At 60.3% G+C, this 45,162-nt stretch carries 50 protein-coding genes and 3 pseudogenes; 18 read left to right on the plus strand and 35 right to left on the minus strand.

Annotated features, from left to right (window positions below):
• Positions 1–156 (minus strand): annotated as a pseudogene (locus AC07Y2_RS26425) (DUF6124 family protein); the annotation flags it as partial.
• Positions 157–608: 452 nt separating this feature from the next.
• Here AC07Y2_RS26425 and AC07Y2_RS26430 point away from each other — a divergent pair.
• The 4 genes from AC07Y2_RS26430 to AC07Y2_RS26445 all read left to right on the plus strand — a co-directional run bounded on the left by AC07Y2_RS26430 (position 609) and on the right by AC07Y2_RS26445 (position 4,613).
• The gene (locus AC07Y2_RS26430; protein WP_103387254.1) at positions 609–1,040 is read left to right on the plus strand and encodes an HhH-GDP family DNA glycosylase; all 432 of its coding nucleotides are present in this window, start codon (positions 609–611) and stop codon (positions 1,038–1,040) included.
• The gene (locus AC07Y2_RS26435; RefSeq protein ID WP_103387255.1) at positions 1,037–1,768 is read left to right on the plus strand and encodes a DUF72 domain-containing protein; all 732 of its coding nucleotides are present in this window, start codon (positions 1,037–1,039) and stop codon (positions 1,766–1,768) included. Before AC07Y2_RS26430 ends, AC07Y2_RS26435 begins: the two co-directional genes overlap by 4 nt.
• A 101-nt stretch (positions 1,769–1,869) precedes the next feature.
• Positions 1,870–2,250 (plus strand): RidA family protein, encoded by a 381-nt coding sequence (locus tag AC07Y2_RS26440; RefSeq protein ID WP_039773120.1) that lies wholly within the window; start codon positions 1,870–1,872, stop codon positions 2,248–2,250.
• Positions 2,251–2,624: 374 nt separating this feature from the next.
• Positions 2,625–4,613, plus strand: coding sequence for a peptidase U32 family protein (locus AC07Y2_RS26445; RefSeq protein WP_007955412.1), 1,989 nt, complete (start codon positions 2,625–2,627; stop codon positions 4,611–4,613).
• A gap of 60 nt (positions 4,614–4,673) precedes the next feature.
• On the opposite strand, the gene AC07Y2_RS26450 is transcribed toward AC07Y2_RS26445, so the two are convergent.
• A complete protein-coding gene (locus AC07Y2_RS26450) occupies positions 4,674–5,984 on the minus strand; it encodes an MFS transporter (RefSeq protein WP_103387256.1) in 1,311 nt (436 codons plus the stop codon).
• A gap of 489 nt (positions 5,985–6,473) precedes the next feature.
• Here AC07Y2_RS26450 and AC07Y2_RS26455 point away from each other — a divergent pair, with 489 nt between their 5' ends.
• Positions 6,474–7,499, plus strand: a complete 1,026-nt coding sequence (locus tag AC07Y2_RS26455) for a GlxA family transcriptional regulator (RefSeq protein ID WP_103387257.1) — start codon at positions 6,474–6,476, stop codon at positions 7,497–7,499.
• 21 nt (positions 7,500–7,520) lie between these two features.
• On the opposite strand, the gene AC07Y2_RS26460 is transcribed toward AC07Y2_RS26455, so the two are convergent.
• Positions 7,521–8,585, minus strand: a complete 1,065-nt coding sequence (locus tag AC07Y2_RS26460; RefSeq protein WP_103387258.1) for an alpha/beta fold hydrolase — start codon at positions 8,583–8,585, stop codon at positions 7,521–7,523.
• A 212-nt stretch (positions 8,586–8,797) separates the two neighbouring features.
• On the minus strand, positions 8,798–8,992 hold the full coding sequence (locus tag AC07Y2_RS26465) for a PLDc N-terminal domain-containing protein (protein WP_041475233.1): 195 nt from the start codon (positions 8,990–8,992) through the stop codon (positions 8,798–8,800).
• Between the two features lie 166 nt (positions 8,993–9,158).
• Here AC07Y2_RS26465 and AC07Y2_RS26470 point away from each other — a divergent pair, with 166 nt between their 5' ends.
• Together AC07Y2_RS26470 and AC07Y2_RS26475 are read left to right on the plus strand one after the other, a co-directional pair.
• Positions 9,159–9,995 (plus strand): AraC family transcriptional regulator, encoded by an 837-nt coding sequence (locus tag AC07Y2_RS26470; RefSeq protein WP_103387259.1) that lies wholly within the window; start codon positions 9,159–9,161, stop codon positions 9,993–9,995.
• A 51-nt stretch (positions 9,996–10,046) separates the two neighbouring features.
• Positions 10,047–10,643 carry a LysE family translocator gene (locus AC07Y2_RS26475; RefSeq protein WP_103387260.1) on the plus strand — a complete coding sequence of 199 codons (597 nt, stop codon included), beginning with the start codon at positions 10,047–10,049 and terminating at the stop codon, positions 10,641–10,643.
• A gap of 13 nt (positions 10,644–10,656) precedes the next feature.
• Here the strand turns inward: AC07Y2_RS26475 and AC07Y2_RS26480 are convergent, their stop codons facing one another.
• Positions 10,657–12,054 carry a PBS lyase gene (locus AC07Y2_RS26480; RefSeq protein WP_256587085.1) on the minus strand — a complete coding sequence of 466 codons (1,398 nt, stop codon included), beginning with the start codon at positions 12,052–12,054 and terminating at the stop codon, positions 10,657–10,659.
• A gap of 174 nt (positions 12,055–12,228) precedes the next feature.
• Between AC07Y2_RS26480 and AC07Y2_RS26485 the strand changes: the two genes are divergently transcribed.
• The 3 genes from AC07Y2_RS26485 to AC07Y2_RS26495 all read left to right on the plus strand — a co-directional run bounded on the left by AC07Y2_RS26485 (position 12,229) and on the right by AC07Y2_RS26495 (position 13,973).
• Positions 12,229–12,942 (plus strand): class I SAM-dependent methyltransferase, encoded by a 714-nt coding sequence (locus AC07Y2_RS26485; protein ID WP_408980499.1) that lies wholly within the window; start codon positions 12,229–12,231, stop codon positions 12,940–12,942.
• Positions 12,943–13,058: 116 nt separating this feature from the next.
• Positions 13,059–13,754 carry a tRNA (adenine(22)-N(1))-methyltransferase gene (locus AC07Y2_RS26490; protein ID WP_103387289.1) on the plus strand — a complete coding sequence of 232 codons (696 nt, stop codon included), beginning with the start codon at positions 13,059–13,061 and terminating at the stop codon, positions 13,752–13,754.
• Between the two features lie 54 nt (positions 13,755–13,808).
• Complete coding sequence (locus tag AC07Y2_RS26495; RefSeq protein ID WP_064595861.1) at positions 13,809–13,973, plus strand: DUF2986 domain-containing protein; 165 nt, start codon at positions 13,809–13,811, stop codon at positions 13,971–13,973.
• A gap of 27 nt (positions 13,974–14,000) precedes the next feature.
• On the opposite strand, the gene AC07Y2_RS26500 is transcribed toward AC07Y2_RS26495, so the two are convergent.
• On the minus strand, positions 14,001–16,379 hold the full coding sequence (locus AC07Y2_RS26500; RefSeq protein ID WP_103387261.1) for a DUF3772 domain-containing protein: 2,379 nt from the start codon (positions 16,377–16,379) through the stop codon (positions 14,001–14,003).
• Between the two features lie 158 nt (positions 16,380–16,537).
• On the opposite strand from AC07Y2_RS26500, the gene AC07Y2_RS26505 reads away from it, so the two are divergent.
• From AC07Y2_RS26505 to AC07Y2_RS26520, 4 genes are all read left to right on the plus strand, one after another.
• Entirely contained in the window at positions 16,538–16,879 is a 342-nt protein-coding gene (locus AC07Y2_RS26505; RefSeq protein WP_039773137.1) for a hypothetical protein, read from the plus strand.
• A gap of 99 nt (positions 16,880–16,978) precedes the next feature.
• Positions 16,979–18,235 carry a TolC family protein gene (locus AC07Y2_RS26510; protein WP_103387262.1) on the plus strand — a complete coding sequence of 419 codons (1,257 nt, stop codon included), beginning with the start codon at positions 16,979–16,981 and terminating at the stop codon, positions 18,233–18,235.
• Positions 18,232–19,479 (plus strand): efflux RND transporter periplasmic adaptor subunit, encoded by a 1,248-nt coding sequence (locus AC07Y2_RS26515; protein WP_103387263.1) that lies wholly within the window; start codon positions 18,232–18,234, stop codon positions 19,477–19,479. The genes AC07Y2_RS26510 and AC07Y2_RS26515 overlap by 4 nt, the downstream gene beginning before the upstream one ends.
• A complete protein-coding gene (locus AC07Y2_RS26520) occupies positions 19,476–22,646 on the plus strand; it encodes an efflux RND transporter permease subunit (RefSeq protein WP_103387264.1) in 3,171 nt (1,056 codons plus the stop codon). Before AC07Y2_RS26515 ends, AC07Y2_RS26520 begins: the two co-directional genes overlap by 4 nt.
• A 62-nt stretch (positions 22,647–22,708) precedes the next feature.
• On the opposite strand, the gene arsH is transcribed toward AC07Y2_RS26520, so the two are convergent.
• The 6 genes from arsH to AC07Y2_RS26550 all read right to left on the minus strand — a co-directional run bounded on the left by arsH (position 22,709) and on the right by AC07Y2_RS26550 (position 26,205).
• A complete protein-coding gene (gene arsH, locus AC07Y2_RS26525) occupies positions 22,709–23,398 on the minus strand; it encodes an arsenical resistance protein ArsH (protein ID WP_085667176.1) in 690 nt (229 codons plus the stop codon).
• Positions 23,399–23,409: 11 nt separating this feature from the next.
• Complete coding sequence (locus tag AC07Y2_RS26530; protein ID WP_103387265.1) at positions 23,410–23,880, minus strand: arsenate reductase ArsC; 471 nt, start codon at positions 23,878–23,880, stop codon at positions 23,410–23,412.
• A 9-nt stretch (positions 23,881–23,889) separates the two neighbouring features.
• Positions 23,890–24,237 carry a metalloregulator ArsR/SmtB family transcription factor gene (locus tag AC07Y2_RS26535; protein WP_085747440.1) on the minus strand — a complete coding sequence of 116 codons (348 nt, stop codon included), beginning with the start codon at positions 24,235–24,237 and terminating at the stop codon, positions 23,890–23,892.
• A gap of 117 nt (positions 24,238–24,354) precedes the next feature.
• A complete protein-coding gene (locus AC07Y2_RS26540) occupies positions 24,355–24,975 on the minus strand; it encodes a LysE family translocator (protein WP_103387266.1) in 621 nt (206 codons plus the stop codon).
• Positions 24,976–25,018: 43 nt separating this feature from the next.
• Positions 25,019–25,486 (minus strand): metallophosphoesterase family protein, encoded by a 468-nt coding sequence (locus AC07Y2_RS26545; protein WP_103387267.1) that lies wholly within the window; start codon positions 25,484–25,486, stop codon positions 25,019–25,021.
• A 197-nt stretch (positions 25,487–25,683) separates the two neighbouring features.
• Positions 25,684–26,205, minus strand: coding sequence for an AraC family transcriptional regulator (locus AC07Y2_RS26550; protein ID WP_371916408.1), 522 nt, complete (start codon positions 26,203–26,205; stop codon positions 25,684–25,686).
• An 85-nt stretch (positions 26,206–26,290) separates the two neighbouring features.
• On the opposite strand from AC07Y2_RS26550, the gene AC07Y2_RS26555 reads away from it, so the two are divergent.
• Positions 26,291–26,752, plus strand: a complete 462-nt coding sequence (locus AC07Y2_RS26555; RefSeq protein ID WP_074690968.1) for a Rid family hydrolase — start codon at positions 26,291–26,293, stop codon at positions 26,750–26,752.
• On the opposite strand, the gene AC07Y2_RS26560 is transcribed toward AC07Y2_RS26555, so the two are convergent.
• The 6 genes from AC07Y2_RS26560 to AC07Y2_RS26585 form a co-directional block, all read right to left on the minus strand.
• Entirely contained in the window at positions 26,749–27,720 is a 972-nt protein-coding gene (locus AC07Y2_RS26560; protein WP_256587091.1) for a LysR family transcriptional regulator, read from the minus strand. The genes AC07Y2_RS26555 and AC07Y2_RS26560 overlap by 4 nt on opposite strands.
• Positions 27,721–28,067: 347 nt before the next feature.
• Positions 28,068–28,430, minus strand: coding sequence for a DUF6124 family protein (locus AC07Y2_RS26565; RefSeq protein WP_074690824.1), 363 nt, complete (start codon positions 28,428–28,430; stop codon positions 28,068–28,070).
• A gap of 442 nt (positions 28,431–28,872) precedes the next feature.
• The gene (locus tag AC07Y2_RS26570; RefSeq protein ID WP_085649062.1) at positions 28,873–29,790 is read right to left on the minus strand and encodes an AraC family transcriptional regulator; all 918 of its coding nucleotides are present in this window, start codon (positions 29,788–29,790) and stop codon (positions 28,873–28,875) included.
• Positions 29,791–29,871: 81 nt separating this feature from the next.
• Positions 29,872–30,129: an Atu4866 domain-containing protein gene (locus AC07Y2_RS26575; protein ID WP_103387268.1), complete on the minus strand. Its 258-nt coding sequence runs from the start codon at positions 30,127–30,129 to the stop codon at positions 29,872–29,874.
• Positions 30,130–30,148: 19 nt separating this feature from the next.
• Positions 30,149–30,445 carry a hypothetical protein gene (locus AC07Y2_RS26580; protein WP_103387269.1) on the minus strand — a complete coding sequence of 99 codons (297 nt, stop codon included), beginning with the start codon at positions 30,443–30,445 and terminating at the stop codon, positions 30,149–30,151.
• 177 nt (positions 30,446–30,622) lie between these two features.
• Positions 30,623–31,387 (minus strand): SDR family NAD(P)-dependent oxidoreductase, encoded by a 765-nt coding sequence (locus AC07Y2_RS26585; protein WP_103387270.1) that lies wholly within the window; start codon positions 31,385–31,387, stop codon positions 30,623–30,625.
• Between the two features lie 286 nt (positions 31,388–31,673).
• Here AC07Y2_RS26585 and AC07Y2_RS26590 point away from each other — a divergent pair, with 286 nt between their 5' ends.
• Together AC07Y2_RS26590 and AC07Y2_RS26595 are read left to right on the plus strand one after the other, a co-directional pair.
• Complete coding sequence (locus AC07Y2_RS26590; RefSeq protein WP_103387271.1) at positions 31,674–32,618, plus strand: helix-turn-helix domain-containing protein; 945 nt, start codon at positions 31,674–31,676, stop codon at positions 32,616–32,618.
• Between the two features lie 180 nt (positions 32,619–32,798).
• A complete protein-coding gene (locus tag AC07Y2_RS26595; RefSeq protein ID WP_103387272.1) occupies positions 32,799–33,533 on the plus strand; it encodes an SDR family oxidoreductase in 735 nt (244 codons plus the stop codon).
• A gap of 69 nt (positions 33,534–33,602) precedes the next feature.
• On the opposite strand, the gene AC07Y2_RS26600 is transcribed toward AC07Y2_RS26595, so the two are convergent.
• The 8 genes and pseudogenes from AC07Y2_RS26600 to AC07Y2_RS26635 form a co-directional block, all read right to left on the minus strand.
• Entirely contained in the window at positions 33,603–34,520 is a 918-nt protein-coding gene (locus AC07Y2_RS26600) for a bifunctional helix-turn-helix transcriptional regulator/GNAT family N-acetyltransferase (protein WP_103387273.1), read from the minus strand.
• Between the two features lie 71 nt (positions 34,521–34,591).
• Positions 34,592–35,269 (minus strand): phytanoyl-CoA dioxygenase family protein, encoded by a 678-nt coding sequence (locus AC07Y2_RS26605; protein WP_103387274.1) that lies wholly within the window; start codon positions 35,267–35,269, stop codon positions 34,592–34,594.
• Positions 35,270–35,276: 7 nt separating this feature from the next.
• Positions 35,277–35,678, minus strand: a complete 402-nt coding sequence (locus AC07Y2_RS26610; RefSeq protein ID WP_103387275.1) for a hypothetical protein — start codon at positions 35,676–35,678, stop codon at positions 35,277–35,279.
• Between the two features lie 25 nt (positions 35,679–35,703).
• On the minus strand, positions 35,704–36,027 hold the full coding sequence (locus tag AC07Y2_RS26615; protein WP_103387276.1) for a gamma-glutamylcyclotransferase family protein: 324 nt from the start codon (positions 36,025–36,027) through the stop codon (positions 35,704–35,706).
• Positions 36,028–36,094: 67 nt separating this feature from the next.
• A complete protein-coding gene (locus tag AC07Y2_RS26620; protein ID WP_408980498.1) occupies positions 36,095–36,283 on the minus strand; it encodes a hypothetical protein in 189 nt (62 codons plus the stop codon).
• 18 nt (positions 36,284–36,301) lie between these two features.
• Positions 36,302–36,454, minus strand: a pseudogene (locus AC07Y2_RS26625) (VOC family protein); the annotation flags it as partial.
• Positions 36,455–36,482: 28 nt separating this feature from the next.
• Entirely contained in the window at positions 36,483–36,809 is a 327-nt protein-coding gene (locus AC07Y2_RS26630; RefSeq protein WP_103387277.1) for a low molecular weight protein tyrosine phosphatase family protein, read from the minus strand.
• Complete coding sequence (locus AC07Y2_RS26635; protein ID WP_103387278.1) at positions 36,806–37,000, minus strand: hypothetical protein; 195 nt, start codon at positions 36,998–37,000, stop codon at positions 36,806–36,808. The genes AC07Y2_RS26630 and AC07Y2_RS26635 overlap by 4 nt, the downstream gene beginning before the upstream one ends.
• A 194-nt stretch (positions 37,001–37,194) precedes the next feature.
• Here AC07Y2_RS26635 and AC07Y2_RS26640 point away from each other — a divergent pair, with 194 nt between their 5' ends.
• Entirely contained in the window at positions 37,195–37,641 is a 447-nt protein-coding gene (locus AC07Y2_RS26640; RefSeq protein WP_103387279.1) for an anti-virulence regulator CigR family protein, read from the plus strand.
• Between the two features lie 79 nt (positions 37,642–37,720).
• Here AC07Y2_RS26640 and AC07Y2_RS26645 read toward each other — a convergent pair whose 3' ends face one another.
• The 9 genes and pseudogenes from AC07Y2_RS26645 to AC07Y2_RS26685 all read right to left on the minus strand — a co-directional run.
• Positions 37,721–38,020 carry a hypothetical protein gene (locus AC07Y2_RS26645; protein ID WP_103387280.1) on the minus strand — a complete coding sequence of 100 codons (300 nt, stop codon included), beginning with the start codon at positions 38,018–38,020 and terminating at the stop codon, positions 37,721–37,723.
• A 243-nt stretch (positions 38,021–38,263) separates the two neighbouring features.
• Positions 38,264–38,503, minus strand: a pseudogene (locus AC07Y2_RS26650) (alpha/beta fold hydrolase); the annotation flags it as partial.
• Positions 38,504–38,607: 104 nt separating this feature from the next.
• Positions 38,608–39,366: a sulfite exporter TauE/SafE family protein gene (locus AC07Y2_RS26655; RefSeq protein ID WP_103387281.1), complete on the minus strand. Its 759-nt coding sequence runs from the start codon at positions 39,364–39,366 to the stop codon at positions 38,608–38,610.
• Between the two features lie 250 nt (positions 39,367–39,616).
• Positions 39,617–40,807, minus strand: a complete 1,191-nt coding sequence (locus AC07Y2_RS26660) for an MFS transporter (protein WP_256587089.1) — start codon at positions 40,805–40,807, stop codon at positions 39,617–39,619.
• A gap of 138 nt (positions 40,808–40,945) precedes the next feature.
• Positions 40,946–41,305 (minus strand): hypothetical protein, encoded by a 360-nt coding sequence (locus AC07Y2_RS26665; protein WP_039773174.1) that lies wholly within the window; start codon positions 41,303–41,305, stop codon positions 40,946–40,948.
• Between the two features lie 534 nt (positions 41,306–41,839).
• Positions 41,840–42,472, minus strand: a complete 633-nt coding sequence (gene yfcF, locus AC07Y2_RS26670) for a glutathione transferase (protein WP_103387283.1) — start codon at positions 42,470–42,472, stop codon at positions 41,840–41,842.
• Between the two features lie 133 nt (positions 42,473–42,605).
• Positions 42,606–43,535 carry a LysR family transcriptional regulator gene (locus AC07Y2_RS26675; RefSeq protein WP_103387284.1) on the minus strand — a complete coding sequence of 310 codons (930 nt, stop codon included), beginning with the start codon at positions 43,533–43,535 and terminating at the stop codon, positions 42,606–42,608.
• 36 nt (positions 43,536–43,571) lie between these two features.
• Positions 43,572–44,546, minus strand: coding sequence for a quinone oxidoreductase family protein (locus tag AC07Y2_RS26680; protein WP_103387285.1), 975 nt, complete (start codon positions 44,544–44,546; stop codon positions 43,572–43,574).
• Between the two features lie 298 nt (positions 44,547–44,844).
• Positions 44,845–45,162, minus strand: a 318-nt coding sequence (locus AC07Y2_RS26685) for a DUF6124 family protein (RefSeq protein ID WP_103387286.1), incomplete at its 5' end; no start/stop codon positions are given.

The raw sequence follows: 45,162 nt of genomic DNA on the forward strand, positions 1-45,162 counted from the left end.
GGCCATGATGTAGGGGGCGGGCGGGCCGAGGTAGTAGTTGAGGGCGCGTTCGGCGGCTTCGTTGAATTTTTTGGAGTCAGGGCATTCGTAGGGGGATGTTGGATTGGTGATGCTGGCCGGTGCGGTAACCGGGGGATTTGGAGAAGGTTTGATCATTTTCAGGTTCCGAAATGATGCTGAAACCGCTTCTCTGCTAAAAGAAGGGTGGCAGCTGGACGCAGGTTAGCAGACCGGGGAACCTAAGGAAGCCGGCGCGCCGAAGCGCCCTGCGTACAGCCGCCATCAAATGCAGGCATGGAACCTGATTGATAGTGCGCGTACGACCTTAGGTTGACCACGGGCTGCTAAACCCGATCACTGCAAATCAGTGACCCGATCCAAGTTACCGGCCGACCCCAAGGCGCACAAGCCGGCGGATTCTGGCGTAGCGGTAGGCTCTGGCGCAAGGATTTGTAGGCATTCGGAAGCATTCCGACATGTCTTTAAACGGCGTGATTCAAACCTGTTTATCAATCATCGCCCGACGAGGAGAAACCTGACGCGTTAAGCCTCAAAACCATTCGTCGCCAGCCCCGCACTCATCACGCCGCCCCTCGCTCAAAAACTGCATGACCAAAACCATCAACGCCGAAGACTTGCACATCGACCTGCATCCGCTGAACGAATCAGCGCTGTTCAAATGGCTGCTCGCCAGTTTCCTGATGGGCAAACGAATCCAGGCCGAAATTGCCGCCGAAGCCTATCGAGTGATCGTTGAACGACACCAGCGGGATACGCCGCGCAAACTCGGCCATTGCACCCATCGCGAACTGGTGCGGATGCTCGGCCAGGCGCATTACGTGCGCTACGACGAAACCACCGCCGAGCGCTTGCTGGCCCTGGTCGCCAGACTGAATGACGAATATGCCGGGCGGGTAATGAACATGGTCGAGGCGAGCGCCGACCGCCAGGACTTCGAAAAGCGTTTGCAAGCCTTCGAAGGGATCGGCCCGAAAACCGTGGAAATCTTCATGCGTGAAGCGGGCAAGGTGCTGTTTTGAATGTGCCGTCGATCTTCATCGGTTGCGCCGGCTGGAGCCTGCCCCGGCAGCACTGGACGGCCTTTCCGGAGCAGGGCACTCATCTGCAACGTTATGCCGCGCTGCTCAATGGCGTGGAAATCAACAGCTCCTTCTACCGTCCGCACCAACGCCAAACCTACGCCCGTTGGGCCGAGTCGGTGCCGGACGGATTTCGCTTCTGCGTGAAGATGCCGAAGTCGATCAGCCATGAGCGGCGTCTGTGGGACTGCGAACATGAGCTCGACGCCTTTCTCGAGCAGTGCTCGGGACTGGGTGATCGCCTGGGTTGCCTGCTGCTGCAGTTGCCACCGTCGCTGGTGTTTGACGAAGCGGTTGCCGAGGCGTTTTTTATCGGCTTGCGCCAGCGCTATTCCGGGGCCGTGGTGCTGGAGCCGCGCCACGAATCCTGGGCCGCCGCCGAACTGCTGTTGATGGCGTATCGCATCGCGCAAGCGGTGGTCGATCCCTCGCGAATCAGCACCGACACGGCTCCGTGCGGCTGGCCGGGCGTGCGCTACTGGCGGCTGCACGGTTCGCCACGGATTTATCACAGCGCCTATGATTCGGCGTATCTGGAAAGGCTCGCCGGCGATTTGCAGGTGGCGGCTGTCGATGGCATCGACACCTGGTGCATTTTCGATAACACCGCCAGCGGCGCGGCACTCGGCAATGCGCTGGAACTGCGGCGGATACTGGCGCAGGGCTGACACACCGCGTCGGGACTTCCCACCGGCGACCGGGTCTGTAAACTGGCCGCCCGAAACGGCGCGCGATGGCGCCGTCCTCACTGCCAGCGAAGGACTTTCCCATGGCCAACCAAGACATCACCTACACCCCGGACCCGGATGCAGACTCGATCTCTTCGGACGTGACCGAATTCAACGGCATCCTGATGTCGACCCAGATTCCGACCCGTTCCGACGGCAGCCTGGAACTGGGCGACGTCACCGCGCAGAGCGAATGCACGTTGCAGGCGCTGAAAGTGGCGCTGGAAAAGGCCGGCAGCTCGATGGATCGCGTGCTGCACCTGACCATCTACCTGACCGACATGGCTGATCGCGCTGCGTTCAACGAGGTGTACAAGCGCTACTTCGCCAAGCCATGGCCGGTGCGCGCGGCGGTTGGCGTGGCGGCGCTGGCGGTTGAGGGGATGAAGGTGGAAGTGACTGCGATGGCTGCCAAGGCTTGACCCCGTAATGATCGTTCCCACGTCGAGGCGTCGAACCGTCCGCGTGGGAATGCCTCAAGGGACGCTCCGCGTTCCAGCTCTGGAAGGGATGCGGAGCGTCCCGGGCTGCATTCCCACGCAGAGCGTGGGAACGATCTGTGACGCCGGGCGTGGGAATGCCTCAACGGACGCTCCGCGTTCGGCTCTGGAAGGGACGCGGAGCGTCCCGGGACTGCATTCCCACGCAGAGCGTGGGAACGATCAGTGACGGACCGCGTGGGAGCGATCTGATCGTGACGGGTTGAAAACAGCCACCCGGCAGCACAGGCGTGCCGGCCACGCGTTTCGCGGCTACAATGCGCGCCTCAACCGTGACAGCCTGACTAAAAAAACATATGTCCTTGCCCAAACATCACCTGGAACTGCTCAGCCCCGCCCGTGACGTGGCCATCGCCCGCGAGGCCATCCTGCATGGCGCCGACGCGGTGTACATCGGCGGCCCGAGCTTCGGTGCGCGCCACAACGCGTGCAACGAGGTGAGCGAAATCGCCGAACTGGTGGAATTTGCCCGTCGCTATCACGCGCGCATCTTCACCACCATCAACACCATCCTGCACGACAACGAACTGGAACCGGCGCGCAAGCTGATCCATCAGTTGTACGACGCCGGCGTCGATGCGCTGATCGTCCAGGACCTGGGCGTGATGGAGCTGGACATTCCACCCATCGAGCTGCACGCCAGCACCCAGACCGACATCCGCACCCTTGAGCGGGCCAAGTTCCTCGATCAGGCCGGTTTCTCGCAACTGGTACTGGCCCGTGAACTGAACCTCAAGGAAATCCGCGCAATCGCCGATGAAACCGATGCCGCCATCGAGTTCTTCATCCACGGCGCGTTGTGCGTGGCGTTTTCCGGTCAGTGCAACATTTCCCACGCGCAGACCGGGCGCAGTGCCAACCGGGGCGACTGCTCCCAGGCCTGCCGTCTGCCGTACACCCTCAAAGACGAAAAGGGTGGCGTGATCGCCTACGAAAAACACCTGCTGTCGATGAAGGACAACAACCAGAGCGCCAACATCCGCGCGCTGGTCGAGGCCGGTGTGCGTTCGTTCAAGATCGAAGGTCGCTACAAGGACATGGGCTATGTGAAGAACATCACCGCCTATTACCGCCAGCGCCTCGACGACGTGCTCAACGACCGCCCGGACCTGGCGCGCGCTTCCAGCGGCCGCACCGCGCATTTCTTCATGCCGGACCCGGAAAAGACCTTCCACCGTGGCAGCACCGACTACTTCGTCAGCGAGCGCAAGATCGACATCGGCGCGTTCGATTCGCCGACCTTCACCGGTCTGGCGGTGGGCACGGTCGAGAAAGTCGGCAAGCGTGACATGCAGGTCATCACCCACGAGCCGCTGTCGAACGGCGACGGCCTCAACGTGCTGGTCAAGCGCGAAGTGGTGGGGTTCCGCGCCAATATCGCCGAAGCCAAGGGCGAGTTCGAGGAAGAAGGCGAGAAGCGCTACCGCTACCGCGTCGAGCCGAACGAAATGCCGGAAGGCCTGTACAAGCTGCGCCCGAACCACCCGCTGAACCGCAACCTCGACCACAACTGGCAGCAGGCCTTGCTCAAGACTTCTGCCGAGCGTCGGATCGGCGTGAGCTGGCTGGCGAAGCTGCGTGAAGAGCGTCTGGAACTGACCGTGACCAGCGAAGAGGGCATCAGCGCCAGCGTCGCGCTGGAAGGCCCGTTCGGCGTCGCCAACAAACCGGAACAGGCGCTGGACACCTTGCATGACCTGCTCGGCCAGCTCGGCACCACCGAGTACCACGCGACCTCGATCAAACTGGATGCGCCGCAAGCGTTCTTCATCCCGAACTCGCAGCTCAAGTCGTTGCGCCGTGAAGTGATCGAAGCGCTGACCGCCGCCCGCGTTGCCGCCCACCCGCGCGGTTCGCGCAAGGCCGAGACCACGCCACCGCCGGTGTATCCGGAGGCGCATCTGTCGTTCCTGGCCAACGTCTACAACCAGAAGGCTCGCGACTTCTACCACCGTCACGGCGTGAAGCTGATCGACGCCGCGTACGAGGCTCACGAAGAGGCGGGCGAAGTGCCGGTGATGATCACCAAGCACTGCCTGCGGTTCTCCTTCAACCTGTGCCCGAAACAGGCCAAAGGCGTGACTGGCGTGAAAACCAAAGTCGCGCCGATGCAGCTGATTCACGGCGACGAAGTGCTGACCCTGAAGTTCGACTGCAAGCCGTGCGAGATGCATGTGATCGGCAAGATGAAGGGCCACATCCTGAATCTGCCGCAGCCGGGCAGTGTGGTGGGGCATATCAGCCCTGAGGATCTGATGAAAACGATCCCGCGCGCGCCGCACTGATTCAGAGGCAATAAAAAACCGGTGACGAAAGTCACCGGTTTTTTTATGTCTGCCAGAAATTCAACTGGCTTCGTAGCGCGATCCCGTTGCTGGCGCCGCTTCGCCGCTCAACGCATCGACCATCGGCGGATGCTCCTGCGCTGCTTGGCGCAGATCCTCGGTCACCCGCAGCTCTGCACCGGTCGGCGAGAAGGTCGCTGCCGCCGCAAACGGCGCCGGGTTGGCCGGCACCGGACGCTTGCCGCGACGCCAGAAGAAGAACGTCACCATGCTCAGGTTGACCAGCGCGAAGACCCAGAACAGACCGGTTTCGCCATGGGCGTTCATCGCCGGCGAGATCAGTAGCGGGCTCATCGCCGAGCCCAGCGAATTGATCAGCAACATGCCCTGAATCATCGGCACCAGGGTTTCAACCGGTGCACGGTCGGCAGCGTGACTGACGGCGACCGGGTACAGCGCGAACACGCCGCCGCCCAGCAGGAACAACATCGCCGCGAGCATGGCCGAGGACAGCGGCACCAGCACGATCACCAGCGACAGCACGGTGCACGCGGCGCACAGCACGGTCAGCACTTGCAGGCGATCCTTGCGATCGGACCAGCGACCGACCGGGTATTGCAGCAGCATCGCGCCGAGGATCGTCCAGGCCATCATGCTGCCGACTTCGCCGACGTTCAGGCCGATGCGTTGCAGGTACAGCGGCAGCAGGGTGTAGATCGCCGCGATGGTCACGCCGGAGCCGAAGCAGCCGACCAGCCCGGTGGGCGATACGCCGAGCAGCGCCCGTGGCTTGAGCGGTTCGACCTGTTCCAGCAGCGGCGAAACCCGCGGCAGGATCACGATCGGCAGCACCGACAAGGTCGCGAGCATGCCGGCGACCATGAACGGCGCCGTGTCGCCCAGCCCGGTGATTTTCCCCAAAAACGCCTGACCCAGCACGCCGGCGCCGTAGAGGACGATCATGTACAGCGCGAGCAGGCGGCCGCGAATTTTCGCGTCACCGGCCAGCAGCAGCCAGCTCTCGATCACCAGAAACACACCGACCGTGGCCCAGCCGTTGATCAGTCGCAGCACGACCCAGCCCCAGGTGTCATAAAACAACCCTTGCAGCAGGATGGTCGCGGCGATGAGCGAGGCGAAGCTGCTGTAGGCGCGGATGTGGCCGATGCGCAGGATCAGCCGGTCGTTGAAGATCGCGCCCAGGGTCAGGCCGATGAAATAGGCCGAGGACACGATGCCGATCATCGTCGCCGATTCGCCGGCCGCGCCCAGACGCAGGGTGGTCAAAGAAGACAGAAAGCCGTTGCCCAGGGCAACAATGAATAGCCCGAGCAGGGGCGCCAGCGCCATGGCCAGCAAACGCGGTGTCATAAAAACCTCAAGTGATCGAACAGCGGAACGTGCGCCTCTGCGCATGCGAGTGCCAAGCCGAAGTGTGTTGAAGACAAACGACCGCCGAACGGGCAGGGCGATTGAGCCTGGCGCACTTTGTGAAAGTGGCCGGCTGTTCAAACCTGAGGGTTGTCATGGCTGCGGGCAGGCGCCGTTCGGGCGACTGCAAGAGGAGGCGCGATTTTAAGCCTTGTGTGGCGTTTGCCAAGGTGCCGGGCCTGCGACGTTGGGACGCAGGCCGGCGGGGATTGGGTGACTGATCGTTCCCACGCTCTGCGTGGGAATGCAGCCCGGGACGCTCCGCGTCCCTCCCAACGCCGGACGCAGAGCGTCCATGGAGGCATTCCCACGCAGAGCGTGGGAACGATCAAGGTCAACGGCGTGGGAGCGATCTCTGGATGGGTGCTTGCGTCGTTCGCGAGTAATTTGCTGCGGCGCCGGTTAGCATGGCGCCATAACAACGAAACGATGGACCCCACCTTGATCGAACGACGCCAATTCAGCGGTGGCATGAAGGGCAAGAACCTTCGCTACCTGAACGAGCCCGCCAGCGGGCCGGGACGCATGACCCGCACCGGGTTTGTGCTGCTGGAGCATTTTTCCCTGCCGGCCTTCACCCAGGCGCTGGACACCCTGGTCACCGCCAATCTGCTGCGCCCCGGTCTGTTTTCCACGTGCACCTTTGGCTTGAGCGACGGTGAAGTGATCAGCGACCTGGGGCTGGTGATCCGCCCGGACGCGCGCCTGGAAACCAGCGTGTTGCAGGAACTGGATCTGCTGGTGATCTGCGGCGGTTACCGCACGGAATTGAAGGCGAGCGATGAGCTCATCAACCTGCTGAAGATGGCCGCCGAGGCCGGCGTGATCCTGGCCGGGTTGTGGAACGGCGCGTGGTTCCTGGGCCGGGCAGGGGTGCTGGAAGGCTATCGCTGTGCGATTCACCCGGAGCATCGGCCGGCGCTGGCGGAAATTTCCAAGGCGACTCAGGTCAGCAGCGAACCCTATGTGATCGACCGCGACCGGTTGACCGCGTCCAGTCCCTCCGGCGCGTTCCACATGGCGCTGGACTGGATCAAGGGCCTGCACGACAAGGCGCTGGTCGAAGGCATCGAAGACATTCTGGCGTTCGAGGAATCGCGTTACCGGCGGATCAAACCGACCGAGAACATCTGCGTCAGCGCGCCGTTGCGTGAGGTGGTGAAGCTGATGGACGCCAACCTCGAAGAACCGTTGGAGCTGGAGCAACTGGCGGTGTATGCCGGTCGCTCCCGACGTCAGCTGGAACGGCTGTTCAAGGAACAACTGGGCACCACGCCACAGCGTTATTACATGGAACTGCGCATCACCGAGGCTCGGCGGCTGCTGCAACACACCGAGCTGTCGCAGGTGGACGTGCTGGTGGCCTGCGGATTCGTTTCGCCGAGTCATTTCAGCAAGTGCTACAGCGCCTATTTCGGTTATCGGCCGTCCAAAGAAAAACGGCTCGTCAAATGACGAGCCGTTTGGCGTGCCGCTTCAGAGGTGATCGGCGTCGATGATCGCCTGAGCGAAGGCTTTCGGGTCTTCCTGCGGCAGGTTGTGACCGATGCCACCGTTGATCAGGCGGAACTGGTATTTGCCGGTGAAGCGTTTGGCGTAATCCTCGGGCGCCGGGTGCGGGGCGCCGTTGGCATCGCCTTCGAGGGTGATGGTCGGCACGCTGATCGACGGCGCGGTGGCGAGTTTCTGTTCCAGTGCCTCGTACTGGCTTTCACCCTGCACCAGGCCCAGGCGCCAGCGGTAGTTGAACACGGTGATGGCGACGTGATCCGGGTTCTGCAACGCCTTGGCACTGCGGTCGAAAGTGGCGTCGTCGAAGGCCCATTTCGGTGACGCCAGTTGCCAGATCAGCTTGGCGAAATCATGGGTGTTCTTGGTGTAACCCGCCTCACCACGGTCTGTGGCGAAGTAGAACTGATACCACCATTGCAGCTCGGCCTTGGGCGGCAGCGGATTCTTGCCGGCGGCCTGATTGCCGATCAGGTAACCGCTGACCGACACCAGTGCCTTGACCCGCTCCGGCCACAGCGCCGAAACGATGTCCGCCGAACGCGCGCCCCAGTCGTAGCCGCCGAGCACGGCTTGCTTGATCTTCAGGGCGTCCATGAAATCGATCACGTCACTGGCCAGCGCCGCCGGTTGACCGTTGCGCACGGTCTTGTCGGACAGGAAATGCGTGTCGCCATAACCCCGGGCATACGGCATCAGCACCCGATAACCCTTGGCCGCCAGCAGCGGCGCGACGTCGTCGTAGCTGTGAATGTCATACGGCCAGCCGTGCAGCAGAATCACCACCGGGCCATTGGCCGGGCCGGTTTCGGCGTAGGCCACGTCCAGCAGGCCAGCCTTCACGTGTTTCAGCGGGCCGAAGGGCAGATCGGCCTTGACGCTGGCGGCTGCGGTCTTGACCGGCTCGGGTGCTGCGGTTTGCGCTTGAGCGAAGGCGCCAAACTGCAGCAGCGCAGTGGCGAGAAGCGACAGGCCCAGCAGGCGACGACGGTTTTTTCCAGTGTGGACGGCGGTGTGCAGTGCAGGCTTCATGGCGAGTCTCCTTGGTAATCGGTGAGGGCCGGGCGGTGGCTGAACCCTTCGAATCTGGAGTCCATTAAAGGCTGTCCACGTATCTGCGCTGTTTCCGTTTTCGTCATCTGATGCCCAGGCATGTATCCGAGCGGCATTCGTACACACTGGGATACAAACCTGCAGCCAACAAAAAGCCCCGAATGTTCGGGGCTCTTGCTTGCCTTGGGTTTTCAGGCCTGCGTGACGTGCTTGGGCCCGGCCAGCGCCCAGGCGATCAGCCCGAACAGCGGCACAAACACGATCAATACGATCCAGACGCCTTTGTTGCTGGCTTTCCCCTCACTCTTGCGCACCCGGTTGATCGCCCACAATTCGATGAGCAAAAGCACGACGGCCAGTACGATCCACGTGGTTTCAATTTGCATGAGCTACCTCCTGATGGTCTTTGACTTAGGCGGGCCGTGACACTCAGGGTTCATTAAATTTGCTGGGTGGTCTGCCTGGCTCACGTGCACAAATGTTCTAAACCCATCGGCAAAGTCGCGGTAACGTAGACGTCCTCAACAACCAACACTGCCTTCGGAGCCTTGCGTGGACAAACGCAACTGGATCGAGCTGTCCCAGGATGCCGACACCGGGATCGAGTCGATTCGTGCCCATTTCCAGGGCCATGCCTACGATCCGCACTGGCATGACAGCTTTCTGGTGGGCGTCACCGAGCAGGGGGTGCAGCAGTTTCATTGCCGGCGCGTGCGCCATCTGAGTACGCCGGGCAAGATTTTCATGCTGGAGCCGGGGGAGATCCACGACGGGCACGCGCCGACGGAGGAGGGCTTCACCTATTCCATGCTCTACCTCGACCCGCACTGGCTGGAGCGCGAACTGCGCGTGCTGTTCGAGCATGCGCCGGACAACAGCCAGCTCGGGTTCACCGATACCCTGAGCCAGGATTCGCGCCTGTCCACGGCCATCAATCAGGCCTTCAACGCCTTGCATCAAGGCGACTTGCGCATCGTGCGCCAGACCGCCATCGACACCTTGCTCGGTTCGCTGACGTCCCACCTCGACTGGCGCAAGCGCCAGCCGTTCGATCCGCGCCTGCCACGGGTGGCCCAGGTGGCGCGGGACTATCTGCATGCGCATGCCTTCGAAGACATCGGGCTGGACGACCTGGCCCAGGCCTGCGGGGTCGATCGCTTTCGTCTGACCCGTGCGTTCAAGGCCGCTTTCGGGCTGGCGCCCCATGCCTATCTGATCCAACTGCGGCTGGCCCGCGCCCGGCAATTGCTGGCGCGCGGCGAAACACCCGCCACCGTCGCCAGCGCCCTCGGTTTCGCCGATCAAAGCCATCTCGGGCGCTGGTTCCGCCGTGCCTATCACCTGACGCCGGCGGACTACCGCAAGCGCTGCTCAAACCTTCCAGACTGAACCCCGCGCAACCGCGACCATGGCCTCCTGTTTTGATTCGGGAGTCCTGTCATGGAATCGTTGCTGCCTTTTCTGCTGTTTTCCTTCGTCGCCTCGATCACCCCGGGGCCGACCAATATTCTGGTGATGAGCCACAGCTCGCGGCGCGGTCTGACGGCCACCGTGCCGATCATCTTCGGTGCGTGTGTGTCGGCGGCGCTGGTGGTGTTGGTGGTCGGACTCGGCGTGGGGGAAACCTTGCTGCGCTATCCCCGTGTCCAGCAGGCGATGGCCTGGGCCGGGGTGTTGTGGCTGAGCTGGCTGGCGTGGCAGATCTTTCGCAGCACGCCGCCGTCGCTGGACTCGGCGACAGCGGCTGATGACGGCTTCAACGTGTTCGGCGCCGCCGGCCTGCAATTGATCAACCCCAAGGTGTGGATGATGGCCGTGGCGGTGGTGAGTGTGTTTGGCGGCAACGGCGACGACAGCGCGCGGATGGTGCTGTTGTCGACGGTTTTTCTAATGGTCTGCCTGCCATGCATGACGGCGTGGGCGCTGTTGGGCGTGGGCAGTGCGCGGTTCTTTGGCTCGCCACGAGCGTTTCGGCGAATGAATGCCGGGCTGGCGTTTTTGTTGTTGCTGTCGGCTTGGTTGGCGGTGTTGGTCTAGATCGGTTCAGACATCAGTCGGTAAAGAGCGCGACCCTGGCACTCTGGATATGACCGTTGGCGGCCAGGGCTCTGAGCTGTTGCATCAACGCGCTACGCTCACCTTTTGAGGTGACCGGGTCGACAACCTGATACTGGCGGTCGCACCAGAGATCCACCTTCCGCAGCCAGAATGTCTCAACCACGGGTTCTGCCTCCAGTCGTTTCAACAGATAGGCGATCTGCTGCCAATGGGACATCAAGCGCAAGATCGCCCAACTGCGTTGCGGGGGCAGGTCATGCCATTCGCAATCCAGTTTCGTGGCGACCCCGGTATTCAGTACGGCCCAAGGCTGCTTGTCCGATAGCGCGTAGGCGGCGAGGTACACTTTTTCCGAAGGATCACTCAACGCCCCGAGCATCAGCTGCAGATCTTCGTCGCCCAGCAGGCGAACCGCAGCCTGCCGCACAGAGGGATAGATCGAGCTCAGCGCTTCAATAAGCCAGTGCTTCTGGAGTCTGATTTCCAGCTCGGAAGCCAGGCCCAGCACGCCAAGCCATTCGCGTTTGCGGGTGGGGAAATCCAGGCTGAGCCGCTGCGTCAGTACCTCAGATGCATCGACGCCGTGACGAGGCGCTGCCCAACGCGCCAGGCTGCGAATCGCGGGCGAGGGATCGAGCAAAGCCAATCGCAGCAGGTGAACTGGATCGTCAGACAGCGGAAGGAGGGCGCGCAGTATGCTGACTCGTACCTTGGCACCCGGCCGCGCCAGTGCCTCAAGCAGCAAAGGCGAAGCCTGCGCTGGCGGCAGATCCTGACAGACCGACACCGCAGCCAACCTTACGGTCAGCTCCCTATGAGCCAGGGCGCTACGCAGGAGTCTCTCCGGGTCGAAATCCGTTTCCAGCAGCAAACTGAACAGGTAGCGCGCGGCTTTGCCTTGCCGCGTGAGAAAGTTTGCGAAGACCTCATCGCGGATATCCGGTGATTGAAGAACAGTGCGTGCGGCGGTGTAGGTGGGGGCATGGTCAACCCGCTGCCGCCCCGCCAGCGCCATGATCGACTCCAGCGCATACAGCAACGCTGGCGCCTGGGCGGGATTCAGGTAGTTGTTCAGCCCGGACAACGCCAGATCGCGAATCTGCGGCACCCAATCGTTGAGCCGCTCTATCAGGGCTACAAGCGCCTGCGGAGAGCAATCGCGACTGAGTTCTCTCACCGCGACTTCCCGGACGAAGCCGTTGTAGTGGGTGCTGAGTTCTATCCATGTACCGCTGCCATTGGCATTCGCGAGCAGTTCCAGCGCTTCGTTGCGCCGATACTCCGCCCACGTCGGCTCGGTCACGGGTTTGTTCTTCAGCCGGTCCCACCAGTCCTTTGGAGATGTCACGCAATGATCCTTTTTGTAGTTGTCCGGGTGCAGGGTGGCCACTTTACTGATTTTTGCGGTCGCAGGCGTAACGTCATTTCGCTGGGGCACGGCGTGGGAGCCGAGCAGAGAGTGCTGGATATACCTTCCGCATTCCTGACGGGAATGCACCGCATGAAATCAATGAATTTCTATTATCGATCCTCCTGACGTAGGGTGATTCAAGGACACGGAGAAATGCCCTTGAACGCTTCCCCTACTGAAAAATTCGACACCTCCCGCGCCAATGAATATGGCAAGCAAAGCCGCATTGCGCTGGCGGGCTATGACGCTTGCCATGACCTTGGCGCATGCATGCTGGCAGCCAGCCTCGGTAACGCGGGCTCGGCGCGGATTCTGGCGGTTGGCGCAGGCGGGACCGCCCAGGAAATCATCGCGATGGGAAGCCTGGAGCCAGGCTGGCGCTTCATGGCGGTTGACCCTTCCGAGCCGATGCTGGCGGCGGCGACCGAGCAGTTGCGGTCGCATGACTTGCTGGCGCGAACGGATCTGCATCTCGGGCCGGTCGATGACTTGCCTGCCGATGAGTCATACGACGCGGCCACGGTGATCGGCGTTCTGCATCATCTGGAAGGCGATGAGGCCAAGCGAGCGCTTCTGCAATCCATTCGGGCGCGTTTGAAGCCGGGTGCTCCGCTTATCGTGGCCGGCAATCACTACGCGTATGCCAGCCAGCCGTTGCTGCTGGAAGCGTGGGGGCAGCGCTGGCGGCAGAGCGGTGCCAGCGCCGATGAGGTGAAGGCCAAACTGGGGAAAATCCTTCAGGGCGCCGATCCTCCGCATTCCGAGGCGGCGGTTCAAAAGCTCTTGCATGAAGCCGGATTCGGCGAGGTCACCCGGTTTTTCAGCAGCCTGTTCTGGGGCGCGTGGTTGACGCGTCGAGTGCGTTGATCCGGGGCCGAGCGACGAATCCGACCACACGCATTTGAAATCCCCGCCATTGCCCCCCAGAATCGCGCCCCGATCCGGCCACCAGCGCCGGGCGTTCAGAATGAAAGGGGTTGCAGTTGAACGAACAGACATTGTCCATGCGCCTGGAGCGGGTGGCGGCGCACGTGCCCGCCGGTGCGCGGCTGGCCGATATCGGCTCGGATCACGGCTACTTGCCGGTGGCGCTGATGCGCCGTGGCGCGATCGCGACGGCGGTGGCAGGCGAAATGGCCGAGACACCGTTCCGTTCGGCGCAGCGCACTGTGCGCGAAAACGATCTTGAGCAGCAGATCGCCGTGCGCCTGGCTAATGGCTTGATGGCCGTCGACCCGGCGGACGGGATCACGGCAATTACCGTATGCGGCATGGGCGGTGAAACCATCCGCGACATCCTCGAAGCCGGCAAGACGCGCCTGAGCGGCCGCGAACGCCTGATCCTGCAACCCAACGGCGGCGAGCAACCGCTGCGGCAATGGCTGATGGACAACGACTACCGAATCCTCTGTGAGGAAATCCTTCGGGAGAACCGCTTCGACTACGAAATCATCGTGGCCGAGCGAGGCGGGCCGGTTTCCTATACCTGCGAGGAACTGTACTTCGGCCCGCTTCAGTTACAGGCGCGCAGTCCGGCGTTTGTCAGTAAGTGGCAGCACCGGCTGCGGCACAAGCAGCAGACGCTGGCTCACTTCGGACGGGCTCGGCATGCCGTTTGTGAACACAAGGTGCAGGAGCTGACGCAGCAGGTGCGGTGGATTACTGACGTGCTGGGGTGAAGCAGGCCCAACGCTGATATCATCCAACAACTTTCAAGCAGGCCAAAAAACACCATGAACCGTCAGAAAAAACTGCAACAGCTCTTCAAGGAAAAATCCAGAAAGGCCAACGCCAAACTGGCACCCAAGAGCAACAAGCCGAAGTACATCAGCAAGGCGGATCGCCTGAAGCTCGAGGCGCAAGCGGCTCCAGAGTCGATTGAAACCCCTGAGGCCTGATCAGGCAGGCGCGCAGCAGGTTTTACCTCAGGTACTCGGCGGCTTCGCCAGCTCGATTCCCGCCGCCCCCAGCCGCTTGAGAATCTCGAACAGCAAATCACTCTTGGTCGTCCCGACAATCCTCGGGCTCGCCACATACCCGGTCACCGTCAACGTAATCCCGTCCGGCGTCAGCTTGCTGAAGCGCACGAACGGTGCCGGTTTTTCGAGGATGGTTTCGTGTTCCTTGTAGGTGTCGAACAGCAGGTTCTGCACCTGTTCGGGGTCGATGTCCAGCGGGAACATCAGCTCCAGCGTCGCGACGCCCTGGGCGCTGCCGCCGAGGGTGACGTTGCGCAGGTTCTGCGAGATCAGTTGCGAGTTGGGCACGATCACGATCGAGCGGTCGCTGAGCTGGATTTCGGTGGCGCGCACGTTGATCCGGCGGATGTCGCCCTCGACGCCGCTGATGCTGATCAGGTCGCCGACCTTGACCGGGCGTTCGGTGAGCAGGATCAGTCCGGAGACGAAGTTCTTCACAATCTCCTGCAAGCCGAAGCCGATGCCCACCGACAGGGCGCTGACGATCCACGCCAGGTTGGTCCATTGCACGCCCAGCGATGACAGGGTCAGCAGGATCACCACCGCATAACCGATGTTGGAAAACAGCGTGCTGAGCGAGGCGCACATGCCCGGGTCCATGTCGGTCTTGGGCAGGAACTCGTTGTCGAGCCAGCGGCGCAGTGCGCGGATCAGGTAGATGCCGATCAGCAGCGCCAGCATTGCGTTGAGCAAATGGCCGGGGACGATGTTCAGCTTGCGCAGGCCGGCGCCGCCGAGGATCGTGCCGATGTTGGTCGCCAGTTGGCCGAGTGTGGTGCCGATCCCGCCGACGAACAGGGTGATGACCGCCAGCAGCAACAGCGCGGCCCGACCGAAACCGGCCAGCAGCGTTGAGGCCTGCTCAAGGCGTCGGTCACCGACCCCCAGCAGCTGTTTCAGCGCCTTGCCGCTGGAATGGCGGGGGGAGAAGAAGTATTCGCAGCTGTCGCTGAGCAATTGCATCAGCAGGTAAAACCCGGAAAACACGATAAACGCCCACACCAGTTCATAGGTGATGAACCGCGCCAGCGACACGTAACCCGTGAGCAGGGCGCCGAGCGACAGCACCATCGCCAGGGTGGCAACGGTGTAAACCACCCCGGCGAAGGTATTGCCCGCCACTTGGCAGTCTCCGGCTGCGGCCAGTGTTTTGCGCACCCTGCCGACGCGCATCAGCAGCGTGGTGACGATGCCCAGCACCGCCAGCGCAATGATGCCTCTGCCTGCGAGCACAATCTGACTGCTCATGCCGGCGGCATTGCTGACTTGCACCGCCGTCACCAGCACCAGCAGCGTCGCGGCGAGGATCCGTGCGTAGGGATGCAGCGCGAGCGCCACCGGGTCAGCCACCGCCGGCAGTCGCCAGGACGGGTGCTCGGTCGAGAGCAACGCGCGGCTCAGCCCTGTGATCAGCACGCAGGCATAAACCACTTTCCCGAACTCATCGGAAAATGTCGCCAGCATCGGCGGCAACGGCACGTGACGGGTGCAGGCGTAATAGAGCAGTTGCAGGGCGATGGCGGTGGTCGCGAGAGTCGCCAGCGCCGAGGCGAACGCCAGCGAACTGCGGCGCAGTCGACCCTCCGGCATGCGGTGAATGCACACCCACGCCAGCCAGCGGTCGGCCAGCCGCCGGCCCAGCGTCCAGACGACGAAGGCCAGCACCACCAGCAGGGCGGTGTAAAGTCGCTGACCCGGTTGCCAGGCTTCGGCGCCGGTCTGTTGCACCTGATCGACGAAAGAGCGCAGACGCTGGCGGTCATCCGCCGACGGATTGACAAGGGGAGCCCAGAAGCCGGGATTCAGAATGCTGTGGGTGCTGAGCGTCAGTTCGCTTTCGAGCAACGTGCGGCGGATACCGGCGATCTGGGTGATCAGCTCCGTGGCGTTTTGCTTGAGGGTGGCGAGGTTCTTCAACGCCGTATCGACTTTGGTTTTCTGCTCGATCAACGTCGCCCGTTGCGCGGCGATATCGGCTTGCTCGGCGGCGACCGCTTCGGCCGGCGCAGCCCCGAGTACGCCCAGTTGCACGGTCAGTTGCGCCTGCTGCGGTAACAGCGATGCCGACAGCCGATCGATGTCCAGAATGAACGTCTGCACCCGGTCCTGCGGGCCTTCGAGCTGGTTGTAATTGTTGGCGGACGAGATCTGCTGCTTGAGGCCGTCGAGGCGCAGTTGCAAGGCTTGCAGATCGCTCTGCGTGACGCCGGGGAGCGGGGCGCCGACATCGGGCGTGCCGGGCAGGTCGGCGGCCGACACCATCGAGACACCCGGACAGAGCAGCGTCAGGGTGATGAACATCAATGACTTCAATGCATTACGCATGGGACTGGGCGATTCCGGTTGATCACACAAACATTGAGGTTAGGTGATGGAGCGCCTACTGCATCATTTTCTGCTGCTAATCCTGGCTTAATGCGTGTCCGGTGAGATCGCCGGGCAGCCGATTGTAGGCGCCCGTTTTCACGACTAGACTCCCGGCCATGAAACGCTATCTGCGGTTTTGTCTCGTTTTCCTGATCAGCCTGGCGCTTCCCCTCAGCGGGATGGCGGGCGTGCAGGCACCGACAGAACCGTGCCCGATGCAAACGATGGGCATGGCGATGATGGACGGCATGAACATGGATTGCTGCCAGGACATGAAGAGTCCTGCCGACCATGGCTCCCCCTGCAAACCCGGCCAGGAGTGCAAGACCGGCGGCCTGCTGCAAGTCGCGATCCTCAAGCCGCCCGTTACCGTGTTCAGTCCTGTCACGCATTCGTTCTTCAGTGATTCCCTGCCGCTAGCGGCCCCGTCCGGGGTCTGGCGACCGCCCCGCACCTGATTCCTGTCTCCCCTTGAAGCTCATTTCGCCCAGGCGGAGTGATTTGGCTGTGCGCGTGTTTTACGCCGCGCGCAGTGGACGATCACAGGAATCGTAAACATGACATTCAAGTGCAATTGCACGGGTTGGCCGCTGGTGGCCGGCCTTGCGGCAAGCGTGCTCGCGTGGCCGGGTTTCGCCGCCGCGCTGACGCTCGATGAAGCGCTGCGGCTGGCCGAAAACAATGCGCCGTCGCTGACCGCACAAGATCAGAAAATCCAGGCCGCCAGCAGCGCGGCCATTCCGGCGGGCGAGTTGCCCGATCCCAAGCTGGTGCTCGGTCTGCAGAACTACCCCGTGGGCGGCCCGGATCGCTGGAGCGTCGATCAGGACTTCATGACCATGCAGATGGTCGGTTACCGGCAGGAAATGCCCAACGCAGACAAGCGCAAGGCGCGCATCGAAGTTGCCGACGCAGTCATCGAGCGCGCGGCGGCCGAGCGCCGTGTCGAGCGTTTGAAGGTGCGTGAGGCGACGGCGCTGGCGTGGATCAGAGGCTATTCGGTCGAGCGCAAAGAAGCGTTGTTCCAGGACTTGTTCAAGGAAAACCGTCTGCTGAGTGAGACCGTCCGGGCGCAGATTGCCGGTGGTCGCGCACAACCTGCCGACGCAGTGACGCCGAAACAGGAAGCGGCCCGACTCGCCGAGCAACAGGACAACCTGACCCTCGAACGCACCCAGGCTCGAGCCGCGCTCAAACGCTGGATCGGCACCGCCGCCAACGACAAGCCCGAAGGCGGTTTGCCCGTGTGGCCGGTCGATGCCCCGACCTTCAATCATCAACTGCAACACCACCCCGAACTGGCGGCGTTCGCCCCCATGACCCGCGAAGCCCAGGCCAGGGTGCAAGAGGCGGTGTCCGAGAAGAAGTCCGACTGGAGCTGGGAAGTGGATTACCAGCATCGTGGCCGTGAGTTTGGCGACATGGTCAGCGTGCAGTTTTCCTGGGATCTGCCGCTGTTTCCCGAGACGCGCCAGAACCCGAAAATCGCCGCCAGACAGGCCGAAGTCAGCCAGTTGCAAGCCGAGCGCGAAGCACTGTCCCGCGAGCACACCGAGCAGCTTGAAAACCAGTTGGCCGACTACCAGCGCCTCGATCGGGCCGTGCGCCGCACCGAGGACAGCCTGGTGCCGCTGGCCAGAGAGAAAGTCGATCTGAGCCTGGCCAGTTATCGCGCCGGCCAGGGCGATTTGAACGCGGTGGTCAACGCCCGCCGCGAACTCATCGAGGCCCGCCTCAAACAGATCGACATGGAAGAACAACGCGCGCTGACCGCTGCGCGTCTGCATTTCGCTTATGGGGAGACCAGCCTGTGAACCTTAAACAATGGAACGGCGTGTGGCTGGCCGGCCTCGCGCTGGCGGTGGGTGTGGGTGGCGGTTACGGATTGGCCTACCAGCGAATGAACGGAGTAGCGGCTTCAGCCCCGGCGCCGAGCACTGAGCCCAAGGCCTTGTACTGGTACGACCCGATGTACCCGCAGCAGAAGTTCGACAAACCGGGCAAGTCACCCTTTATGGACATGCAACTGGTGCCGCGATACGCCAGCGGTGGGGAGGGCAGTGCGTCCGTCAGCATCGATCCGGGGCTGAGTCAGAACCTCGGTGTGCGTGTGGCGCCGGTCAGTCGCGGTGCCTTCACCTCGAGCTTCGATGTGAGCGGTGTGCTGGCGTTCAACGAGCGCGATGTCGCGGTGATTCAGGCGCGCACCAACGGGTTTGTCGAGCGGGTCTACGCCCGAGCGCCGGGGGACGTGCTCACGGCTGGCGCGGCGTTGGCTGACATTCTCGTGCCGGAATGGACGGCGGCCCAGAGCGAGTTTCTGGCGCTCAGGCGTAGCGGCGATGCCGACCTGATCGCCGCGGCACGCCAGCGCTTGCGGCTGACCGGGATGCCGTCGAGCCTGATTGCTCAAGTGGAGCGCAGCGGCAAGGTGCAGTCCGAACTGACGGTCACCAGCCCTTTGGGCGGCGTGCTGCAAGCACTCGATGTGCGGGCGGGTATGGCCGTGGCGACAGGTGAAACCCTGGCGCGGGTCAACGGGCTGAGCAGTGTCTGGCTCGCGGTGGCGGTGCCGGAATCGCAGACCGGTTCGGTTGCCGTGGGGCAGGCCGTCGAAGTGCGCCTGCCGGCCTTTCCCGGTGGTGTGTTCAACGGAGCGGTCAGCGCGATTCTGCCGGACACCAACCCGGACAGCCGCACCCTGCGCGTGCGGGTCGAGCTGGCCAATGCCGATGGCCGCTTGCGGCCGGGGATGACCGCACAAGTGCGGCTGAAACGTTCGACCGGGCAGAGTCAATTGTGGGTGCCGAGTGAAGCCGTGATCCGCACCGGCAAGCGCGCCTTGGTCATGCTCGCCGAAGACGCGGGGCACTATCGTCCGGTGGAGGTGCGCCTCGGTCAGGAAAGCGCCGGCAGAACGGTGATCCTCGACGGCCTGGCAGAAGGGCAGAGCGTCGTGACATCTGGCCAGTTCCTGCTCGATTCCGAGGCCAGTCTCAAGGGCATCATCGCCGAGCCGCTCGAAACGAGCGGGAACTTTTCGGGGAGCCAGCCATGATCGCCGCGCTGATTCGCTGGTCCGTCGCCAATCGTTTTCTGGTGCTGCTGGCAACGCTGTTCGTCACGGGCTGGGGCGTGTGGTCGGTGCAGAGCACGCCGATTGATGCGCTGCCGGATCTGTCCGATGTGCAGGTGATCATCCGCACGCCGTACCCCGGACAGGCGCCACAGATTGTCGAGAACCAGGTGACCTATCCGCTGACCACCACCATGCTCTCGGTGCCGGGGGCGAAAACCGTGCGCGGTTATTCGTTCTTCGGTGACAGCTTCGTGTACGTGCTGTTCGAGGACGGCACAGATCAGTACTGGGCGCGCTCGCGGGTGCTGGAGTACCTGAGCCAGATCCAGAGTCGCCTGCCGGCCAGCGCCAAACCGGCACTGGGTCCGGATGCCACCGGGGTGGGCTGGATCTATCAGTACGCGCTGGTGGATCGCAGCGGCGGGCATGATCTGGCGCAGCTTCGGGCGTTGCAGGACTGGTTCCTCAAGTTCGAGCTCAAGACCCTGCCCAACGTCGCCGAGGTCGCCACCGTCGGCGGCATGGTCAAGCAGTATCAGGTACAGCCCGATCCGCTGCGGCTGGCCGGCCTCGGCATCACCCTGGCGCAGGTGCGCGAAGCCATCGGCAAGGCCAATCAGGAAACCGGTGGCGCGGTGCTGGAAATGGCCGAAACCGAATTCATCGTCCGTGCTACCGGCTACCTCAAGACGCTTGATGATTTTCGGGCGATCCCGCTCAAACTCGGCGTGGGTGGCGTACCGGTAACCCTGGGCGATGTCGCGACGGTTCAGACCGCGCCGGACATGCGCCGGGGCATTACCGAGCTGGATGGCCAAGGTGAAACCGTCGGCGGCGTGGTGATTCTGCGCAGCGGCAAGAATGCCCGCGAGACCATCGCGGCGGTCAAGGCCAAACTCGATGACATGAAAAGCAGCCTGCCGCCCGGCGTCGAGATCGTCACCACCTACGATCGCAGCAAACTGATCGATCGCGCCGTGGAAAATCTCAGCCACAAACTGCTCGAAGAGTTCATCGTCGTCGCGCTGGTGTGCGGGATCTTCCTCTGGCATTTGCGCTCTTCGCTGGTGGCGATCATTTCGTTGCCGGTGGGCGTGTTGATCGCTTTTCTCGTGATGCGTTATCAGGGCTTGAACGCCAACATCATGTCGCTAGGCGGGATTGCTATCGCCATTGGTGCGATGGTGGATGCGGCGGTGGTGATGATCGAGAACGCCCACAAGAAAATCGAGGCGTGGCACGCGGCCAATCCGGGGCAGGCGCTCAAGGGCGAGCGCCATTGGCAGGTGATGACCGACGCGGCGGCGGAGGTGGGGCCGGCGCTGTTTTTCTGTTTGCTGATCATCACGCTGTCGTTCATTCCGGTGTTTACCTTGCAGGCCCAGGAAGGGCGGCTGTTCGGCCCGCTGGCGTTCACCAAGACCTACGCCATGGCGGCGGCAGCGGGATTGTCGGTGACGCTGGTGCCGGTGCTGATGGGCTACTGGATTCGCGGACGGATTCCGGATGAACGCCACAACCCGCTCAACCGCTGGCTGATCCGGATTTATCAGCCGGCGCTGGACGTGGTGCTGGGCCGGCCGAAATTCACGTTGCTGGTGGCGCTGTTGGTGTTTGTCAGCGCGGCCTGGCCGATTTCGCGGCTCGGTGGCGAATTCCTCCCGCCGCTGGACGAGGGTGATCTGCTGTATATGCCTTCGGCCTTACCGGGTTTGTCGGCGCAAAAAGCCGCGCAGCTGTTGCAGCAGACCGATCGGCTGATCAAGTCAGTGCCCGAGGTCGAGCATGTATTCGGCAAGGCTGGTCGTGCGGAAACCGCTACCGACCCGGCACCGCTGGAGATGTTCGAGACCACTATCCAATTCAAGCCCCACGATCAATGGCGTGCGGGCATGACCCCGGAAAAACTCGTGGAAGAACTGGATCGCGTGGTGCGGGTGCCGGGGCTGACCAACATCTGGATTCCGCCGATCCGCAACCGCATCGACATGCTCGCCACCGGGATCAAAAGCCCGATCGGCGTGAAGGTCGCCGGCAACGATCTGGCCCAGATCGACGCCGCGACCCAGACTATCGAGCGTGTAGCCAAAGGTGTGCCCGGCGTCAGTTCGGCACTGGCCGAGCGGTTGACCGGTGGCCGCTACATCGACGTGGATATCGACCGCAACGCCGCCGGCCGCTACGGGCTGAACATCAGCGATGTGCAATCCATCGTCTCCGGTGCCATTGGCGGGGAAAACATCGGGGAAACCATCGAAGGGCTGGCGCGGTTTCCGATCAACATCCGTTATCCACGAGAGTGGCGTGATTCGCCCGGCGCGCTGGAGCAATTGCCGATCTACACGCCTTCCGGTAGCCAGATCACCCTTGGCATGCTGGCGAAGATCAAGGTCACGGACGGCCCACCGATGCTCAAGAGCGAGAATGCCCGACCGTCCGGTTGGGTGTACATCGACGTGCGAGGGCGGGACATCGCTTCGGTGGTGGCCGATCTGCGTCGTGCCGTCAGTGAGCAGGTGAAATTGCAGCCCGGCATGAGCCTGAGTTACTCGGGGCAGTTCGAGTTTCTGGAGCGGGCCAATGCGAGGCTGAAACTGGTGGTGCCGGCGACGCTGCTGATTATCTTCGTGCTGCTTTACCTGACGTTCGCTCGCTTCGACGAAGCGCTGCTGATCATGGCCACATTGCCGTTCGCATTGAGCGGCGGTGCGTGGTTCCTTTATCTGCTGGGCTACAACCTGTCGGTCGCCACCGGGGTCGGCTTCATTGCGCTGGCCGGGGTTTCGGCCGAGTTCGGCGTGATCATGCTGCTTTACCTGAAGAACGCCTGGGCCGAGCGCGAAGAACTCGGCGATCACTCCGAACGCGGGTTGATCGCGGCGATTCGCGAAGGCGCCGTGCAACGCGTGCGTCCCAAGGCGATGACCGTGGCCGTGATCATCGCCGGCCTGTTGCCGATTCTGCTCGGCAGCGGCACCGGCAGCGAAGTCATGAGCCGCATCGCCGCGCCCATGGTTGGCGGCATGGTCACGGCGCCGCTGCTGTCTTTGTTTGTCATACCGGCGGCGTATCGCCTGATGCGCCGTCGACGGTTGCCCGCTGAAAACAAGTCACCTCAAAGCGACGATGCTTCCATCCAGCCGTAACCCGGCGACGAAAAAAACCGGTGAGAACGTTCGCACCGGTTTTTAATTGTGGGGGTTGGTCATCAGATCGACCGCTGATTGACCCGCTGCATCAATTCCTCCGCCGATTCCTTGCGCTCGGAATAGCGATCCACCAGATCCGGGCGATCACGCAGCAACAGCGTGAACTTCACCAACTCTTCCATCACGTCCACCACCCGGTCGTACAGCGCCGAGGGTTTCATGCGGTTACCTTCGTCGAATTCCAGATAGGCCTTGGGCACCGACGACTGATTGGGGATGGTGAACATGCGCATCCAGCGGCCCAGCACGCGCAGTTGATTGACCACGTTGAACGACTGCGAGCCGCCGCAGACCTGCATCACCGCCAGGGTCTTGCCCTGGGTCGGACGCACCGCGCCGAGGGCCAGCGGCACCCAGTCGATCTGCGCCTTGAACACCGCCGACATGGCGCCGTGGCGTTCCGGTGAGCACCAGACCTGGCCTTCCGACCATTGCATCAGTTCGAGCAGTTCCTGGACTTTTGGGTGATCGCCCGGCGCATCGTCCGGCAGCGGCAGACCCGAAGGGTTGAAGATTCGCGTCTCGGCACCGAAGTGCTCCAGCAGGCGGGCGGCTTCTTCGACCAGCAAGCGGCTGAAGGAGCGCGGGCGGGCCGAGCCGTACAGCAACAGGATGCGCGGCTTGTGCGCGTCTTCGTCACGCGTGGTTGTTTGAACCAGTGAAGGATCGAGGTTGGGCAAATCGGTCATGTCGGCTCCGGTTACAGCGTGCTGATGCGGTCTAGCTCGCGCTTGAGAGCATCACGGTCAAGTTGGGCGAAGGGCAGGGCGAGGAAGGCTCGGCAGCGGGTTTCGATTCGGGCGAGAGTGGCGCGGAAGGCGGCGTCGATGGTGTCTTCATCACCGCGCACATCCGACGGATCCTCCAGCCCCCAATGGGCTTTCAGGGCCGGGCCGAAGTACACCGGGCAGGCTTCACCGGCGGCCTTGTCGCACACGGTGATGACGATGTCCGGCGGGTTGTCTTCGAAGGCCTCGTTGCCCTTGCTGGTCAATCCATCAATGGAAATGCCGGCTGCCTGCAACGTGGTCAGGCTGCGCGGCAGCACCTGGCCCTTGGGGAAACTGCCGGCACTGACCGCTTCGAAACCGGCCGACGCCAGATGGTTGAACATCGCCTCCGACAGAATGCTGCGGCAGCTGTTGGCGGTGCACATGAATAGAACGCGCATTTTCGATCCTCAGCAGCAGGCAGATGTGTTGAGCGGGCGATCGCCCATCACCGCCAGCCGCGCGCTGTTTTCTTCCAGCCAGGCGGTGTTGGCGGCGAGCGTGGTTTCAAGCAGCGTGCGAATCCATGCCGGCAAATCAGGGTTGAGCCGGTAATAAACCCACTGACCCTGACGGCGATCCAGCAAAAGACCGCAGGTGCGAAGCTGCGCGAGATGGCGGGAGATTTTCGGCTGGCTGTCGTCCAGCGCGCAGACCAGTTCGCAGACACACAGCTCACCTTCACGGGTGATCAGCAGTGTGGCGCGGGCGCGGGTTTCGTCGGCGAGGCATTTGAAAACGGAGGCGGGGTTGAGCATGACGATGCCTTCAGTACATATGGTTGTTCGAATATACGGATATCCATATGTGCTGGGCAAGTCTTGAGTTTGATGAAGTGGCAGCTCTCGACCGAAGGTGTGTTTAGCGCAGGCGCCTCAACGCTTGCTGAACGCCAACCGCGCAGCAAACAACACGAAAATCATCCCGGTGGTGCGATCCATCCAGCGAATCACCTTTTCCCGCCGCAGAAAACCGGACAGTGGCTGCGTCGCACCAATCAACACCAGCGACCAGATCAGCCCGAGCACCACATGAATGCTCACCAGCCCGAATGTCCACGGCACCAGCGGCTGACCTTGCGGAATGAACTGCGGCAGAAACGACACGTAGAAAATCCCGATCTTCGGATTCAGCACGTTCCCCAGCATGCCCTTGAAAAACCAGTTCGCCTCCGGTTTGCCATCGGCCTCGGCCGGTGCCAGCGAACGGCGAGGGCGCAGCAGCATGTTCAACCCCAGCCACGCCAGATACGCCGCGCCGCAATACTTCAACAGGTTGTAGGCCAGCTCCGACACCGCAATCAACGCCTCCAACCCAAACGCCACCGCCGCGCCCCACAACAGACAACCGGCATTGATCCCCAACGCCGCACGCAAGGCCTGCTGTTTGCCTTCGACGGTGGCCGTGCGCAGCACCAGCGCGGTGTCGAGACCGGGCGTCAGGGTCAACAGCGTGGCGGCGAGGGTGAAGGCGAGGAGGTTGTCGGCGATGGACATGGCGCGTGGGTTCCCGGTACTGGATGCGGGAACGGTAGCGGTTTCAGGCGGGGGTATCCAGCAGGGAAATCAGGCGCGGTTCGATGCGGTCGGGTTGTATCTCGAGGATCGCCAGCGTCACCGGCAACTTGAAACGCCGAGGGCCGGCGCTGCCGGGGTTGACGTAGAGACGATCACCGCGCCATTCGATGCGGGGTTTGTGGGAGTGGCCGGTGATGATGAGCTTGATGCCCGGATCGAGATCGGCGGGGACATCGGCGATGTCGTGAACGAGGAGGGTTGGCCAGCCGTTGAGGGTGAAGGTCAGGAGGTCGGGGAGGTTCTCGGCCCATGGGCTGTTGAGGTCGTTGTTGCCGCGCACGGCGTGGACCGGGGCGATTTTGGCCAGTTGGGCGAGGATGTCCGCGTTGCCGATGTCGCCGGCGTGGATGATCTGGTCACAGCCCTGGAGCGCGGCGAGGGCTTCGGGGCGGAGGAGGTTGTGGGTGTCGGAGATCAGGGCGGTTTTCATGTGGGTTTTCCGAGGATATTTCGGGTGGAAGTGGCTGCTTTCGGCCAATAGCAGACGTTCGCCCTCGACCGTTAACGGCCATTAGCGCGCGATGATCGTGTTGTTTATCGTAATGCGGCCGAGGCGCCATTCACATGCGTCGCATCCTAGGGTTAAACCTCCAGGTAAGTCTTAACTCCGCTATCCAGCTCATCAAATCACAGCGCAGGCGATTGATTGTTCTGTTTCCAAGCCCGCGGAGTTACACCTTCGGTTCGCACGAATGTGCGACAGAAGTGAGACTGGTCAGAGAAGCCACACTCCAGTGCAATGTCCGCAATTAGCAATCTCGACGTCTGAAGTAACTGCTTGCCCCTCAGAATCCGCTGCTCTCGCATCCATTCTTTGGGTGAGACGAGAGTGGTTCTTTTAAACTGACGGGTGAAATGGCTGCGCGATAGCGCACAGGCCTGTGCGATAGCTGCTACTGAAATATCTGCGTCCAGGTTATCGAGCATTAACTGCTCCGCGCGTTGAATCTGCCAAGGTTTCAATTGCCCAGTCTGTTTAGTCAAATCCTTAAGTGAGGACGCGCATGTTTCGTTTTTCATCCTGATTCCTTTTTCCCAGTAGCCGGTTGATAAGCTCAATCCAGCGGTCAGTCGATGGAAAAAATTTAACGGAATGCGTGTCGCAATAGGGGCGCATTTTTGCGCTGCTGGAGGCGCAAAAATGCGCATTTTCAATAGTGTTTCCGGTGCTAGCCTTTGCCTCCCGACAACTCGAATCGACATCATTCGACTCGTCATCTTCAAGGAGAAAGCAATGGCTGCTTCACAACCGCACGGCAAAAACACCGCTTACTGGGGAGTCTCATGGGAGGAGGGCTACGGCTATCCCCAGGCCAGAAAAGTTGGAAACGAGATCTATATCTCGGGTCAGTTCAACCACGATGAGGAGGGTAACCTGGTTGCTCCCGCGCCTTTGAATAGCGAGGGGAAGCCCAGCGATTTCTCGTCGATAGGAGAGCAGATGCGCGCCTCTTACGACAACATCGCCAAGTTGCTCGCGCTCTATGGAGCGACCCTTAATGATGTCGTCGAAGAAACGCTCTACGTATTGGATATGGACGCGGCCTTCGCCGTGGTAGGTGATGTGCGCAAAGCCGCATATCGCACTGAGCGGCCCCAGTGCGCGAGCAATATAATCGGTGTATCCAGGTTGGCTCAACGTTCACAGCTGATTGAAATTGTCTGCAAGGCTGTCATCGGATCTAGCGCCGACTAAGAGACGCTCCCGGTTTCGCCCTGCGCAACCGGGAGATCCAGTTGCCCTTCGATCAAAGGCTTTTGATGCGCTACGGCTGCTGCACAAAAAGTCATGAATGCTTTTACTCTCCATGACTTTCGAATGTCCTGATGCGTAAGCAGCCAGAGCTCATCCTGTAGTTCGCGCACAACTGGGCCGACGCGTCTTAACCCAGGCGTAATGTCTCCCAGCATGCACGGAAGAAACCCATAACCAAGGCCTGCCGCAATGGCGACGCTCGCCGCCGCGACTGAGTCGGTACGATAAGAAATACAGTCGGCGCTGACTCTGTTCTCGACGTAGCTCTTAGCCTTCAGTCCACATAATCCTGCGGAATAGGACACCCACGGTTGGCCTTCTGCGAACGGGATAGCAGTCGCTTGTTTTATGCTGCCATAAGGCGCCCATGCGATCGAAGCGAGCTTGCGCCCGACGAGACTTTCGGCAGGTTTTTTCGTCGCTCTCACCGCCACGTCAGATTCATCGCGAGCGAGACTTAACGTCTCGTTGCCAACCAGAACCTCGATGGCAATGCCTTCATTAAGCGCTTTGAAGTCGGCGATGATCGGCGTGAGGAAATACAGAAGCAGGGAGTCGCTAGTAGTGATCCGAAGCTTTCCCTGTGGCCCTTGACCTGCGCGAGAAACCCGACGTGTAACGCTGACGATATCAAGCTCGACGCGTTCGGCGAGCGCCCTTAACTCAATGCCCTCGGGCGTCAGCATGTACCCAGAACGGCGGTGGTCAAATAAAACGACCCCAAGTGTCTTTTCCACTTGAGCCACACGACGCGATACGGTGGATACATTGATTCCCAAGCTTTTTGCAGTCGTGGCTCTGTTGCCGCATTCGCTTAGCGTTTTGATGATTCGCAAATCGTCCCAAGAAAGCCGACTTGCAGCCTCGCTTAAACTCTGGGTGGCGCCGGTTGGTAAGGGCGGATTGATTGAAGCTTTTTTTGATGTTGGTTTCACGCCAAGCACCCCAAACTAAGGTTGCCCATCATACGAAATGGCTGGAGGCGAACCAAGGAGTCAAGTGCACAAGCGGACTCGGCTCGAGCAACCGGCCCGGATGTTCCGGTTAGATCGGGTGGCGTCAGTCGTTCTGGGCGAGTATTAGGCCTTTACCATCTTCCCCTGACCAACTTCGTCGTGCAGCTTTAAGCACTTCATTCTAATCAGTCGAATGTCCGCTTTTGGCCGAAAGCTGCCATTCCCCATGGCAGCTTCGACCAACGCTTATTCCCTCTTTCGCTCCGAACTAGCCGGTCGTCACCAAAGAGGGCAAACGTTTAGCTCTTCACCTCAACATGATCCAACGCCTGATTCACCGCCAACTCGCTCAACATCACCAGCTGCGCAATCCCGATCGCAGTCTTGCGATGGGCAGGCTCTAGCGTCGCAGCAAAGTTGTTAAGCATTTCGCTCGCGGAACCCAGTGATTCGCTGGCGTTGGCCAGCAGGGATTCGGTGTCGTAGGCCGGGTTGGCCAGGTACATGGGGTCGTGTTTGTGGTGGCTGCCCATGACTCGTTGCTGCGGAGTCAGGTAGTGGTCGAGGGCGCGTTCGGCGGCTTCGTTGAGGGTTCGGGAGTCGGGGAATTTGTAGGGGGAGACTGGATCGGTTTCCGGGGGATTCGGTGTTGGTTTGATCATGGTGAAACTCCTAATTATTGAAAAGGAGCCTTCACCCTCGCTACCAAACGAAGGGTGGCGGCCAATACGCGGGTTGGTAGACCGGTAACTAGGAACCCGGCGCACTCGAAAGTGCCCTGCGCATGGCCACCATCAAGTGCAGACCTGGGGAGGTCTGCGAATGGCGCGCTATGCGACTAGTTAACTCGGGCTACCAAACCCGATCACTGTTTTTCAGTGACCCGGAAACGATAAAACCCGTGTCCCAGACGCACAAGCCGGCGGATTCTGGCGTAGTCGTAGGTAATGACGCAAGGCGTTGTAGCCTTGAGGAAGTAACGCTGAGTGTCTTTAAACAGCAAAGGCCAAAGCCCTTAAACAACCTCCGATGGCTCCTTCAATAACCGGTGCATTGGATCTTTCCCCGGCGCTCTGCTGCCCTGAACCGGCTCCGGCCAGGCCATCACGCAGGATGCCGAACCCGGCTGGCATCTCTGGAGGGCGGGCACCCGAACTGGCGACTGTATTCCCGACTGAATTGCGACGGGCTTTCGTAGCCCACTCGATAACAGGCGCTCGCCACATCCAGCCCTTCGCCGAGCAACAGGCGGCGGGCTTCCTGCAGGCGCAGTTGCTTCTGATACTGCAGCGGACTCATGGCCGTCACCGCCTTGAAACGATGATGCAATGTGGAGTTGCCCAAGTTGGCGACCCGGGCGAGTTCTTCGATGCGCAAGGGTTGGGTGTAGTGGTTGTTCAACCAATCGATTGCCCGTGTTACTCGCCGTGTTTGCGAGTCGCCGAGGGCAAGCTCATACAGACGACGTCCATGCACACCCCGCAGGAGGCGGTAATACAACTCGCGAAGGGCGAGCGGTGCCAGCATGCCGATGTCTTTCGGTGTTTCCAGCAGCCGGACCAGCCGCAGCATTGTTTCCAGCAGGGGCACATCGACTTTCTCAAGAAAAAGACCAAGCTCCGGCTCGTCCGGGACGCCCGCCGGTGGAGCGTCGGCGATGACCTGAGCGATTTCCGTGGGCTCGAAATCAAACCGGATACACAGGTAGGGCGCCTCCGGGCTGGCCATCAGCACGCGACCGGACACCGGAAGGGTGACCGAAACCACCAGGTAGCTGAGGGGGTCGTACAGGTAGTGGTCGTCACTCAGGCCGATTTCCTTTTGTCCTTGCACGATCAGGCAAAGTGCCGGTTTGTGCACGGTATGGATCAGCTCCGAAGGTGCATCGAAACGGATGACATGCAGGGGAGCTATGGCGGTCTCATAGATCCCGGGTGTGGTAAAGCGTTGCGTCAGCAGGCGAACCAGTTCGTCACGGTAGACGGCTGTGTTTTGAAGGATGAAAGCATCGCTCTGTTCCATTTCAAGGCTCTCACAAGTGTTCATGAGCGTCTGCCTGAAGCATTTCAGGCAGACGATATTCACCCGAGATCATCAAAGTACTCATTGCCGATAGAGGATCATTCCGGCGTGATACAGCACGTCGTCATGAAAGTGGCCATCAGCGGTGAAGCCGGTGTCGTCCCAGTACTGGATGTAATCACCGACCAGTTCGTAGCGGCCCTGGTAGGCGCTCTTGTTTTTACCACGGGCCTCGTCGTAACGACCAGTCGTCAGAAGCTCATGACGGATGAATCCATCCGCGGTGACCCACATGCCTGCGTAAGGATGGTCCTGAGTGGTTTTTTTGGCATCTTTCATTACTTCTCTCCTCGGATGTTCAGACTGAGCCGATACGGCCCAAAGCCGTGCGATCAGAGCCGTTTTCGGCAACGCGAAACCCCGGAGTGCGATCACTGCCACCTTCAGTGACGCGCATGCCTGGCGTGCGGTCCGAACCATCTGCGGCAACGCGGAACCCTGGAGTGCGATCACTACCGCCATCAGTTACGCGCATGCCTGGAGTTCGATCAGCACCGTCAGCGGCCAGGTACAGGCTGGTCGAGGAAAGGTTGATCGCGCAGGCCACCATCGCGCCGATCACCAGTGAAAGGGAAAGCCGTTTTGTGTTTTTCATTGTTCAGTCCTCATTGACGTTGTTCATCAGAGCGGCCTGCCGTGGCCTGTGTGTGCATCCGTTGCGTGGTTTCAGATTACGTAGCCGAGCGCAGCGGTGTTAGGACGAAACTGCCGCAGATTTGCCTGATCCTCTCGGGTTGGTCGGGCATGTCCTGCGGCGCGTTTGTGCTGCGGCTCAGCCGGCCGTGACCGTCATGCCGCCGTCGGCCATGACCACCGAACCGACCATGAAGCTGGCCCGATCCGAGGCGATGAACGCGACCACTTCGGCGATTTCTTCCGGTTGGGCGGCGCGGCCGATCGGCGCCGCTTCGCCATGTTGGGCGAGAAAGGCAGGGCCGTCGTCGACCACATTGTTGAGGATATTGGTCACCACATCGCCGACACCGACAGCATTGACCCGGATGCCGTGGCCAATGACCTCAAGCGCCAGGGTGCGCGTCAGTTGGGCCAGCGCGCCCTTGGAGGCGGTGTAGGCGGCAATGGTGGGGAAGGCGAAATAGGAGGCGTAGGACGCGATGTTGACGATCGATCCGGACTTGTTGGGCATCATCGCTTTGACCGCCTCCCGGCTATGCAAAAAGGCCGCCGTGGCGTTGACCGCCTGAATGCGTTCCCAGTCTTCGCGGGTCATGTCGATGACCAGTTTGTTGATGATGATGCCGGCGTTGTTGACCAGAATGTCCAGCCGTCCGAATTGCTCGACGGCCAGGGCGACCGCGCGTTCGGCTGCCCCGTCCTGAGTGATGTCGGCCACCAGGGGGACCAGGCCGGGGCGGGCCAGTGCTTCCACCTCAGGGTTCATATCTTCAGCAATGACCTGGGCGCCGCGGGCATGCAGCAGCAATGCGATGGCCTTGCCGATGCCACTGGCCGCGCCAGTGACCAGTGCGACTTTACCGGCTACTTCGTTTGGGGTGCTGTTCTTGAAGTCGGTCATGATGTTCTCCAGCGTTTTTGATCGAGTAGGGATAAGCCGTGTTGGCGCCGGCGAGGCGCTGTCATCGGCGACGGGCCTACTGTCTCGCAGCGAGGCAAGGTCGGCTTTGGTGAGATTGCCCACGCTGTCGGGGTTTTGCGCTGAATGTCAGTGAGGGAGGTTCGGCGCTCGATTTAACCCACGGGAAAAGCCCGATATCATCGAGCCGGTCATCGTGACACGGCGTGTGGGCAAGCATCGGAGACCTGTCTGGCTTCGCACAGCCGAATCTGAAAAGGACGAGTTCATGGCAAATACCGGGCGTACCTCCCAGGACGCGTTGTCGACATCCTCTCGAGACTTGCGCATCAACGGCGAGTCGATGGGTGAGTTCCTGCCAGGCGAACCCCAGGCGTTACCCTCGCGTCCGGAAATCACGGACGTGGTGATTCAGCTGTTTACCCATCGCAGCGTTACTGAGCCGATTCTCGTGCCTGCAGTGGTGGAACCGCTGCTCGTTCTGGTTCTGGCCGGGGCGGCGACGGTAGAGGAGCGCGCATTGGGGGGCGAGTGGGAAGCTGCCGAGGTCAGTGCCGGCGATTTTTTCCTCACCAGTTCCGATGAGCCGTATGAAATGCGCTGGCAGACGCACGGAGGCGATACCTTCGAAGTCATGCATCTTTATCTGGGGCTGCCCTTGATCGAGCAAGCGTCTCGAGAGCTGTCGGGCCAGCACGCCGGGCCTGTGCGTTTGCGCGATGTTTCAGGGGCACGGGACGGGCGCGTCGCGTTTGTCATGGAGCAGTTGCGCACGGAACTGCTCCTGGAACGCTCGCCCAGCGCGCTTTTCGCCCGCTCTCTGGCGCAGGCGCTGGCCGTGCATCTGGTGCGCAGCTATCTCGCTGAAAGCCAGCCCGGGCGTCGGGTCAACGCCTTGCAAGCCTACAAGTTGCGCAAAGTCACCGACGCCATGCGCGCGCATCTGAGCGCTGAATTCAGCCTGGCCAAACTGGCCAGCCTTGCCGAGCTGAGCGAATACCACTTCAGCCGCCTGTTCAAGCGTGCGACGGGGCTGTCGCCATCGCAGTACTTCATCCGCTTGCGCATGGTTCGTGCGCGGCACCTGCTACTGGAAACCCGCCTTAGCATCATCGACGTCGGGCTGGAGATCGGCTACTCGAGCCCCAGTCACTTCTCGCAGGTCTTTCGACGTGAAGTGGGCGTAACGCCCAGCGAGTTCCGTGGGGCCTGAGCGGCGCTTCATCACAAATTTGCAAGCGATGCACACAGACACGAATAGGCAAAAGTGGCGCAGGTTTCGGCACGCGTCGACGAGGCCCGTGCCCTTAATCTTTTCGACGTACCCCGCAGCAACGAACGCGTCTTCAGCGGTCGGTGCTGAACCTCAAAGCAGACAGCAGGAGCTACGGATATGTCGAACATTCAAAACAAAGTCGTCCTGATTACCGGTGCAAGCAGTGGTATCGGCGAAGCGGCCGCCAGGCTGATCGCCGCCAAAGGCGCGCATGTGGTCCTCGGTGCCCGCCGTACCGAGCGTCTGGACAAACTGGTCAGCGAGATCCAGGCCGAAGGTGGTTCAGCAAGTGCCTGTGCACTGGACGTTACGGATCTGCAATCGATGCACGCCTTCGTGGCGTTCGCCAAGACGCAACATGGCAAGGTCGATGTGATCATCAACAACGCGGGCGTGATGCCGTTGTCTCCGCTGGCTTCGTTGAAGGTCAACGAATGGAACCAGATGCTCGATGTCAACGTTCGCGGCGTACTGCACGGTATTGCCGCTGTCCTGCCGGACATGCAGGCGCAGGGTTTCGGTCAGGTCATCAATATCTCGTCGATCGGTGGCCTCGCGGTTTCTCCGACAGCTGCGGTGTACTGCGCGACCAAATTCGCGGTCAGGGCTATCTCGGATGGCCTGCGCCAGGAAACGGACAAGATCCGCGTCACCGTGGTGTGCCCGGGTGTGGTCGAGTCCGAATTGGCGGATACGATTTCCGATGAGGTGGCCCGCGAGGAAATGAAAGCCTTCCGCCGTGTGGCGCTGAATGCAGACGCCATTGCGCGAGCGCTCGCCTATGCCATCGAACAGCCCGACGATGTCGATGTGAGTGAGATCGTGGTTCGTCCGACCGCCAGTCCGCACTGAGCCGTTCCGGGCGCAATCACCCGTGGTTTGTGCCCCGTTCCGCCTGGCTATAAAGACTGGGCATAGACCTCACAAAGCAATCGCCCACGTCTGACTGACCAAATCCTTGCCGAAGCTGTGAATCGGCTCTTCCTCGACAAGCTCAAATCCTGCCCGCTGGTATAACCGGCGGGCATCCACCAGATTGCTGGTGGTCCACAGGATCATCTTTTTGTAGCCGACATCCCGGGCAAAACGCAGGCATTCCTCGATCAGCCGATTGCCGATCCCCAATCCCCGCGCACTGGCATCCACGTAGAGCATGCGCAGTTTCGCGGTGGTTTCGTCGTGGCGGATGACGAACACCGAACCCACCACCTTGCCGTCCTTCTCCGCGATCCAGCAGCGCTCGCCGGTGGGGTCGAATTCGCGCAGGTATTTGGCGACGACCTCTGACACCAGCGCTTCGAACTCTGAATTCCAGCCGTATTCACGGCTGTAGATCGCAGTCTGCTGATGCACCACCAGACCCATGTCGCCGGGCTGCGGATCGCGCAGCAGATAGGTCGTTGGCTGACCACCCTCGAGCAGCGTCTGGATCTGCTTCATCGATGCGATCAGTTGCAGTTGCTGCGGTTCGGACAGGCGTTCGAGCAGGGTGATGACTTCTTGCCGCGAGGCTTGCTCCAGCGGCGCGAGGATTTCGCGGCCGAGGTCGGTGATGTGCAGTTGACTGGCGCGGGCGTCGGTGGCGGAGGGGACTTTCTGGATCAGGCCTCTTTTGTCGAAACCGCTGATGAGGCGACTCATGTAGCCTGCGTCGAGGCCCAGCATCTGGCGCAGGTCGGTGCTGGTCAGATCGCCCTGGGACGCAAGTTCGTAGAGGATGCGCAGCTCGGTCAGCGAGTAGTCGCTTTGCAGCAAGTGTTCCTGCAACACGCCGATCTGATGGGTGTAGAAACGGTTGAACTGCCGGACGATGTCGGCGCGGTCGGTGATCGTGGACATGGCGTGATGCTCATATGTTTGCTTTAGGCAACTATATAGTTGCCTGAGGCAATCAAGTCAAATGAATGGTTTCACGATCCGAACGAAAAATCAGCGGGTTGGAACCGCTCGGACGTGTCCATTTGTATGTTGCGCAGGCCCACTGTTTCCAAGTGTGTTGCATAGAGCGAGTCGGAAAAAAAGGTGATCAACAGGGCGCGACGGCGTGCGCCGCTGGAGTTCAGGCTGCCCGCGTGGATCAGGTCGGCATCGAAGATCAGAATGTCGCCCGCGTTGCCCGTCAGTTGCACGGATCGGGACTCGTCAGTGAAATCGAAAGGGGGCTCGCCCGAGGTAGGGCGATGGCTGCCGGGGACAATGCGGGTTGCACCGTTTTCGAGGCCGTAATCGTCGAGGTACACCAGCGCATTGACGGTGTCGCCGGGGCGTTGCGCCGACAAGTCGCGGTGCAGTTGTTGGTGGCCGCCATTGATGAGCGGTTCGCGGCCCTCGACCTGCGAGAGGAAGAAGCGCTCGCCGATCAACTCGCCCACCACCGCCAGCAAGGGTGGCAATCGGCACACGGCTTGAACGGTCGGGTCAGTGTCGAGCTGCGAATGACGCCAGTCGATGCCGCGGGGCACGGGCCATTCGTTTGAGGGTTTGATGTCGGTATCGAATGCGATGCGAAGGGCGGCCAGCCACATGGTCGGAACCGCTCCAAAGAGCATTTCGTAGCCTTTGCTATGGAGTAGTTCGCGGCTCGTCATGGCTTCATCAGTCTCCCTTTTTACAATCAGAGCGAGTATTGCCGATCGTGATCAAGCCGACGCGAACCTCGGTATCGCTGCCGTAACCCCAAGACAATCGGTTCCCGTAACTCACCAGATCGTAGATTTCGCTTTCGCCAAGTAGCTGATCATCGCGATTGTCGTACAAACGGAAAAACGCGGGAGATTCCCAGCGGACGAACCATTGAGTTTCGAAGGGGGCGTCTGGAGGCGCCTGCGGGTGAAGGAAGTTGGGCAGTAACCAAAAAGGTCTGAAAGTTTGCACCCTGAAGCAGCCATCGGGGCTGATATGAGCTGCGTAGTCAGGCTTCGCCAACGCCTTCTCCCACCACTCGGAAGCACCCCATAGCCCAACACAAAACACTAGCCCGGCCAGGAAGATTTTCATCCGTCGAGAAAAGGCCGAAGGCCGACTATTTGAGCGCGTAGACATAGGCATCCATTGCCGTCCCGTCATCCAGCTTCACCTTGGCCAACACCCGCTGATACTCAGCCCCTTCAAACTCATCCAGCGCCGCCCAGTGTTCGTGGAAATTCTCGGAAGCGAACACATAGCCTTCGATCACATCGCCATCCTCGGCAATCACCAGACCGGGAAAACCCATCGCCGCGCCCCAGCCGGCCTGCGACAGACGTCCCTTCAGCGAAGCGGCCTGCCACGTGCCGCCGATGTTCAGCATCACATGCTCATTCGGCCGACCAGGGCCCAGGGTTCCATAAACGAAAAGTCGTTCCACGATTGCTCCTGCCAGTCAAAAAAGGGAGGGATCCTGACGTATCAACGATGTGCAGGCAACAACGCGATCAGTTCTGCGTCGAGCGGGTTAGAAACCCGTCGATCAACGCCACCACCTGTTGCTGGATCACCTCACGGGAACGAGCGCCGCTGTCCGCACAGATGATGCCGTCGCCGGACGAATCCTCTTCGAGCAGGGGAATGGCCGGCGACTGCAATTCGCCCCTTCGAGGCCGTGCCAAATTGCCGTTTTTCATTGTTTTTATCGTCCTTGATCAAATCGGGCAAACGGGACGTTCGCCCAGACGTTCTACCAGTCTTACGAGATAACCGTCCGGATCCTGAACGAGAAATTCACGCTGGCCGACTTCGACATCGTCAGCGCGATACCAGGTGTCTTTGCGGGTTTTATAAAGTGGAATCTGGGCGACGCACTTTGCCAGGAGGCACAGAGGGTCAAGTGGCGAGGTAGGGTTTCACCGACTCTTGAAGAAGGTCTACCAGCTCGGGATCCACGTACTGATAGTCATCCGGAATATCCAGCGAGTGAATCCGCTTGTGCTCAAGCAGCCGGGCGTACTCGGCCTGCAGACGATTCAGGTGTTTGGTTTCCATCACAAAAATGAAATCGGCCCAGCGAATATCCGCTGGACCGACGGTTTTGCGTGCATTGGGGCTGGTGCCCGCGGAGCGGACATTGAAGCCGGGGCGGCGACGCCAGACTTCTTCGGCCGTCGGGCTGCGCCATTGGTTGCGACTGCAAATGAACAGAAGGTTCGTCACGCTTCATCCAACAATTGGCGGGTTGAGCGAATGGGATAGCTCATGCCGAGTTGGCGAGCCCTGACCAGTTTGGTGGACCGGATGTACATCAGCTTCCAGTTTTTTTCCGGCTTGAACGTCTGCGGGCGAACCGCTTTGTCACTGCCGTGTTTACGGGCCTGGGTACGTCTCCAGGCGCGAGTTCTTTTCATGGTCTGTCCTCGTGAATACCGGGTTCAGCAGCCGCGGTAATACGAGTCGGACGTATGGTAAGCGCGAATTGAGGAACACCGATAGCTGCACGCATCGAAAATCGTCACAAACCGCGATGACAGGGCCATCTCTCCATGCCTGTAAAAAAAACTGACTAGAATCCAAACACACCTATTCATTCAAGGAACGACCCATGTCCGGTTTACGCACGTTGATTGCGACCACGACCTGTATTGCGCTGTTGAGCACTTCGGTGTCAGCGCTGGCCGATCCTGGCAACGGAAAGGGGCAGGGCAAAGGTAACCCGCATAACAGCCAGGATCATGGCAATCAGGGGAAAAAAGGCGGGGGCGGTTATCAGGGGCACGGCCCGAGTATCGATCGCGGCGGGGTGATCGGGATTGTGGACGGCTATCGTGGCTACTGGACCCCAGGCCCGCCATTGCCGCCGGGCATTCAGAAGAACCTGGCGCGGGGCAAACCGCTGCCGCCCGGGATAGCTAAGAAACTCGATGGTCGACTGGTCGGCAGACTGCCGCACTACGACGGCTATGAATGGCAGCAGGTCGGCACCGATCTGATCCTGGTCGCGCTGGCTACAGGGCTGATTTATGAAGTGCTGAATGGCGCCTTTGATTGAAAAATAGATCTGTCCCCATATGAAAAAGCCCGGCGGATAAGGCCGGGCTTTCGTCGGGTACTGCGGTAAAACCGAGCATTCAGGCGTTACGACTTTCGATCAGACGGTCAGAACCACCTTCGGCAACTGCATCACTGAACAGCGGATCGGTTTCGGTCGCGGCAACTGCATCACTGAAAAGCGGATCAGTTTCGGTCGCGGCAACGGCGTCACTGAACAGCGGATCAGTTTCGGTCGCAGCTACGGCATCGCTGAACAGTGGGTCGGTTTGAGTCGCAGCGGCAACCGCATCGCTGAACAGTGGATCGGTTTCAGTCGCCGCAAAAGCATTCAGGGCGAAGAGCGAAAAGGCGATGCCGAGGATTGTCTGGCGTTTCATGGTTCTGTACTCCGTGTGCAGTGGGTTGGTATGGAGCAGATCCTACGCTTTCGATTTGATATGAGAACTTCATTGAATTAATGGTTGTTATTGATGCAGTCAATGATTGAGCTCGGTGGCCTGAGATGCGCTGAACGGCACCGATGACAACAACCCGCTTGCCAGTCACTGCGCAATAAACCTGCGAATCGCTTGAGTGGTTCCCACTGGCGCTTCCTCCATCAGCCAATGCCCCGCACCGGCGATCACCAAGGTGTGATCCTTCGCCAGATCCGCCGCCAGAGGCGCCCACATATCACCGGTGTCGCCGAAACCGTGCAACAGCTCCACCGCCGGGCCTTTGCCGCCGATGCGCGTGTGGATTTTCGCGCCGTCCACGGCGATGTCCTTAGTGCGGAACGAGGCGGGGAAGGGCGTCACATCCGCATGGGCCGGAACAATCATGGCCAGCAGCAGGGAAGCGGTGAGCAGGGTGCGGATCATGGCGGTCACTCCAGAGGGGGTGGCTGGAGCGTAGACGGATTTGTGGTCGCTGAAGTGCGAATAATGGGCACAGATCGGTTTGTGGACTGGATTTTGGCAACGCTTCAGGAAAGGTATCCGCTGACCCCATCCCACAACAACTTCAACGCCGTGACCACCAGCAAGCCATAACAGGCGCGGTACATCTGGCGTTGATCCAGTCTGGCGTGCAGCCGCCAACCCAGCCAGACGCCGCAGGGTACAGCGAGCAAGCTGACGAGCATCAGCGTCAGCACATTGCCGGTAGGTTTGGCCAGCAGCAGCCATGGCACTGCCTTGAGAAGATTGCCCACGGTGAAAAACAGGCTGGTCGTTCCGGCATACATCTGCTTGCTCAGCCCCAGCGGCAGCAGATAGATCGCCAGTGGCGGCCCGCCGGAATGCGCCACCATCGTCGTGATACCCGAAGTAATGCCGGCAGCCACGGCTTTGGGTGAGGAGCGCGGCCGCACTCGGACTTCTCCGCCCGCTTTGAACCACAAACCGACAAACAACAGCGTGATCGCCGCCATGACGATGGCGATGGCGCGGTGGTCCAGTACCCGGAAAAGCAAATAGCCGGCGCCGATGCCGACGATCAAACCTGGTACCAACAACTTCAGGTCGGGTTTTGACCAGGTGGAAGGCTTCCAGTAGCGCAGGCTGAACAGATCCATGGCGACGAACAATGGCGCCAGCAGCCCGCCAGCCGTGATCGGGTCCATCACCAGCGACAGCAGCGGAATCCCGACAATCGCAAAGCCGCCGCCGAACGCGCCCTTCATGAAGCAGATCAGGAACACGCCGGCGAAGGTGACGAGGAGGGTGGTGACGGTCAGATCCACGGCGTGTGCTCACTTCATTTCGGGCGGGGAGTGGCCTTAATTTCGCTCACGGTCTGCAGGATGAACAGTTACAGTTTCGAGGCCGATTCATGGACCAGTTGCCAACTGGATCGAATGTGGGCCTCGGGCAAAGTTCGGTTTGGGGAGATAGGGGCATATGCGGTTTGAAGACATCCTGACCGAAGACCTTTACGTGGTGTTCTGCGGAATTAATCCGGGCTTATTGGCGGCAGCGGGTATCCGGCATCCATCACTTTGCAACCGAAACCATGATCGACTCCAGTCCGGGATGGTTATTTTTATAAAAAAGTTCGGAGTCTGCCGCATCTTCAAGGAAAAACCAGATGGACTTCGAAAGTGCTGCATGAAACAAGACAAACAGGAAAATTGCGCAGTAAACCAATAGCAAACCATGGGTGCCGAACTGCGTCATCGTTGTTCCCATCATCATATAAGAGGCCGAATTTGCGAGTTGGCCGACAATAAGTGTGGCGGCCATTAATCTGATACGAACTCCAGACGGCACCGAGACAGTTCTCTTATCCATCCCAATCAGTGAAAGCGAGGCACTGGAAGCTCCTGCAATAAAGAGGCATGGAGCCAGTTGCCAGACTTCGACAGAGAGAGCCGCTGTGACGAGGGAGGCGGTTAATAAAGTCCAGAGTCCAATATATTTGTTTCGCTGGTTGTGTCTTCTGGCAACAAGCGGGCTCAAAAATAACAGGCCACCGATTGCGCCTCCCGCAAATATGGCGTTGAACAGGCCGACACTGCTTTCAGCGAGATTATGGGTGTGAATTTGAATTGGAACCAGCATGGGTACTGTGGCAGTAACAGCCAGGCTCAACATGAAACCAGCAACAGTCAGGAATCTTTCAGGTGGAAGAATTAATTTAAGTCTAATTCCCAAAAACATTTCCCGAACTCGTTGTGCCGGCGATTTTATCTGTGTCGAGTCGGATTTGACGCTGTGCGGCAATACGAACGCTAACCCCATTGCGAACACACCCACAATGGCTGCAAAGAGAAGTGAGGCTTGTGGGGAAGACAATCCAATGACAACGCCCGCCAGGAGCGGGCCAATAACGCGACTTATGGTTACGATGATGCGCCGGATGCGAAAGGCATGTTCTATTCGAACTTTTTCTACGGTTTCAGCTGGATAAACACCGAAAAGAGATTGAACGACGCCGAAAGCCGCGACCGCAAGGATGTCAATTATCAGCAGAGCCTCTATCGAATACGAAGCGGAAACAGACACGTAGCGCAGGATGCCGGTCAACGCAATGGCGATACAACCCGCTCTTAGAGCGGTGCTGCGTCGCATGACTTCGACGCGGGACGCCAAAAACAGTATGGAAATGACGGCGGCAAGGGCCAGCCCCGTCTCATAGGTTGCCAGCTCCAACAAGTTTCCACGCTGAACGATAATAAGGGGCACGGTTGCATTCCAACAGCCGAGATATATCCATATTAAAGCTTCAAGGCAAAGATACTTTCTAAATATGCTCAAGCCATATGTCCTTTAATTGCACGAGATCTGCAAGGGTTATCCATCTTGCAGATCTCATGCGTCAGGCTAACCTGCTACGAAGTGCTTGACGTTAAAACTTTCCGCACTAACGCCAAATTTCGAAAACAAGTGTCCATGCATCTGGTTCTTGTAGATGTCTCGGTTTTTGTCGAAGTATTCGCGGTCATACCACCTCACTCCGAAAAACATAGTCAGTCCTTTGACGACAGTCATCATTTGCCAGTCATAAAGAACCGATTCCAGCGGGCGTGCAGCCAGCTTTTTATCAGATTCTTTGACGGCGATGATACACCGGTCAAGTTCATCCTTGCTGGAAAAGACAACCTCGCAGTTGGTTAATGCAACAACAGGCTTGTCAATTTCACGCTCTCCACTAATGACCACTTCGCATTTCTGAGATTCCATTCTATCTCTCCAATTTGTCGTTGGTTGCGCATGTATTAATATGCTTGCGACTTGGCAAAAGGCAATGCGATCCCTGTGTAGAGTTTCCAGCCATGACTGCATGCCGATATCGTACAAAGCGGATGAACAGTATTAGACAGTATTCTCCTTGTCAAATGAATGGTGGGGTAAATGGCTGAGGAAAATATTTTATACTTATGATTAATAGTTATATCCAAGTGAAAGAAAGCCTTGTTGTAACAAACTGATCAGAATGTGGGGGGCGTGCATTGGTATTTAAATATCAATCCTGTGCAGACCAGAATTTCGGTATTGGCAAGCTATGGTTGTGCAAAGCGAACTTCATCTGGCGTTCAGCGCAATCATGTAAGCGCTGAACATGTCCGCCATCCCCTCGGCGCGGGCGGTGATTTCCGCGTCGGTGCGCGGGCTGAGTGAGAAATCCTTCCCGAACTGAGCGTGGCGAGAAAAGGGGACAGAAAAGGGGACGGATTTATTTTCTGAAAAGTAAATCTGTCCCCATTTTTAGTACCGCTAAATTCGAGGTCGTTCCAGCTTAATCCACTCTTGTACCGTCGGGCGTTGCCATTGGCGTTGAGCGTAATCCTCCAGTTGAGCCGGCATCCTGTCCCCATTGAGTATCAATCGGTTCAGCATCAACGCGAGATCAACATCGGCGATCGACCATTCACCAAAAAGGTAATCCGGATTGTCGGTCAGCAGCCATTGCGCGACATCAAGCAACTTTTGCTTGGCAGCCTCAGCCGACGCTGACAGCGGTCCGAATTTCTGTCCATAGAACACGACAAGGGTAGAGCGCTCCTGTCGGATCGGCAGCATATCACTGCGTAGCCACGCTTGAACTTGCCTCGCTGCCGCGCGTTTTTGTGGATGCTGTGGGTAAACAGGTGTTTGGGGGAACACATCTTCCAGGTATTCGGTGATCGCCGATGATTCCGACAACGCAAAGTCGCCCTGCACGAGGGTGGGCACTCTTTGAGTCAGGGAAAGACGGGCGTAATCGCTGGCCTGGTTTTCCAGTTTGTCCAAGTCCAAGGTACTCATTTCGAACTCGATTCCCTTTTCTCGAAGGGCCACAAAGCACGACATTGCGTAGGGACTGGTGAATTGAGCATCGACGTAAAGGCGCAGGCTTGAGTCATTCATAGCGTCATCTCCATATGCGGAATGGCCACGCTAAAAGATTGAGCGCTTTAAATAAAATTCATGTTTTTTATGGGGGCATTCCCATCAGGAATGGGCAAAAAGGCCGACACGATTTCCCATCACCGTTTGCAAATCAGCGGGGCGGAGTCATCCAAGGCGCACCCTCGGCAAAAGCTCCCTCGATCCAGTCCTTGAACGCCGTAGTTGTCGCCGTGTTGAACCGCGCCGAAGGCCGCACCAGATAAACCCCCGTGTCCGCATCCAGTTGCCACTCGGGCAGCACCCGCACCAGGCGCCCCTCGCGCAAGTCCTTGGTCATCAGCCAGTCGCCGCCGGCCAAAATCCCCACGCCCATGCGCGCGGCACACAGCTGCGCTTCGTTGTCGTTGCTGACCAGTCGGCTGCGGATTTTCAGAGTGTGTTTCTCGTCGCCACGGGTCAGTCGCCATTCGGGATACGAATGCAACCCGGTAAACCCCAGGCAATGATGATCGGCAAGATCCGCCGGCGTTTTCGGCTCGCCGTGCTGTTGAAGATAGGAGGGCGCGGCACACAGGATTCGGCGGTGATCGCAGAGTTTCTTCGCCACCAGCCGATTGTCCGCCAGCTCGCCGATGCGGATTGCTGCGTCGAAACCTTCAGCGACGATATCGACGAAGCGCTCGGCATATTCCACCTCCAGCGCCACGTTCGGATGGGCCAGGGCAAACGCCGAAACGATATCGCCCAGCCACAGCCGACCCATGGCGGCCGGCAGGGCGATGCGCAAACGCCCGCGAACTTCGGCGGCACCCTCGCGCGCATCCTGCTCCGCTTCGGCGATCAGGCTGACCGCATGCCCGAACCGCGTCACCAGCCGTTGCCCCTCATCGGTGAAACGCAATTGCCGGGTGGTGCGCTCGATCAGCCGCACCCCCAGCCGCGACTCCAGCGCGCTGAGCCGCTTCGACAACACCGAGGGATGGCGCTGCAACGTCCGGCCCGCCGCCGCAAACGAGCCGTGCTCGGCCAGGGCCAGCAGGGTGGCGACTTCATCGGCCTGACGGCTATCGAACAGATCCATGCAACGACAACCCTCGTGGATGACCCGAAAAAAGACTCAAGGCACCAGCACAACCGCCCCCGGCAAACCGCCCCGGTGCAGATCGGCATGGGCCCGGGCGGCGTCCGCCAGCGGATAACGACGCCCGACATTGGGCCGGATGATACCGGCGTCAATCGCTTGCAACACGTCCTTTGCGCGCTGCTGGTATTCCTCCGGCGTGGCGGTGTGGGCCGCGAGGGACGGTCGGGTCAGGAACAACGAACCCTTGGCATTCAAGGTGCTGATCTCGACCGGCGCCGGCGCCCCCGACGCCATGCCGAACGACACCAGCAACCCGCGCGGGCGCAGGCAATTCAACGACGCCTCGAAAGACACCCGGCCAATCGGGTCGTACACCACATCCACTTTCTTGCCCTGGGTGAGGTCGACCACCGTGTCGGCCAGCGTCGCCGCATCGAACACCAACACCTCATCACAACCCGCCAACCGGGCCCGCTCGACACTCTCGGCTCTGGACACCACACCAATCACCAACGCCCCCAAATGCTTCGCCCACGGCACCATGATCTGCCCCAGCGCACCGGCCGCGCCGTAGATCAGCACCGTCGAACCCGGCCCGACCGGGTAAGTGGACTTGAGCAAATACTGCGCGGTGATGCCCTTGAACAGCACAGCCGCCGCGTCCTCGAAACTCAGGCTGTCGGGGATCTTCACCAGCCGATTGGCCGGGTAAAGGCGGGCGCTGGCATAGGCGCCGATGGGGCCCGTGGCATAGGCGACCCGGTCGCCGACCGCCACGTTCGTCACATCGGCCCCTACCGCCACAACCCGCCCGGCGCCCTCAAGCCCCAACCCTGAAGGCAACGCCAACGGCGCGGCACCGGAACGTTGGCTCAAGTCGAGCGGGTTGACGCCAATGGCGAACTGCTCAAGCCAGACCTCGCCGGGGCCGGGTGTTTGCGCGGCGGACTGCTCAAGCTGAATGACTTGAGGCTCACCGGTTTGATGAATGACGGCGCTGGTGACCATGTTGAACGCTCCCTTACGTTGATCGTGGGGAAGAGTCTAAAGGCCTGCGTGGGGAGCACTAGTCGGGTTGAATGCAGTTCATATGTGCATTCGATGCAGTAATTAGATCAAGGCTCCGTGGTTCGATTTACTGAAACGCAAACAGCCCGGGCCGACGCCCTTCGTAGTTAACGAGGGTGTCGGCCCGGGCTGTTTTGCATTCCATGAACCTCTTGAGCCTCACTTTTTCCTGCAACGGGAGACTCAATAAGTCGCGCTGTAGAAGCCGCCGCGAACGGCTCCTACAGCCATCGCCTGGTTACGCGACCTCGACGTGATCCAGCGCCTGATTCACCGCCAGCTCGGCAATCATCACGATTTGCGTAATACCGATCGCCGTCTTGCGATGCGAGGGATCAAGCGTGGCCGCGAAATTACTGAGCATCTCACTGGCCGCTCCGAGGTTTTCGCTGGCATTGGCCAGCAGGCATTCGGTGTTGAATTTCGGATTGGCCAGGTACATCCGCTCGGGCTCGTTCAAGGACGACATGATCCCGGCGGCGGGGAAGAGGTAGTGATCCAGCGCACGCTCGGCGGCGTCGTGGAGTTTTTTGGAGTTGGGGGATTCGTAGGGGGA

This window comes from Pseudomonas sp. GW456-12-1-14-TSB6 (genome assembly GCF_059424205.1).

Bases quoted from the DNA above. Each gene is read 5' to 3' on its own strand.
- AC07Y2_RS26430 (WP_103387254.1), top strand. From the start codon at position 609: ATGACCAAAACCATCAACGCCGAAGACTTGCACATCGACCTGCATCCG.
- AC07Y2_RS26440 (WP_039773120.1), top strand. From the start codon at position 1,870: ATGGCCAACCAAGACATCACCTACACCCCGGACCCGGATGCAGACTCG.
- AC07Y2_RS26445 (WP_007955412.1), top strand. From the start codon at position 2,625: ATGTCCTTGCCCAAACATCACCTGGAACTGCTCAGCCCCGCCCGTGAC.
- AC07Y2_RS26450 (WP_103387256.1), bottom strand. From the start codon at position 5,984: ATGACACCGCGTTTGCTGGCCATGGCGCTGGCGCCCCTGCTCGGGCTA.
- AC07Y2_RS26455 (WP_103387257.1), top strand. From the start codon at position 6,474: ATGGACCCCACCTTGATCGAACGACGCCAATTCAGCGGTGGCATGAAG.
- AC07Y2_RS26460 (WP_103387258.1), bottom strand. From the start codon at position 8,585: ATGAAGCCTGCACTGCACACCGCCGTCCACACTGGAAAAAACCGTCGT.
- AC07Y2_RS26465 (WP_041475233.1), bottom strand. From the start codon at position 8,992: ATGCAAATTGAAACCACGTGGATCGTACTGGCCGTCGTGCTTTTGCTC.
- AC07Y2_RS26475 (WP_103387260.1), top strand. From the start codon at position 10,047: ATGGAATCGTTGCTGCCTTTTCTGCTGTTTTCCTTCGTCGCCTCGATC.
- AC07Y2_RS26485 (WP_408980499.1), top strand. From the start codon at position 12,229: ATGCCCTTGAACGCTTCCCCTACTGAAAAATTCGACACCTCCCGCGCC.
- AC07Y2_RS26495 (WP_064595861.1), top strand. From the start codon at position 13,809: ATGAACCGTCAGAAAAAACTGCAACAGCTCTTCAAGGAAAAATCCAGA.
- AC07Y2_RS26500 (WP_103387261.1), bottom strand. From the start codon at position 16,379: ATGCGTAATGCATTGAAGTCATTGATGTTCATCACCCTGACGCTGCTC.
- AC07Y2_RS26505 (WP_039773137.1), top strand. From the start codon at position 16,538: ATGAAACGCTATCTGCGGTTTTGTCTCGTTTTCCTGATCAGCCTGGCG.
- AC07Y2_RS26510 (WP_103387262.1), top strand. From the start codon at position 16,979: ATGACATTCAAGTGCAATTGCACGGGTTGGCCGCTGGTGGCCGGCCTT.
- AC07Y2_RS26520 (WP_103387264.1), top strand. From the start codon at position 19,476: ATGATCGCCGCGCTGATTCGCTGGTCCGTCGCCAATCGTTTTCTGGTG.
- arsH (WP_085667176.1), bottom strand. From the start codon at position 23,398: ATGACCGATTTGCCCAACCTCGATCCTTCACTGGTTCAAACAACCACG.
- AC07Y2_RS26530 (WP_103387265.1), bottom strand. From the start codon at position 23,880: ATGCGCGTTCTATTCATGTGCACCGCCAACAGCTGCCGCAGCATTCTG.
- AC07Y2_RS26535 (WP_085747440.1), bottom strand. From the start codon at position 24,237: ATGCTCAACCCCGCCTCCGTTTTCAAATGCCTCGCCGACGAAACCCGC.
- AC07Y2_RS26540 (WP_103387266.1), bottom strand. From the start codon at position 24,975: ATGTCCATCGCCGACAACCTCCTCGCCTTCACCCTCGCCGCCACGCTG.
- AC07Y2_RS26545 (WP_103387267.1), bottom strand. From the start codon at position 25,486: ATGAAAACCGCCCTGATCTCCGACACCCACAACCTCCTCCGCCCCGAA.
- AC07Y2_RS26550 (WP_371916408.1), bottom strand. From the start codon at position 26,205: ATGCGCATTTTTGCGCCTCCAGCAGCGCAAAAATGCGCCCCTATTGCG.
- AC07Y2_RS26555 (WP_074690968.1), top strand. From the start codon at position 26,291: ATGGCTGCTTCACAACCGCACGGCAAAAACACCGCTTACTGGGGAGTC.
- AC07Y2_RS26565 (WP_074690824.1), bottom strand. From the start codon at position 28,430: ATGATCAAACCAACACCGAATCCCCCGGAAACCGATCCAGTCTCCCCC.
- AC07Y2_RS26570 (WP_085649062.1), bottom strand. From the start codon at position 29,790: ATGGAACAGAGCGATGCTTTCATCCTTCAAAACACAGCCGTCTACCGT.
- AC07Y2_RS26575 (WP_103387268.1), bottom strand. From the start codon at position 30,129: ATGAAAGATGCCAAAAAAACCACTCAGGACCATCCTTACGCAGGCATG.
- AC07Y2_RS26580 (WP_103387269.1), bottom strand. From the start codon at position 30,445: ATGAAAAACACAAAACGGCTTTCCCTTTCACTGGTGATCGGCGCGATG.
- AC07Y2_RS26585 (WP_103387270.1), bottom strand. From the start codon at position 31,387: ATGACCGACTTCAAGAACAGCACCCCAAACGAAGTAGCCGGTAAAGTC.
- AC07Y2_RS26590 (WP_103387271.1), top strand. From the start codon at position 31,674: ATGGCAAATACCGGGCGTACCTCCCAGGACGCGTTGTCGACATCCTCT.
- AC07Y2_RS26595 (WP_103387272.1), top strand. From the start codon at position 32,799: ATGTCGAACATTCAAAACAAAGTCGTCCTGATTACCGGTGCAAGCAGT.
- AC07Y2_RS26600 (WP_103387273.1), bottom strand. From the start codon at position 34,520: ATGTCCACGATCACCGACCGCGCCGACATCGTCCGGCAGTTCAACCGT.
- AC07Y2_RS26605 (WP_103387274.1), bottom strand. From the start codon at position 35,269: ATGACGAGCCGCGAACTACTCCATAGCAAAGGCTACGAAATGCTCTTT.
- AC07Y2_RS26610 (WP_103387275.1), bottom strand. From the start codon at position 35,678: ATGAAAATCTTCCTGGCCGGGCTAGTGTTTTGTGTTGGGCTATGGGGT.
- AC07Y2_RS26620 (WP_408980498.1), bottom strand. From the start codon at position 36,283: ATGAAAAACGGCAATTTGGCACGGCCTCGAAGGGGCGAATTGCAGTCG.
- AC07Y2_RS26635 (WP_103387278.1), bottom strand. From the start codon at position 37,000: ATGAAAAGAACTCGCGCCTGGAGACGTACCCAGGCCCGTAAACACGGC.
- AC07Y2_RS26640 (WP_103387279.1), top strand. From the start codon at position 37,195: ATGTCCGGTTTACGCACGTTGATTGCGACCACGACCTGTATTGCGCTG.
- AC07Y2_RS26645 (WP_103387280.1), bottom strand. From the start codon at position 38,020: ATGAAACGCCAGACAATCCTCGGCATCGCCTTTTCGCTCTTCGCCCTG.
- AC07Y2_RS26665 (WP_039773174.1), bottom strand. From the start codon at position 41,305: ATGGAATCTCAGAAATGCGAAGTGGTCATTAGTGGAGAGCGTGAAATT.
- yfcF (WP_103387283.1), bottom strand. From the start codon at position 42,472: ATGAATGACTCAAGCCTGCGCCTTTACGTCGATGCTCAATTCACCAGT.
- AC07Y2_RS26675 (WP_103387284.1), bottom strand. From the start codon at position 43,535: ATGGATCTGTTCGATAGCCGTCAGGCCGATGAAGTCGCCACCCTGCTG.
- AC07Y2_RS26680 (WP_103387285.1), bottom strand. From the start codon at position 44,546: ATGGTCACCAGCGCCGTCATTCATCAAACCGGTGAGCCTCAAGTCATT.